This is a genomic window from Desulfobacterales bacterium, assembly GCA_034520365.1.
Lineage (GTDB): Bacteria > Desulfobacterota > Desulfobacteria > Desulfobacterales > Desulfosalsimonadaceae > M55B175.
Map to the genome: position 1 here is coordinate 115,344 of JAXHNP010000003.1, position 57,671 is coordinate 173,014.

Consider the following 57,671-nt stretch of genomic DNA (forward strand, 5'->3'; position numbering starts at 1 on the left):
CAAAAAAACCGGTCAGTATCGTCCGGTAATTACGGAAATCAAAAAAAAAGGCCCGCCCAAAGAAACCGACCCGCTATCCGGATGCACGGTGTGCCGCCCGGACTAGTGCCCATCACCCGGCAGCGGATATTCAAACACCACCCCGTCGTAATTCTTAACCAGTAGGCTGTCTTCGCGGATTTGCTTGATATACTCGGGCAGCAGCGGAATTTTGCCCCCGCCGCCGGGCAGGTCGATCATGTATTGGGGAACCCCCATGCCGGAAATCCGGCCCCTTAGCTCCCGCATGATATGAAGGCCGTCTGCAATGCTTGTCCGAAAGTGCCGGGTGCCTTCCACCGGATCGGCATGATGCAGATAATAGGGGCGGATGCGGTTTCTTAAAAGCATACGCATGAGCTGCATCATGGTTTCCGCATCGTCATTTACCCCTTTTAACAGCACAGTCTGACTGCCCAGAGGGATGCCGGCATCAGCGAGCCGCCGGCAGGCGGCCGCTGCCTCGGGGGTCATTTCTGACGGATGATTGAACTGGACATTTAAATAAAGCGGCGCATATTCAGCCAGAAGGCTGACCAGGGCGGGTGTGATCCGCTGCGGCAGGGTGCAGGGGGCGCGCGAGTGGATTCGTATAAGATCCACGTGCCCTATATGTTTTAAATCCGTTAAAATTTCCGCCAGCCATTCATCTGAAACAAGCAGCGGATCGCCGCCGGACAGGATCACTTCTTTGATGGCGGTCTGCTGCCGGATGTAGTCAAGCCCCTGCCCCACGGATTCCCGGGTGATCCGCTGATTTTTCCCCGTCCCGCGTTTGCGCATGCAGTGCCGGCAATACATGGCGCACTGATTCGATATCATAAACACCACGCGATCCGGATACCGATGGATGAGATGCGGCACCGGCGACTGCGGCTCTTCCGCCAGCGGATCCGGTAAAAGCGCCGGATCTTCATCCAACTCGGCCAAATCCGGCACGGCCTGCCGCCATAAAGGAGCCCCGGCGGATTGAATGACGGATAAAAAATAGGGGTTGATGCGCATGGGATATTTCTGGACCACCCGGCGCACCGCATCCGGATCAACGGACAGATGGCCGGCCAGGCGATCCGCAGAAGTAATGCTTTCCGCCAAAAGCGTCCGCCAATCAGAGGCATTGTAAATAGCATTCCGGCCAGCGGTCAAACCACCCCCAACCAATTTTTGAAAGGCATCGATAAAAAGGCTGACAAACGGGCGGTTTCAGCAAAAGGAATTATCTGCATAAGCCCACGCCATGAATAATCGCACCGCATTCCGGGCACTGGTTTCTCTGGATGCGGTTTTCTGATACAAAAAATCCCCGCCGATCCATCAGTCGGCAGCCGCATTGATAACAATATGTGCATTCGCCGGCCTCGCCCGGGACATTGCCGGTATAGACATACTTAAGCCCCGCATCAATCCCGATCTGCCGGGCTTGGAGAAGAGTTTGAACCGGGGTGGGCGGCCGGTCGGTAAGCTGGTAGCAGGGATGGAAGCGGCTCACATGCCAAGGGGTCTCGCTGCCCAGATCACTGGCAATAAATCCGGCCAGTTTTTCAAGCTCCGCCGGATCATCGTTTAGACCCGGGATGATAAGCGTTGTCACCTCGACAAAAATATCCAGGGTCTTCATCTGGCGCAGTGTCTCCATAACCGGCAAAAGCCTTGCACTGCATATGGATTTATAAAAATCTTCGGAAAATGCCTTAAGATCCACATTGGCCGCATCCAGATACGGACAGATCATCTCCAGCGCCTGTTCCGACATATACCCGTTAGTGACAAAAATGTTTTTAAGCCCGCGCTGATGGCCCAATTTGGCCGTATCCAGAGCGAGTTCAAAAAAGACGGTGGGTTCGGTATAGGTATAGGCAATGGATTTGCATCCCGCGGCCCGGGCCTCAGCCACCATCCCCTCAGGAGTGGCTCGGCTGCCGGCAATGCGGCCCTGATGGTCGCTGGCCATATGGGCAATATCTGCGTTCTGGCAGAACCGGCATCTGAAATTGCAGCCCGCCGTGCCGATGGAATAGGCCAAGGTGCCGGGGAAAAAATGAAACAGGGGTTTTTTTTCAATGGGATCCACGTGCCGGGCAATGATCCGGTCATAGACCCGCGTGCGTAATACCCCGCCCCGATTTTCCCGGACATTACAAATCCCCAGCCGGCCGTCCTTGATCACGCAATGGTGACGGCAGAGATAGCATTGAACCTTTTTGTCGTCTTGTTTTTCGTAGAGTTTGGCTTCCATCGGGGCTCCTCCGGGACAATAAGCCGGGACAGCACGCTCCCCGGTTATTCCGAAGACGCGGCCCTCTCCGTTTGGTTCGGCAGCCCATGGGTGCCGGTTGAATGGCCGGGACAGGAAACCACTTGCTTGGCGGGGTTGGCCCGGTTCGATACCACCTTCAGGGCAAGGGGGGTGGTTCTGAATTTAGGAACCGGCAGGGCCATAATGCCGGCAAACGCCCCGAAAGGAATCTTCTGCACCATTTTCGAGGACTCCAGCCGGTAAACAAACGGATGGGTGCGCCCGGGCAGCAGGCAAACCGTGCGCCAGAACATGGGCACATCACCGATAAGCATTCGAAACAGATGTTTGACGTCCCCGATGCTCAAAAACCGGGCCTGACTGTATACCGTCGGCCTGAATATGGACTTGATCCGCCGGTTGATCGATTTTAAGGCGTATTTGTTCAGCACCCCCACAAATACCCCGTCCTTTGCCACCCGGCAGGCCTCTGCCAACGCCTTCCTCGGATCATCGACGAATTCCAGGGTTAAGCACAAAACGGCATAATGAAAATAATTGTCGTCAAATGGCAGGTCTTCTGCATACGCCCGGTGGAGATCCACCCGATGGCCCAGCTTGGCGTGGGCAATATCGAGCATAGACGGGGAGGCATCCACGCCGGTTAAATAGGCGCCCTTGTCCATAAAAGGCAGCAGACTATGCCCGGTGCCGCATCCGATATCGATCAGCCGCTTGCCGCACAGGGGCTGAATCATCTCGAGCATCACCCGGTTTTCCAGCTCCAGGGTCACCTGGTTTTCCCGCTGGTTTAACCACTCATCGTAGGCCTGGGCCTCTTTATGATCAAAGACATATCCCATAATAAATCTTTGTAATGAAAACCCACGGCTTTTTCAAGACCAAACCCCGGGCTTCTAAGTAACTTCACGGGTTTTAGGTTTTGGGTATTAGGTATTAGGTGTAAAATTAAAGTGTTCAGGTTTCAGTGTTCAGTGTTCAGGCATACAAGAATTTTGGCTCGCTCGCATAATATTTCCTGAAACCTGAAACCTGAAACCTATTATTCTTTTTTCCCTCAGCGCCTTTAAAGTTACTTTTACGCTCGGGTCCGGGCAAACGGCCCGGGGAAATACCTCCAAAGTCCCGCCGCATAGCCTGTTTTTACTTTTTGCGCTTGTTTCTCCCCGGTTCTGTTGTTAGATTTATGGCGTTTGAATGAACCTGCGCCGCTTCGGCAGAAAGTGGAAATTCCATGCGATTTGATAAATACCACGGATTGGGAAATGACTACGTTGTAATGGATCCGGCGGAGTGCGGCCATGAAATGCCGGGCAGGCGGATTCGGCTTATCTGTCACCGGAACTACGGCCTCGGCGCAGACGGCATCCTGCTCGGGCCGTTTATGGATGAAGCCGCGGATGCCGGGGTCCGGATTTTCAACCCGGACGGCAGTGAGGCGGAGAAAAGCGGAAACGGGCTCCGCATTTTTGCCAGATACCTCTGGGATCGCGGCATGGTCAAAAATCCTCATATCACCATTAAAACCGCCGGCGGCATTGTGCACAGCCGAAAGGATGCTTCCGGGTTGATCAGCGTGGACATGGGCAAAATCACCTTTCTAAGCGATGAAATCCCCGTTGCCGGGCCATCCCGGGAAGTCATTCAGGAAGAAATCCGGATCGGGGAAACGCCCCTCACTATCTCCGCCGCCGGAATCGGCAATCCGCACTGCGTGATTTTAAAAACGGAAATCTCTGAAAAAGAAACACGGGCCCTGGGCCCTCAATTGGAAACCCATGCGCTGTTTCCCAATCGGACCAATGTGCAATTCGTAAAGCCCCTGGATCGCTCAAATATCCGGATCGAAATCTGGGAACGGGGGGCGGGCTATACGCTGGCTTCGGGCAGCAGCAGCGCAGCGGCCGCCGCCGTGGCCCACCGCCTGGGCGTCTGCGATCCGGATGTCACGGTCCATATGCCCGGCGGCAATCTAACGATCCACATAAATCCGGACCAGCAGGTCAGCCTGAAAGGGCCGGTCATCCGGGTCGCGGAAGGCGTCCTTCATGCGGAACTTTTTGACCAGCAGCTGCCGGAACAAACCGAAACCAGCCATATCGATTAAAAAATGACGGAATTCTTTCAAGTCACCCCCATTGAAACGGTTTTTGAATACATGCCCCGGTTTTCCGGGATGGATACGGAAAAGGTCCCGCTGTTTTCCGCCAGCAGCCGAATCCTTGCGGAAAACATAATCCCGGCAACCGATTATCCGGATTTTAACCGCGCCACCATGGACGGCTACGCGGTGAAAGCCGAGGCAACATTCGGCGCCTCCGAAGCCAATCCGGTGTATCTTTCTCTTGCCGGCAGTATCGCCATGGGTGAGACGCCGTCAGCCGGTATCCGCCCGGAGGAGACCATGGCCATCTCCACCGGCGGCATGCTGCCAAACGGGGCGGACGGTGTGGTCATGCGCGAATATGTCACCCAGCTCGATCATGCCACCATAGAAATCGTGCGAAGCCTTGCCCCCTGGTCAAACGTGATCGCCGCGGGAGAAGATATGAAGGCGGGCGAAACCGTAATCCCGGCCGGGACCCGGCTTCGGCCCCAGGAATTGGGAACCCTGGCAGCCCTGGGAAGAAACCCCATCCCTGTTTTTAAAAAGCCCTTGATCGGGATTATTTCCACCGGTGATGAGATACTTCCCATTGAAGCCATGCCAGCGTCCGGCCAGATCCGGGACATCAACACCTATACCCTGGCGGGCATGGTCGAAAACTGCGGCGGCCGCTTCCGATCTTACGGGATCATTGCCGATGATGCCCAAGCATTACACGACGTATGTCTCCGGGCAATGACGGAGGTGGATATGCTCCTGATCTCCGGCGGCAGCTCAGTGGGCACCCGGGATATAACCATCCAGGCCGTCTCTGACCTGCCGGATGCGGAGATACTCGTGCACGGCATTCCGTTAAGCCCCGGAAAACCGACAATTCTTGCCAGGTCCGGGCGGCTCCCGATCTGGGGCCTTCCCGGCCAGGTGACATCGGCCATGATCGTATTTGACCGGGTGGTCCGCCGGTTTATCGAATACGCATCCGGCCTGGACATGGCCCTGACAAACCCGGACATCCGGGTCCCGGCTACCCTGACCCGAAATCTCAATTCCACGCCGGGCCGCACGGATTATATACGGACCCGGCTTACGGCAAGTGATAACGGCTATATGGCCGAGCCCATCCTTGGCAAATCCGGACTCATCCATACCATGATCAAGGCGGACGGCCTGATTGAAATCGACATGAATACCGAGGGGCTTGAAAAAGGCGCCCGGGTTAACGTCATACTATTCAGATAAGAGATGTACTGGTTATGAGCAGCCACAAGCGAAACATTTATCTGCAGAAAAAACCCCTTGAAGACGCCAGAAAGACCATTCTGGACGCTTTTGCCGAAACATCCCCGGCCAGACAATGGATTCCGGTAACAGAATCCGTGGGCCGGGTGCTTGCCGAACCCGTATTTGCGGCCGTTTCATCCCCCAATTTTCACGCGGCCGCCATGGACGGGGTGGCGGTGAAAGCGGCCGATACGTTCGGGGCCGCCGAAACCCGCCCCTTGAAGCTTCAGGCGGGCCGCACCGCATTTCCGGTCAACACCGGCCATATCATGCCCGAAGAAACGGATGGGGTGATCATGATCGAGCAGATCAACTGGCTGGAAAATGACTGGATAGAAATTGAAGCCCCGGTCTACCCGTGGCAGAATGTCCGTAAAATGGGTGAGGATATTGTGGCCACCGAACTGGTGTTTCCCCGCAATCACAAGATCACGCCCCATTGTCTGGGGGCGCTTATCACTGCCGGAATCTCAAGTGTCTATGTCTTTAAAAAACCAACCGCCCTTATCCTGCCTACAGGCTCCGAACTGGTTGACCTGGCGGCAGTTGACCCGCCAACTCTGGCGCCCGGCAAAATTCTGGAATCAAACTCCCACATGCTGGGCCGGATGGTGGAAGCCTGCGGCGGGAGCTACCGGCGGCATGATATCGTGGCGGATGATACCCAAACCATCCGCGCGGCCATAGAGGATGCGGATAGCGCGGATATTGATCTCATCCTGATTCTGGGCGGATCATCGGCCGGCTCTGAGGATTATGCCCGGGCGGTGATTGAAGAGCTCGGATCTGTGCTGGTGCACGGGGTTACCATGATGCCCGGAAAACCCGTTATCGCCGGCAGCATCAACGGCAAGCCGGCATTCGGCATGCCCGGCTATCCGGTATCGGCCATTATTGCCTTTGAACAGCTGATCCGGCCCCTTATCCACCAGATGATCCGTCAGCCGGAACCCGAAACCCGGCGCATCCATGCGCTGTCCACCCGAAAGCTTGCTTCCAAGCTCGGCGTGGAGGAATTTATCCGGGTCAAACTCGGGCAGGTAGGGGACAATATCGTGGCCACCCCCCTGCCCCGGGGAGCGGGCTGCATTACAAGCTTTACAGAAGCCGACGGCATCATCAGAATTCCAAGCGCCGTTGAAGGCATAGACGCCAACACCCCGGTTCCCGCAGAACTCCTCCGGCCATTACCCAGCATCTACAACACCCTGGTCTGCGTGGGCAGCCATGACAACAGCCTGGATATTATTTCGGATATGATCCGGGAAAAAAGCAGCCAAACAAGCCTTTCCTCGAGTCACGTGGGCAGCATGGGCGGCCTCATGGCAATTAAAAAAGGACTTTGCCATATTGCCGGCACCCATCTGCTTGATACATCGGATGGAAGTTATAATATTTCATATATAAAACAGTATCTGCCAGAGCGATGCGTTCACCTGATCCACCTGGTAAAACGGGATCAGGGCCTGATCGTCCGGCCCGGGAATCCGAAAAAAATAAAGGATATCAAAGACCTTGCCCGCCCGGAGGTTCAGTTTATGAACCGCCAGGGGGGATCCGGCACACGGATTCTTCTGGATTACCGCTTAAATGAACTGGGGCTTAAGCCGGCGGATATCGCAGGCTATTTCAATGAAGAATATACCCATATGGCGGTGGCCGTGGCCGTTTTGAGCGGGGCCGCGGACGCGGGCTTAGGCATTTATGCCGCGGCCAAAGCCTTGAACCTTGAATTTATACCCGTGGTCACCGAATCCTATGAACTGGTGATACCGGATGAATTCATCGAAAAGCCGGAAATCCGGCTTCTATTTGACATCATCAATTCTGCGGAATTTAAATCCCGGGTGGCGGCGCTCGGGGGATATCATTTGGAAAACACCGGCACATGGATATGGAAAAACAGATGACATGATGCACTACGAATTGCTGGATCATACGGCGGATTTAGGGCTTCGCATCACCGCGGAGGATATCTACGAACTGTTTGAAGCCGCGGCGCACGCCATGTTTGACCAAATCGTGGACCGATCGGTATTAACCGGCGGAACAAAGGAGACCCTCACGGTATCCGGCATGGATAAACCGGATCTGCTGGTCAGTTGGCTGCGTGAGCTTCTGTATATCTGGAACGGCCGGGAGCGTCTGGTCAAGTGGGTCCATATTGAACAGATGGACGAGAGCCATATCGCGGCCAGCATCTGGCATGATCCGTTTGATCCGGCAACACATGAAATTTTAGCAGACATCAAGGCGGTGACCTATCACGGTGTTAATGTGGAACAGACGCCCAAAGAGTGGGTGGCCACTGTTATATTTGATGTATAATGTTATGGGTATTGGGGATTGGGTATTAGGTATTAGGTGGTAAAGATATGGAACTTATCCAAATTGATCCCTATCGCTGGGAGATAAAAAAAGCCGGCGCCATGCGGGTGCCCGCCCGGATTTATTCGAGCCGGAAGCTCATTGGGGCGGTTAAAAAGGATGAAACCTTCCGGCAGCTGGTCAACGTGGCCCAGCTGCCGGGAATTTTAAACGCAGCCCTGGCCATGCCGGATATCCATTGGGGCTATGGCTTCCCCATCGGCGGGGTGGCCGGATTTGACGTGGAAGAAGGGGTCATCTCCCCCGGCGGCGTGGGCTATGATATCAACTGCGGGGTGCGGCTGGCGGCCACACATATCACCCATGAGGAGATCAAGCCGCATCTGGAAACATTGATTTCCGCCCTTTACCAGAACATCCCCACCGGTGTGGGCGCCACCGGCCAGGTCAAGCTATCCAATACGGATCTGAAAAAAGTGTTGAAACAGGGCAGCCGATGGGCGGTTGCCCAGGGATTCGGCGAGGCGGCAGACATTGACCGCACAGAGGATCAGGGGTGCATGCCGGATGCGGATCCGGATGCGGTCACCCAAAAAGCCCTGGAGCGCGGCCGCAAACAGTTGGGCACCCTGGGATCCGGCAACCATTTTCTGGAAATCGGCGTGGTGGAAAAAATCCATGATCCGGCGGCCGCCGACGTCTTCGGCCTGGCCGAAGGATTGGTCACGGTGCTCCTGCATACCGGCTCCCGGGGGTTTGGCCACCAAACCTGCGACGATTTCCTGGCCACCATGACGAAAAACCGAACAATTGACGGCATGGAGCTGCCGGACCGCCAGCTGGCCTGTGCCAGGATTCAATCCGCGGCCGGGCAAAGGTATTACCGGGCCATGGCCTGTGCCGCCAATTTCGCCTGGGCCAACCGGCAGATCCTGATCCACAATACCCGGGAGACGTTTGAGCAGGTCCTGGGGATCGGCCCGCGGCAGTTGGGTATGCGACAGGTCTATGACATCTGCCATAATATCGCCAAATTTGAACAACACACGGTGGACGGACAATCCCGGCGCATCTGCGTGCACCGAAAGGGGGCCACACGGGCCTTTCCCCCAAATCATCCGGATCTCTGCGCAGAATACCAAAAAACCGGTCAGCCGATCCTGATTCCCGGGGATATGGGCACCGCATCCTATGTGCTTACCGGTACGCCAAATGCCATGGAAGAGACCTTCGGTTCCACCTGCCATGGAGCGGGGCGCGTCATGAGCCGAAAGGCGGCGAAAAAATCCGCCAGGGGCCGTTCACTTGAAAAAGAGCTTGCCGAAAAAGGCGTGATTACCCGGTGGACCGGTAGATCCACACTGGCTGAGGAAATGCCTGAAGCCTACAAGAATGTCACCGAAGTTGTGGATGTGGTGGCGGGCTCCGGGATATCGAAAATTGTGGCCAAGCTTCGGCCCATTGCGGTCATTAAGGGCTAAGGCGAAACAACCGAAAGACATACAAAGGAGGCATCAATGACACCGGAAATTTTCAGGGAGTATGATATCAGGGGCGTTGTGGACGAGCAGATCACGGATTCGGATGTTTTTCTGCTGGGCCGGGGCATTGGCACCTATCTGGCGGAACACGGCTGCCGGCATTTAACCCTGGGCCGGGACTGCCGGTTGAGTTCCGATCGATTCAATGAACAGATGATCAGAGGGCTTATTGCCAGCGGCTGCCACATCACTGATATCGGCGTCTGCCCCACACCGGTGCTCTATTTTTCAATCAGCCATTTCCAGCAGGAAGGCGGCGTGATGATCACGGCCAGCCATAATCCGCCGGAATACAACGGCTTCAAAGTATGCCTGGGCACAGACTCCGTGCACGGCCAGGAAATTCAGAAAATCCGGGAAATCATCGAAAAAGAAGCCTTTACAGACGGGGAAGGCAGCCGCAGCGAGGCGGATGCCATTACCCCCTATAAGCAGTATTTGACAGAGAACATCGAAGTGCCCAATACCATGCGCATCGGGGTGGATGCCGGCAACGGAACCGCCGGTGTTATAGCGGTCCCGATTTTAAAGGCGCTTAACTGTGAAGTGCATGACCTCTACTGTGAAATGGACGGCAATTTCCCCAACCATGAGGCCGATCCCACCGTGGCCGCCAATCTGGAAGACTTGATTGCCCTTGTCAAAGAGAAAAAACTCGACATCGGCATCGGCTATGACGGCGACGGGGACCGGATCGGGGTCATTGATGAAAACGGCGATATTATCTACGGCGATCAGCTAATGATTATCTTTTCGCGGGAAATCCTGACCCGCAAACCCGGCGCCACGTTTATCTCCGAGGTGAAATGCTCCAAAACCATGTATGATGATATTGAAAAAAACGGCGGCCGGGCGATTATGTGGAAAACCGGGCATTCGCTGATTAAAGAGAAGATGAAGGCTGAAAATGCCGAACTTGCCGGGGAAATGAGCGGCCATATGTTCTTTGCCGACCGGTATTTGGGGTATGATGACGCCATTTATGCCTCCGGCCGGCTCATCGAGATTCTCTCCCGCACCGGCCGGACCGTCTCCGACCTGCTCGCCGACGTGCCGCCGACTTTCAGCACCCCGGAAATCCGGGTGGAATGTCCGGACCATATCAAATTCAAAGTGGTCGAAAAACTCACCGAGGCGTTTCGAAAGGATTATAACGTGATTGATATTGACGGGGTGAGGGTCGTATTTGACGACGGCTGGGGCCTGGTGCGCGCGTCCAATACCCAGCCGGCGCTGGTGCTCCGGTTTGAAGCGCTGTCCCGGGAGCGGCTCGAAGAGATCAAGGATATGGTCGAAAAACGTCTCGCAGAGATTCAGGAATCTTTATAAATATATTTGATTATTACCATATTTATTTCTTGACGGCCTTTTGGAATTGAGGCAGAAAAATTGCTTTAAACATTATTCCATGAATGGACGATCTTTTATTTTGACAGGCAATTAACAGGAGAGGCCGGATGAAAGTCTTAATCAGCGACAATCTGGGACAGGCGGGAATTGATATCTTTGAAAACGAAAGCGGCATCGATGTGGATGTAAAAACCGGCTTGTCCCCTGAACAACTGCAATCGATCATCCCGGACTATGATGCCCTGGTGATCCGAAGCGCCACCAAAGTCACCGAAGATCTGCTGAGCGCTGCAACAAATCTTAAGGTGGTCGGCCGCGCGGGCATCGGGCTGGATAATGTGGATATCCCGGCAGCCACCAAAAAGGGCGTGGTGGTGATGAATACCCCCGGCGGCAATGTGGTGACCACGGCCGAACATACCCTCGCCCTCATGATGAGCCTGACCCGAAACATTCCCCAGGGAACGGCATCGCTTAAAGACGGCCGCTGGGACAAGAAAAAGCTTCAGGGCCGGGAAATCATGAACAAGGCCATGGGGGTCATCGGCTACGGTAAAATCGGCTCTGTGGTGGCGGACCGCGCCCGCGGGCTTAAAATGCGGGTCATGGTTTATGACCCGGTGGTCTCGCCGGAAACCATTGAGAAAAAAGGGTTTGAAGCGGTCACGCTGGACACCCTGTATCAGGAAGCCGACTATATCAGCCTGCATGTCCCCAAAAGCAAAAACACCACGGGCATGATCGATGCAGCGGCATTTGAAAAAATGAAGTCCGGGGTGATGCTTATTAACTGCGCCCGCGGCGGGATTGTGGACGAGGCCGCCTTAAAGGACGCGCTGGAGTCCGGCAAAGTCGCCGGCGCTGCCCTGGATGTGTTTGAAACCGAACCACCGCCCCCGGATCACCCGCTGCTCGGGTTTGACAATGTGGTGGTCACGCCCCATCTCGGCGCCTCGACCATTGAGGCCCAGACCAATGTGGCGGTGGCCGTGGCCCAGCAGATTATTGAATACCTGAAAAACAACAACATCCTCAATGCGGTGAATGTTCCGTCGATTCCGGGCAAGCTCCTGGAAAGACTCCAGCCCTTCCTCTACCTCGCCGACCGCATGGGCTGCATGGTGGCCCAGTTCACCAGCGGACAGCTAAAAGAGGTCCGGGTGGACTACACCGGGGATTTCAAAGATCTGGACATGTCGCCGGTGACCACCGGATTTTTAAAAGGGCTCCTGGATCCCATGGTGCCGGATGAGGTAAATGCTATCAATGCGCCCATGCTGGCCAAAGAAAAGGGGATCAAGGTATCGGAAACCAGCACCGCCGAGTCTCATGAGTTTACCAACCTGATCTCTGCGGAGGTGGTGACCACAGCCGAGACCTATCGGGTGGCCGGCACGGTATTCGGCAAATTGGATTCCCGGATTGTGCTGATCAATGATTTCCGGATTGAAATCGTGCCCCAGGGTAATCTGGCGTTGATCCACAATATCGACGAGCCCGGGGCCATCGGCAGCATCGGCAACACCCTGGGTGAAAACGGCGTCAACATATCCCGGATGCAGGTCGGCCGGGAGGCCAACGGGGAAAACAACATCATCCTGATCCGAACCGATACCCCGATCAATGCCTCGGTGATCGAAAAAATCCAGGCATTGCCAAAGGTCAAAAATATTCGCGTATTTGAATTATAATGATTCATGAGGTACATTATGTCAGAAGAACAGCGTCCGGACAAAAATTCCGCCGAGGACAAAAATTCCGCCGGTGGCGCCTCGATTGAATTGCCTCAGATTAATTTCTCCACTTTTATACTTTCGCTAAATTCCTCTGCCCTGGTCCATCTCGGACTGGAAACGGATCCGTCCACCGGCAGCCGGATGGCCAACCTGCCGCTGGCCAAACAGACCATTGATATTCTGGCCATGCTGGCGGAAAAGACCAGCGGGAATCTGACCCATGATGAACAGCGCCTCTTGACAAACATCGTTTACGAATTACGTCTTATGTATGTGAAACAAAAAGAGGCATCGACGTCTTAAAAGGAGAACAAATTTATGACAAAGTTTACATTTCCAACCGGATCGTTAATTAAGGCCATATTCGGCGTCCTGATCATTACCGGTTTGATGATGATGGGCTCGAGCCCGTATGTGACGTCAGCCGCCGGGGCCAAACCCGGCAAGGCCGGACTTGTTCCGGAAAGTTTTACCGAACTGGCCGAGAATGCGAGCCCGGCAGTGGTTAATATCCGGACGGTTAAAACCATTGAAGGCGGCGGCCGGGTGTTCCGCCATTTCTTCCAGGGCCCCCGCGGCCGCGGGGATATGTTTGATGAGTTCTTTAAAAAATTCTTCGACGAGGACCCCCGGGAATTCAAGCAGAAAAGCCTGGGCTCCGGCTTTATCCTTGACAAAAGCGGCTATATCGTCACCAACCATCATGTAATCAAGGATGCCGAGGAAATCCAGGTCAAACTCAAAAACGGCAATGAATATGATGCGGAAATCAAAGGGGCGGACTCTTCGACCGATCTCGCCCTGATCAAAATTAAGGCGGAGGAAGAACTGCCGACCCTTAAGCTCGGAAGCTCCGAAAACCTCAAAATCGGACAATGGATCATTGCCATCGGCAACCCCTTCGGCCTTGAGCACACCGTCACCGCCGGCATTGTCAGCGCCAAGGGACGCGTTATCGGGGCCGGCCCCTATGATGACTTTATTCAGACCGATGCCTCCATTAACCCGGGCAACTCCGGCGGCCCCCTGATCAACATGGACGGGGAAGTGGTGGGCATCAGCACCGCCATTGTGGCCGGCGGGGACGGCATCGGATTTGCGATCCCCATTTCAATGGCCAAGGACATCGTCAGCCAGCTCAAAAAAACCGGAGAAGTTACCCGGGGATGGCTGGGCGTCGGGATTCAGGACCTCGATTCCGAACTCAAGGAGTATTATAACGTCGATGAAGGTGTTCTGGTCACCCAGGTATTTCCCGGCGACCCGGCTGACAAGGCGGGCATTAAACCCCGGGATGTCATTCTTTCCGTAAACGGCCAATCCGTGGATTCTGCCAGGGAATTGTCCAAAGTGGTGGCTGATCTTTCTGTGGGCGAAGCAGCCAAAATCAAGATTAACCGCAAAGGCGACATCAAAACGATTAAGGTCGACATCGCCAAGCGGGATGAGGACAAAATTGCCGCCTCCATGCAGGGCGAGCCTTACGGAAAAGCCGAGGACGAGCTGGGCATCGAGGTCTCCAATATTTCCCCGAATATGGCGGAACGATTCAACCTGGACAGCCGGGCCGGGGTCATCGTGGTCAACGTGGCCGCAGACAGCAAAGCCGGGCAAGCCGGTATCCGCAAAGGCGATATTATTAAAGAGATAAATCATCAGCCGGTTGAATCGGTTTCGGATTATGAGGCCATAGTCGAAGAAGTGGCAAAAGGCGAGACCTTACAGTTCTATATCAAGCGCGCCCAGCGCGGCTATATCGTGATCAAAATGGCCAAATAAAAATTGTTTCAACGCTACGGTATAGGCCCCCATGGAGATCAAATCCTTTGCAAAGGTGAACCTATACCTTGAAATAACCGGAAAACGACCGGACGGGTATCATGAACTGATCACAGTCATGTGCCTGATTGATCTGCATGATACCCTCCGGATCGAATTTCAACCCCCCGTCACCCGACTTAGCTGCAATCATGCGGATGTGCCGTCAGATGAGGCCAACCTCGTCTTAAAAGCCGCCCGGACATTTTTTCAGGCCATCGGCCGAACCGACGCCCTTACCGTTTCTATCGATAAGAAAATCCCCGTGGGCGCCGGATTAGGCGGCGGCAGCAGCAATGCGGCCGCCATGTTAACGGCCCTAAATAATCACTATCAACAACCACTGGATAAGGCGGCGCTAATGACTCTGGCCGGCCGCATCGGGGCGGATGTGCCCTTTTTCATTTATGGCCGACCGGCACTGGCCATGGGCATCGGGGAGGATTTAACCCCGTTTGATAATTTATCCGAAAGCCCGGTCGTCCTGATCTATCCGGGCAAACCGCTTTCAACCGGTGAGGTGTATCAAAGGTTGAATTTTGGATTGACAAAATCCAAAAAAATCAATACACAAATTATTTTTAGGCATATCCGGAAAAAGGAAATTCCGGCGCTCCTTCACAATGATCTGGAGCCGCCGGCATTTGCCATGAACCCGGAAATCGCCCATGCAAAAACGGTTTTGCTGGGCGAGGGAGCCGCCGGCGCATTGATGTCCGGCAGCGGGTCGTCGGTATTCGGCATTTACCCTAACCCGGAAGATGCCCATAAGGCCTGCGCCGACATTAAGGCCGGGTACGCACATTGGGATGTCTTTCTTACGAAGCTGCGGACCGGCTGAAATGCCAATTTATCACAAACGGGCTTGCTGGGGCGTCGTCAAGCGGCAAGACACAGGATTTTGGTTCCTGCATTCGGAGGTTCGAATCCTCCCGCCCCAGCCAAATCAGAGGACAGGCAATCGAGAAAATGACAGTGGAAAACGATTACATTATATTTGCCGGAAACTCCAATCCGTTACTTTCCAAAGCCATTGCCAAATATCTGAACCGCACCCTTGGCGGAGCCGAGGTCAAACGCTTCAGCGACGGGGAGATTCAGATTGAGATCAATGAAAATGTCCGGGCCAAGGATGTCTTTGTCATTCAATCCACCAGCACCCCGGTCAATGACAACCTGGTTGAACTGCTGCTGATGATTGACGCGCTCAAACGCTCCTCGGCCAGGCGAATCACCGCAGTCATTCCCTATTTCGGCTACGCCCGCCAGGACAAAAAGGTCGCGCCCCGGGTGCCGATCAGCGCCAAGCTGGTGGCGGATTTACTCACTACCGCCGGGGCGAACCGGATTATTACCATGGATCTGCATGCCGGCCAGATTCAGGGCTTTTTCAACACCCCGGTGGACAACCTCTTTGCCGCGCCGGTGCTGATTGATTACATGAACAACCATTTTCAAGACGATATGGTGATTATATCGCCGGACGCTGGCGGCGTGGAACGGGCCAGAGCCTTTGCCAAACGGCTTGAAGCCGAACTGGCCATTATCGACAAGCGCCGGGATGCCCCGAACAAGGCCAAAGCCATGGCGGTGATCGGCCATGTGGAAGGCAAAAAGGCCATCATTTTAGACGATATGGTGGATACCGCGGGCACCCTGACTGAGGCCGCCAATGCCGTCAAAGAATTCGGGGCGTGCGAAGTCCATGCCTGCTGTACTCACGCGGTGCTCTCAGGGCCGGCGATTGATCGGATCAATGAATGCGCGCTTTCCTCGGTGGTGGTGACGGATACCATCGCGCGCTCGGATCAGGGGATTGCCTGCGATAAGATTAAAGTCCTCTCCATTGCCAACCTTTTCGGAGAGGCCATCATCCGCAGTCATACCGGCGACTCTGTCACATCCCTGTTTGTTTAAGACGAATAACTTTTAATGGAGGCGATAAATATTGGATCGACATCAAATAACCGCAAAACGACGTGAAAAAACCGGGAAAGGCATTGCCCGGACCCTTCGCCGGGAGGGTAACATACCGGCCGTGCTGTATGGGGCAAACATTGACAACAGCGTGCCTTTATCCGTGAACATCCATGAAATGGAAGTTCTGCTGAATAAAGTCAGCCCTAGCCAGGCCCTGCTGGATCTTAATATCGAAAACGGCAGCCGGGACAAAAAGACGGTCATGATCAAAGAGCTGCAGATCGACCCGGTTAAGTTCAAGTACCTGCACCTCGACTTTTATGAGGTCAAAATGGACCAGCAAATCACCACCACGGTGCCGGTGGTGACCACAGGGACCTCAAAGGGAGTTGAAGAAGGCGGCATCGTACAGATCATCCGCCGTGAACTCGAAGTCTCCTGTCTGCCCGGTGATATCCCTGAACAGGTGGAAATCGACATCACCGATCTGGATGTGGGGGACTCGGTTCATGTGGAAGATATCGACCTGGGCGAAAAAATTGAAATCCCCTATGATACGAACTTCACCATCCTGACCGTGGTCAGCCCGGCCATGGAACGTGAGGAAGAGCCCGAGGCCGAGGGTGAAGAACTTGAAGAAGGCGAAGAAGGTGAAGCAGGTGAAGCGGAAGCCGGCGGCGAAGTTGAAGAGGAATAGCCACTTGCCGGCTTTTTTTGCGGACGCCGGTTACTTTTTCGGAAAATGACACCCATTCGCCCATGGTTAATCGCCGGCCTGGGCAATCCCGGCCGAAAATATGGGTGGTCCCGCCACAATGCGGGGTTCATGGTCATTGATCATTTGGCCGGGGCCAACCATGTGGCGTTGAGCCGGCAAAAAAAATTTGACGCGGAATACGGCCGTGGAAAAATCGGCCCAATGGAGGTCATCCTGTTAAAGCCCATGGCGTATATGAACCGCAGCGGACTGCCAATAAGCCGGACCGCCAATTTTTTTCAAATAGATTTGGGTCATCTGCTGGTGATCCATGATGATATTGATATGGGTTACGGAAACATTAAAATCAAAGCGAAAGGAGGGCATGGAGGACATAATGGCTTAAGGTCTATCATCGATGCCGTTGGAAGCGGGGATTTTCCCCGGATGAAAATCGGTATCGGCCGCCCCGAGGGACCGGTGGACGTCAGTGACTATGTCCTCGGAAACTTTACCGCTCAAGAACGGCGGGGGCTTGAACCGATACTGGATAAAGCAGCGGAAGCTGTGAGGACAATTCTAATGTATGACGTCAACGAAGGTATGAACCGCTTCAATTAACGTTTAACTTTGTTTTATTTATTAACTAATTAGTTAAGGGAGGGTTAACATGGAATGGATATTGAGTAATATTCCGCTAACTTGCACAATCGTCGGAGTTATTGGCATTCTTTATTCGCTGATTGTGGCGGGCGCGATCAAAGGCGCCCCCACCGGTGATGCCAAGATGGGCGAAATCGCCAGCGCCATTCAGGAAGGCTCGGTTGCCTACCTGAACCGGCAGCTCAAAAGCATGGCGATTGTTGGTATTGTTATTTTTATTGTTATTTTCTTCGGCCTGGGCGCCAAAACCGGTGTTGGTTTTTTGGTGGGCGCGGTGGCCTCATTTTTAGCCGGCTATATCGGCATGCGGGTATCGGTTCTGGCAAATGTCCGGGTGGCCGAGGCCTGCAAAACCGGACTGGCCGCAGGCCTCAGCCTGGCCTTCAAGGGCGGCTCTGTGACCGGCATGCTGGTGGCAGGCCTGGCGCTGACCTCGATTGCCGGTTTTTTCACCTATATGACCGCTGCCATGCCCCCTGACACAGCCCTGGTCGACCTGGTCGTACCCCTGGTTGCCCTGGGTTTCGGCGGCAGCCTGGTCTCCATCTTTGCCCGTCTCGGCGGCGGTATCTTCACCAAGGGTGCGGATGTTGGCGCTGATCTGGTGGGCAAGGTCGAAGCCGGCATTCCCGAAGACGACCCCCGGAACCCGGCCACCATCGCTGACAACGTGGGCGACAACGTGGGCGACTGCGCCGGTATGGCCGCAGACCTTTTTGAAACCTACGCGGTTACCGTTGTGGCCGCTATGCTGCTGGGTGCGCTGCTTTTCTCAGACAACGTCATGGCGGTTCATTTCCCGCTGGTCCTGGGCGCGGTCTCCATTATCGCCTCCATTATCGCCACCTTCTTTGTCCGCCTGGGCAAGAGCGAATACATCATGGGCGCGCTTTATAAGGGAATGTTCGGGGCCGCCATTCTGGCTGCCATCGCGTTCTACTTTGTCACCACCCGACTGTTGACTGACATGAACGGCATCCCGGCCATTAACCTGTACTATTCCGCGCTGGTCGGCCTGGCACTGACCGTTATCATCGTTATTATCACCGAATACTATACGGGTACATACAAACCGGTTAAGGGCATTGCGGAAGCTTCAACCACCGGCCACGGCACCAACATCATTGCCGGCCTGGCGGTCAGCCTGCAGTCCACCGCAGCACCGGTTCTGACCATCTGCCTGGCTATCGGCATCTCCTATGGATTCGCCGGCCTATACGGCATCGCGATCGCCACCGTGGCCATGCTCTCCATGACCGGTATGGTTATCGCCATTGATGCCTATGGCCCGATCACGGATAACGCCGGCGGCATTGCCGAAATGGCCGGGCTCGATGACAGCGTGCGCGCGGTCACCGACCCCTTGGACGCGGTGGGCAACACCACCAAGGCCGTGACCAAAGGCTATGCTATCGGATCTGCCGGACTGGCGGCCCTGGTGCTGTTTGCCGCCTACACCCAGGAGTTTGTCCTGCGTGCCAAGCATGCGGCGGAAATCTCCGGTGAAGCGGTACAAAATATCGCTTTTGATTTAAGCGATGTGAACGTGATCATCGGCCTGTTCATCGGCGGTCTGCTGCCGTTCCTGTTTGCCTCCATGGCCATGCAGGCGGTGGGACGCGCCGGCAGCGCGGTGGTTGACGAAGTTCGCCGCCAGTTCCGGGAAATCCCGGGCATTATGGAAGGCACTTCCAAACCGGATTATAGCAACTGCGTGGACATTGTGACCAAGCACGCATTGAAGGAAATGATGATTCCCGCGCTGCTGCCGGTTGTGGCCCCGCTCCTGGTCGGCTTCCTGCTGGGCAAAGTGGCGCTGGGCGGTCTTCTGATCGGCTCCATCGTCACCGGGATCTTTGTGGCTATCTCCATGACTACCGGTGGTGCGGCATGGGACAATGCCAAGAAATACATCGAAGATGGCTTCTTCGGCGGCAAGGGCAGTGATGCCCATAAGGCCGCGGTCACCGGTGACACCGTCGGCGACCCGTACAAAGATACCGCCGGTCCGGCCATTAACCCGATGATCAAGATCCTGAATGTTGTGGCCCTGCTGATGGTGCCCTTCCTTCTGTAATTGATTCTTCGGGTCCCTGGACCCTGTATAAATGCTGAAAAAGGGATTGGCGAAGGTTTTTCGTCAATCCCTTTTTTTGTTGAATGCCTGCCTGAAAAATGGTATATATATTTTTTATGTTCCAGAATGATAAAATATTAAATATATATTGGTGATATTATGGCGAAAAAAGCGGAAGTACAAAAAGAAACGTTTAAATCAAAATCTTTTCAAGTGGGGGATCTGGCGGTATATCCGGCCCATGGCGTCGGCCGGATCGAATCCATCGAGAGCCGAACCATCAACGGGGCCAAACATGATTTCTACATCATGAAGATCCTGGATAATGGCATGGTGATCATGATCCCGACCATGAATGTCGATTCCGTCGGACTCCGGGAAGTCATTCCGGAAGACAAAATCCATGAAATCTATTCGATTCTGCAGCAGAAAAAGGATGACATCTTTGACAACCAGACATGGAACCGTCGCTACAAAGAGTACATGGACAAAATCAAGACCGGTTCGCTCTATGACGTGGCCGAAGTCTTCAGGGACTTGTTTTTGTTAAAATTGATCAAGGACCTCTCGTTTGGGGAGCGCAAACTGCTGGATACGGCCAAGGGCCTGCTTTTGCGGGAACTCTGCACAGCCAAAAACAGCGATGAAAATATTGTTTGGGATGAAATCGAGTCTTTGTTTAAAGCAGTGCACTAACTTTCTTTGACCCCTTTTATGGCCAAGTCATGGTCAATTGATTTTACCATCACCTTATCGGAAGTCGGCATTCGCCTGGATACGCTTATTTCCGACAGACACCCTGAACTTTCCCGAAATGCCGTCAGCCGGCTGATCCGGGAAGGCGCCATCCAGGTCAATAACCAGCCGCGCAAACCGGCTTTTAAACCGGCTTCAGGCGATCATGTGACCGGAATGATCCCGGTAGTCCCTGACCCAGCCGCCGAAATCCTGCTGCCGGAAGCCATTTCCTTAGATATTCTTTTTGAAGATGCCGCCTGCCTCGCCCTTAATAAGCCCCCGGGCGTAGTCGTCCATCCGGCTCCCGGCCATTACCGGCAGACACTTGCCAATGCGCTCATCCACTATCGGCCGGAACTTGCCGGCATCGGGGACACTCCCGGCCGGCCGGGCATTGTGCACAGGCTGGATAAAGACACCTCCGGCATCCTCATTGTCGCCAAAACAAAGAGCGCATTTCGCCACCTCGCCGCCCAGTTTAAGGCGCGCAGCATTGAAAAAAAATATCTCGGTTTGGTCTACGGGCAACCGGAAACCGAGGCCGGGCGCATTGATCTGCCCATCGGGCGGCACACAGTAAACCGGAAAAAGATGTCTGCTACCCGATACAGCCGGGCCCGATCCGCGGAAACCAGCTGGCGGGTCAAAACCCGCTTTGAACGGACAGCGCTTATGGAATACGTCATAAAGACCGGGCGAACCCATCAGATCCGGGTTCATAGCGCGGCGATCAAATGCCCGATCATCGGGGATGCGGTTTACGGAATAAAACGGCCGCATAAATTTCTGCAGGGAGATCCAATGCTAAGACAGGTAATCGCCGGGGTTCACCGCCAGATGCTCCATGCATGGCAGATGACGTTTGCGCATCCGGATACCGGCGCGCCGGTTTTTATCGAGGCGCCTCTGGCACCGGACATGGCCTGGGCGATTCGGCAGCTGCACGCTATTGCCATTTAGGTCCGGGTGACAGCCAATTCAATGATCTACCCTGATACAGAGGCGATGTCACTTACTTTAACCCTTCCGCTTGAGTTCAAGGGTACATTTCTTCTTGTTTTTATCAAAGGTCAGGACGATATCCTGGTCATCGCCCTTGCTTCGCGATAGTTCCTGGTAGCGGTTTTTAATCCGTTTTTCAAATTCCGCTTCAGACTCCTGGATGCCGGCGCCCAGTTCATTTAGCTTCTGCTGCTGAAGTTCATAGTAGGAATGCAGGGAAGATCGGGATGATTTGCCGGATTCAGCCGCATGGGCCGGCTCCCCGGGTGTGGTGCTGCCAAATGCCCGGCCCTGACGATAGGCGGCCTCCGCGTTTTCCCACAGCTGCTGCCAGGCCTTTCTATGATAAAAGACCTTCCACTGCAGATTATCCAGCAGGGTTTCCAGGTGCTTGGTTGAAATCGCCGGCGGAATCCGGTAGAGCTGAATTTTCTCGACCAAATCATGATGGCGCGGATGGGGCTTGTTCTGACGATCCGCCAGATAGGCCCGAAGTTTCGCGTCCATGGCATGCACCTCGCGGTCCAGTCGACTGAGCTCATTTTCCACTTTTTTCCGCTCTTGTTCGGTTGATTCGGCCATAGATCATACCTCTAGGCGGCCTGATGATCCGGATTATAGCAGAGACGGCAGCAGTTCAAACACCGGCCGGCTTCGGACAGCGCATTCGCCTCGCTGATGACCAGATCCACTTCTTCAAAAGTTTTAATCCGCTCAGCCACCGGCAGTTCCTGCATTTCCACCCGCTTTGACTTTTCCACCCCGGGAACCGAATCAAAAAGCGTCTCTTGGATATGCTTATTCAAAATCGCCTTAGGCTGAGGCGCCACCGGCTTGCCCCTTAGAAACAGGTCGATGGAGCGGGCGGCTTTCCGGCCGCCGCCGATGGCATCCACCACCAGCGCCGGCCCGGTGGCGGCATCGCCGGCAGCGAAAATATACGGGACATTGGTCTGATGGGTGGCCGGATCCACCTCAAAGGTATTCCACCGGGTCCAGGAAATATCATCCAGCCGGTCCCCTTTCCCCCGGAATTCGGCTGAGGGGGACTGCCCAATGGCGGTAATGATCATATCCACATCCAAAACCGTCTCTGAGCCTTCAATGGCGACCGGCCGGCGCCGGCCGCTGGCATCCGGCTCTCCCAGCTCCATTTTCAAATATTCAAGGCCGGTTACCCGTTCTTCATCATCATCACCCACCACCCGGTTGGGCGAGGCCAGAAAGACAAACTCGATCCCCTCTTCTTCCGCTGCGACAATCTCAACCTCATTGGCCGGCATTTCATTTCTTGTCCGCCGGTACACCAGGTAAACCTTTTCACATCCCGCGCGCACAAGGGTGCGCACACAATCGATGGCGGTATTGCCCCCGCCGATGACTGCGGCCCGCTTACCAATCGGAACCGGCTCATCGTTTCCGATACGGGCAAGAAAATCAATGCCGGTATAACAGCCGGCCAAATTCTCGCCGGGGATATTCAGCTGATAATCGTTCCAAGCGCCGATGCTGAAGAATACGGCGTCAAACCCGGCCGCAATCAGGGCGCCGAATTCAAAATCCCGCCCCAGGCGGACATTGGTATGGTATTCCACGCCCAGATTCAGGATGCCGTCAATCTCCCAATCAAGCACTTTTTTGGGCAGCCGGTACTCCGGGATGCCGTATCGCAGCATACCGCCCATCTTGGGCATGGCCTCAAAAATGCTGGCGTAATGGCCGGCCCTGCGCAGGAAGTAGGCGCAGCTCAACCCGGCCGGCCCGCCGCCGATAACCGCCACCCGTTTTCCGGTATCCGGGGCCTTATCAATGGGAATCCGCTTGCCGGAGTTCATTTCATAATCGGCGGCAAACCGCTTCAAATGGTTAATGGCCACCGGATTGTCTTCAATCCCGCGGCGGCACCAGGATTCACAGGGATGCGGACATACCCGGCCGCAGGCCAAAAGCAGGGGGTTTCGCTCACGGATGGTATTGACCGCCGCTTCATATTCGCCGTTTTTAATATGCTGAATGTATAGGGGAATATCGATTTCAGCAGGGCAGGTCTGGGTGCAGGGGGCAAGCGCATCATCTGCGGCATTTAAATGCAGCAGCCGCTGGCTCATGGTGCGCACTTCCAGAATCGGCTTCGGGCAGACCCTCTCACAGGCGCCGCAGCCCACGCATTTTTCCTTGTCCACGACCGGATAGCCGTTTTTTTCGCCCATATGAATCGCATCAAATTTGCAGGCCCGAATGCAGTCGCCAAACCCGAGGCACCCTATGCTGCAGTCCCGTTTGCCCCCATACATGGCTGCCACGGCCCTGCAGCGGTTTAGGCCGTCATAATAGAACCGGTCGGTGGCCCGAGCTCCGCCGTCACAATCATTAAAGGATTTCAAGGGTTCGGCGGACCCGGCCTCAAGGCCCATAGTTGATGCAATTTCGTAAATATTTTCCGAGCTCGTCAGCATACATACCGTAGGCGGGGCTTCGCCGTTGACAATCGCCTCTGCCGCCGCGGAGCATCCGGTATACCCGCACCCCCCGCAGTTAGCCCCGGCCAAAAGATTCTCGACCTTGGCAATTCGGGGGTCTTCATAGACATAAAAAATACGGGAAGCAAAGCTTAATGCCAGCCCGATGATTAAACCGAGTCCCAGGGTAAAAAGAACGGATTCAAGCACAACTTACCTCTTTATATTTAGAAACATTGAAGTCTGATCTTAACAGAATCTTAATTAGTAATTATTCAAAATAACCCGGTCAGGATAGTAGCGGCCCGTTACACCATTCCCTTGAAGGCAAAAAAGGCCAGGGAAATGATACCCGCTGTCACCAATCCAATAGAGGTATCCTGCAAAGGTTTGGGCACCCTTCCCAGCATAACGCGCTCTCGCACGCCGGCAAACAGGATCAGCGCCAGCCCGAAGCCAATGGCATAGGCAATTGCGGAAATAAGGGCTTGTACAAATGTATTTTCCTCCTGAATATTGATGAGACAAACGCCCATAACCGAACAATTGGTGGTGATCAATGGCAGAAATATGCCAAGGCCGGCATAAAGGGCGGGAATGCTTTTTTTGAGAAACATCTCCACAAACTGGACAAGTGAGGCAATGACCAGAATAAATGCAATGGTGCGTAAAAATTCAATACCAAGGGTGACCAGAAAATAGGTGTTGATAATCCAGGTGATGACCGCTGCCAGCACCATTACAAATATCACCGCCATGGCCATGCCTGCCGCTGTCTCCATTTTTTTGGAGGTCCCCATAAAGGGGCAGACGCCCAGATACTGAGCCAGCAGGATGTTGTTGATAAAGATACAACTGATAATCAGAACAAAAATATCGCCCATAACCTCGACTCCTGTTTGTACTTATGCAACCGGTTTATCGACTGCCGGCAAGATTCATCAAGCAGAGCAACAGGCCTAAGCAGACAAACGCCCCCGGCGCCTCGACCATAAAGGTAAAGGGTTCAAAGGACGATCCAAAAACCTGCATACCGTAAAAGGTTCCCTCGCCCAGGACTTCCCGGACCGCTCCCAGAACGCCCAGAGACAGGGTGAAGCCAACGCCGATGCCAAGGCCGTCTGCGATGGCGTACACCGGCTTATTCTTTGAGGCAAATGCCTCGGACCGGCCGAGCACGATGCAGTTGACAACGATCAGGGGAATAAAGATTCCCAGCTGAAGATAGAGCGGATAGGCAAAGGCCTGCATCAAGAGTTCGACGACAGTTACAAAGGTCGCAATAATAATGATAAAACAGGCAATGCGTATCTTTGAGGGAATAACATCCCGCAGGAGTGAAACCAGTAAATTAGAAAAAACCAGCACAAATGTGGTAGCTATTCCCATTCCTATGCCGTTTTGAACGGATTTGGTGACCGCCAGCGTCGGGCACAGCCCGAGCACCAGTCGAAACGGCGGGATCTCTTCCCATAAGCCTTTGGTAAATTCCTGAGCCAGTGTTTTTGCCATAATTTTTGCTTTCCTTTATCCGGAAAAAGTTGACAGCTTTTCTGAAATTTTCGGCTTCACCCTCTCAAAAAGCTCCCCCGCCCGGCTAACCGCCTTGCATACCGCACGGGAAGTAACGGTGGCGCCGGATAAGGCCGTGATATTGCCGCCGTCCGGTTTGACCTTGGGTTGAGACCCAATGGGCACGCCCTGGAACTGGCTTTTGAAATCCTCATCCGTTTCCACCCGAGCCCCGAGACCCGGCGTCTCATTATGCGTGGTGACGCTGACCCCGCGTATTTTTCCGGTTTCAACATTTACGGCCACCATAACACCCACATCGCCGCCATAACCGCTGCCCTTGGTCTCAAACGCCACAACTTTGGGCTCGCCGTCAAATACCCCCACGAAAAAGTTTTTTTTCGTATCATCGATTTGGATCGCGAATCGATCCGCAATGGGGTTATTAGCGGCACCTTCCATTATTCTTTGAATGGCCGGGCCCTTTACAAACTTCAGCACCTGACTGTCGATCCGGTCCTGCGTATTATTGCGGATGGCCGCCAGCAGGCCGCCGGATAAACTGCTGAGCAACGTCAGCACGATGACCATTTTTACCATTTCACGCATAATTGATCACCTTTCGGGAGGTCTTGGGTCTGATTTTATCGATTAATGGATTGGCCAGGTTGATGACCAGGATGGCAAAAATTACCCCGTCAACATGGGTACCGATATTGCGGATCAGCACCGTCAAAAACCCGCCAAGCGCTCCATAAATCAACATGGGAATAAAATTGACCGGTGAGGAGGAATCCTCGGTGGCCAGGAAAAAAGCCCCGAACAGGGAATAGCCCGTCAGCAGATGAAAGCTGCCGCTGGCATAGACATCCGGATTGGCCTGATGGAAGCAAAAAGCGGTGACAAACATCCCGGCAATAAATGAAATGGCAATTTCCCAGCGGATATAGCCCCGCAGCATCAGATAGATGCCGGCGATAACAAGGCCCAGCCCAAAGGAGGTGCCGATGCCGCCGACCTGGCGGCCGAGCAGCAGATCAGCGTTACTGAATCCGTCCACAGCCCCGGCGCCAAAAGATTTAACCAGAACCAGCGGATAGATTGGGTTGAAGTCAAACTGATAATTGACCAGCGCCTCGTTAAAATCAAAATAGCCGCCCCAGGACAGCATCAGCACGGCCGCGGCCAGCACAGCGGGATGAAAGGGGTTGCCGCCAAGGCCGCCGTATATCTGCTTGCCGATGACAATGGTAAAAAAGGTCCCCACAATTACAACCCACCAGGGGGTGGTGGCCGGCAGCATCATGGCAAACAGCATCCCCAAAAGCGCGGCGTTTCCATCACCGATTGAAACGGGCCGGCGGGTCAAATAGTTCATGGCCAGCTCCCATAACATGGCCGAGGAAATCGATAAGGCCACCACGGACAAGGCAGGGAGGCCGTATTGCAAGAGGCCGGGAATCACTGCCAGGAGGGTGACTGCCAGAATATTATAATTCTTAACGGAAATCTGACTGCCATTATGCCAGAACGGGGCATGGGAAACGGTCAGTTTGATGGACTCAGCCATGGCTTTCCTCCGCTTTCATCTGCTCCAACGTATGTTTGGCCAGTTTAATGTGTTGAAAAATGGGAATCCGGGTTTCACAGACAAACGCACACAGGCCGCATTCAATGCACGCATCCAGATCGGCCTGCGCTGCTGCCGCCTCATACTGTTCGGCTTCCAGCAGCCGGACTAAAATGTTGACCGGAATGTTGACCGGACAGACGCGGACGCATTCCCCGCAGTTAATGCAGGCCACATCGGCTGTCTCGGGGATCAAAGCCCCGTCCTGAACCATGATCGTATCCGTATCCGCCTGAACCGGATGCGCCGTTGAATAGACCGCAACCCCGGTCATAGGGCCGCCGAAAATGATCCGGTCGCCTTCCCGGACCGATTCGTTAAAGGTCTCCAGGACATCCTTGAGCGGGGTGCCGATGGGCGCGGACACCAGACGTTTAGTCCCGTTTTTGGGAATAAATGTGAACAGTTTCTCCATGGGCAGCTCGCCCGTGTTAAACGCCGCACCGATGGCGGCTACCGCCTCCGCCGAAAAAAACGCCGCATCCGCCTGGGGGGCCGCATCCCCGCCTTTTAACTCACCAGCCAGCATATGTCTTATGATCAGTTCGGGGTTGGCGGCCGGGTATTCCGAATCCACGGTTTTCACCCCTGCTCCGGCGGCGCCGGCCACCTGCACCAAATGTTCGGGGGCGGCCAGGATAACATTCTGGATGCCGGTCATTTTGCGCAGAATATCAATGCCGGTTTTTATGGATTCAATGCGGGTTTTGACAAAATACTGGTTGGTAATTGAAGGCAGATCCTGATCCGTGCCCAGCACCACAATGGCCTTGATTCGCCGGTCAGGATCAAAAAATGGGGAAAAATCCGGTTTTCCGGGAAGTCCATGCAGAAACCGGGTCGCATTCTCAAGTGTGGGCATTTTGCTGATTTGCTTGAATTCATCATCGGCCACCTGATGCGCCTCTGAATCCACAGTAATCGATACGGCGGCCATCTCTGCCTGCATCATGCCCAAAAAAGGCGTTATTTCGGAGACTTGGCCGGAAAGACTGGCCAGGGCATAGTCTTCGGCCGTCTGGGTGACCTGGATGCGCTGGCCGGCTTTCACCTGTTCCCCGACAGAGAGCATCAAATCCTGTGCCCTTTCAAGCGGTGTGTCCAGAAGCAGCTGGATTTCCCTGGATGCCGGCACGGCGGCCGGTTCAGCTGCTGCATCCGTAATGGCCGAATATGTCAGTTTCGGTTTAATAAAGCCAAAAAACGATCTTTTCATGGATTACCCTTTAACCGTGTTATGCGGTTTGCAGATATATGGAGCGTTCGCGGCAAGCTCTACCGGCTAATACCCGTGACACTGATTACAATCCGACTGGGTCGGGCCGACGCCGAAATCCTCATGGCAGTTCATGCATTGATCATGAAATGCCTCGGTCCGGTTTCTGGGCGCGTGGCAGCCGGCACAATCGGTTTTCCCCGGCATCACCCCAAAATCCTCATGGCATCCGATACACTGCTGATGGAAGGCATCCTTCCGGCCGGGCATCATGTCATCGCCCATCCCCCGCTGATGGCACGCGGTACAGTGCTGGGGCGGTTCCGGATCGCCCTGCTGATAGTTATGGTGGCAGTCATTGCAGTACAGGCCGTATTCCTGGGCATGGGCGTCGTGCTTGAACATGCCCTTGTCGCCCAATGCCGGCTGATATTTGCCATCCGGCTGATGGCACCGGCCGCATGAATCCGGCATCTCTTTTTCTAATTCCCGGTAGGCATGGTGGCAGTCTTCGCAATAAAGCCCGTAGTTGTCGCTGTGGCTTTGATGGTCAAACAGCACATCCCCGCCTGTCGTCTTATACATTTTACGGATCGGAGATTCCGGTGATTTCGCCGGAAGTACGCTATACCCCAACAATCCGACCACCAAACAGGCGACAAGAATCCCATACGCCAATTTCAATTCTTTTTTCGAAGTCATGCGATTTGATTCCTTTCAACAGCCCAAAACCGACTTTTCATCCGTCTATTTATATTTTATATTTATCCGGTATATCTATCTGATTTATCAGTATGGCTGATTCATCCGTATGGCGGGCGGCCAGCTCCATCAACATTTGCTCATTTCACGGCATTTGAAGGTTGATTAGACGCCGAACCTGCCAGTCGTTCAATTGCAAAAAATTAAGGTACCCTTCCTATTAAGTTAGGAGGTGTTTGTCAAGGACTTTTGTCCCTTTTTAATGAGCCGGACCTGTCGCAATGGCCAAGATCCCAAGATCGGGCAGGCCGGATGGGCTTGGGCGGCACACGCGAAAAATCGCCCGATTTAAATGGAATGAAGCCTTTCGGAGGGATATGCGGCAACACAAAACAGCCGCCCCATGACCGACCGACGGCTTCAGGTTTCAGATGGTCGGAAAAAGACCGGTTAGAGTCCGCCGTCTGAACACTGAAACCGCCGGGGCATGGTCATCTTTAAACCCGGAACCCGCAAAAGTGCATCTAAATATAGAAATGAACCAGTAAAACAGAGCGCCGCGCCTTTATATCATACTAGTCGTTAATCCGCCTTCCGGCGCAGAAATGTGGGGATATCCAAATCCGTATCATAGTTGAAGCTGCTGTTATGGGTACCGTCCTTTTTGGCCTTTCGGCCGATTTTTTCGCCAAAACCGGATTTCTGACCATCGCCGTTGCCATTGCCGTTGCCGCCTTTCTGCCGGCTGGCCTCGTTGCGGATGACCGTTGGAATATCGTAATCATCCAGTTTCAATTCTTCATCGGTCAAATCCCGGACCTTGCCGCGCGGTTTGAAGCCGTCTGACGGAAACCTGTGGATGTTGTCCTTTACATGCTGCATGTCCCGATCCCCGATGCCGGTGGCGATAACGGTAACCCGCATCTCATCGCCCAGAGAATCGTCCACCGCGGTTCCCCAGATAAGCTCCACATCCTCATTGTTAATCTCATTATAGATCCGGTCGGACGCCTCCATGGTCTCTTCCATGGTCAGCTCGGAGCTGCACGTGATGTTCATTAACACCCCGCGGGCGCCCACAATGGAATTGTCCTCTAAGAGGGGATGGGAAATGGCCCGCTCGGCCGCCTCCAGGGCCCGGTTCTCTCCACTCGCCCGGCCGATGCCCATGATGGCCATACCCGCCTTGGACATGGTGGTCTTTACATCCGCGAAATCCAGGTTGATCAGGCCGGGATGCATAATGAGATCCGTGATCCCTTTTACCGAATGATGCAGGATTTCATCGGCCTTCTTAAACATCTCGATCAGGGTGGCTTTCTTGGACGCAAGCCCCCGCAGTCGATCGTTAGGAATGGTAATGACCGTATCCGCCACCTCCTTTAACTTGGCAATCCCCTCATCGGCGTGGCGGGTGCGCTTTCTGGCCTCAAAAGCAAACGGTCTGGTGACCACGGCCACGGTTAATGCGCCGAGTTCCTTGCATATCTCGGCAATCACCGGTGCGGCGCCGGTGCCTGTGCCGCCGCCTAAGCCGGCGGCGATAAACACCATATGACTGTCGCCCAGCGCCTCCCGGATCAGTTCGGTGGATTCGATGGCCGCCTCCCGGCCGATGTTGGGATCCGCCCCGGCACCGAGTCCCTGGGTCAGGGCCTCGCCCAACTGAATCTTGGTGTTGGCCTTGGCATTGGCCAGGGCCTGGGCGTCGGTATTGGCCGCAATGAATTTGATCCCTTCAAGGCTTGCGTCGATCATGTTGTTAATGGCGTTGTTGCCGCCACCGCCGACCCCGATTACTTTGATTTTGGCTGAATTGTCATTGTCCACATAGGTAAAGTTCATGGGTTCACCTCCTTATGCTGTTTCGGGTTTGAAATATTTTCATATGGATTAAATGATTTCCTTAAACCAGGTTTTCATGCGCTTCATGATCCGATTAAATATATTGTTGTCCCGAATCCGGAATTTCTTCTTTTCTTGATTTTTGGCCCCATAGAGCACCAGGCCGACGCCCGTGGCATACATGGGATTGTTCACCACATCCACCAGCCCGGCAACACCCTGGGGCCGGCCGATGCGCACCGGCAGTTCGAAAACGGATTCCGCAATATCGGTGATCCCTTCCAAAAGGGATGCCCCGCCTGTCAGCACCAGCCCGGAGGAGACGGCATTCTTCATGCCAGCCCGGTAAAGCTCGCGCTTTATAAGGGTAAAAATCTCCTCCACCCGGGGCTCCAGGATTTCCGCCAGTATCTGACGCGGCAGTTTCCGGCCGCCCCGGCCGGAAAGATCGGAAATCTCGATGGTTTCATCATTTCCGACCTGGTCCGCGATACAGGTGCCGTATTTGAGTTTTATCCGTTCGGCCTCGGCCATCGGGGTGCGCAGGCCCACGGAGATATCATTGGTCATATTGTTGCCGCCCAGTGAGAGGACAAAGGTATGCTTGATGTTGTTTCCGTTAAAAACCGCCAGATCTGTGGTGCCGCCGCCAATATCCACCAGTGCGGCGCCCACCTCTTTTTCCTCAGCGGTTAGTACCGACTCGCAGGAGGCAATCGGCTCCAGGATGATATCGCAGACATCCAGCCCGGCCTTATTGGCGCATTTAACGATGTTCTGGGCCGAGGTCACGGCGCCGGTCACGATATGGATTTTGGCCTCAAGCCGGACGCCCGCCATACCCACAGGATTATGAATACCGCCCTCGCCGTCCACGATAAATTCCTGAGGCAGCACGTGGATTACCTCCCGGTCCATGGGAATCGCAACCGCCCGGGCCGCCTCGATCACGCGATCCACATCCGACTGGGTAATCTCATCGCCCTTGATGGCGATGATGCCGTTACTGTTAAACCCTGTCATGTGTCCGCCGGCAATGCCCGCATATACGGCGGAGATTTCACAGCCGGCCATGAGTTCGGCTTCCTCCACCGCCTTTTTGATCGAATCCACGGTGGATTCGATATTGACCACAACCCCTTTGCGCAAACCGACTGACGGATGGCTCCCGATACCGATGATATTAAATGTGCCGCCGCTCATCTCCGCCACCACCGCGCAGATTTTGGTGGTGCCGATATCTAAACCGACGACAATCTCTTCCTTTCCCTTCACCTTAGACCTCCTTTTCTTCTTCGCTGGTATTCCGGGCAATTGGGGTTGCGACCATCCGATTCGGGTTATGCGCATCCATTGACTTAATCTCCGGAAGATCGGGATCTGTCTCTATCCGGGCAAAAACCCGGCCGAGCCGCTCGAATTTCTTTTCATATGCACCGTATCCCATATGGACGGATGCCACCGGCGTGCTGACAAGAAGCGTGAGCCCCGTCTCCGTATCCACTGAAATCTCATGAACGCCCGGGCTGCCAAAAATGCCGGCATGTTTATCAAGCGCCGCCAGTATGGCCATGACCGCCCTATAGGTTTTGGTTTCCGGGCTCTCCGGGGACTTCCAATCCGCATAATCAATGCCCGCGATAATCGGCAGGCCGCTCATCTCAGCCGGGGCGGCTTCTTTGAAAATATCGCCGCCGTAATCGATTAAAAAGCATCTCCCCACATCCAGCACGGCCAGCGGCTTGTGCTCATCAATCCGGATACTTATCCGGGACGGCAGCTCGCGCCGGAGCCCGGCATTTTTGATCCAGGGCTCTGCCACCAGGCGCTTTCTCACCCGGCCAAGGTTAACGGCCAAAATATTGTCCCCGCATTCAAGCTCGGCCGCGTCAAGGATCGCCTGCTCCGAAAGGCGGTGTTCGCCGGTTACCGTAATGACCTCCGCCCGGAAATAATCGCACTGGGTCAGGGCGTCATAGCCGAAGATAAAAACCACACCGGTCAGGCAGAAGCCGGCGGCCCCAATCAGGGCCTTGGCCCATATCCCGGCCTTCCCCCGGGCAGATGCCTTTTGGGCGGCCTTTTTCTTTTTATACCGGTTCTTACGAGCGGGCTTAATCGCCGACAATTCTGACCTCCGGGTCAAGCAAAACCTGAAACTTCTCGTAGACCGCAGCCTGAACCTTTTCCATAAGCTGCAGGATATCCGCTGCCGAGGCCCTGCCCCGGTTTAAAATGAAATTGGCATGCACTTCCGATACCTGGGCATCCCCGTAGGACACGCCCTTCATCCCGGCCCTATCAATCAGGGCCCCGGCCGGCTCACCGGTTTCCGGATTCTTAAAGAAACAGCCCGCACTCGCCCCGCCTTTGGGCTGCCCCGCCTGCCGCTGTTTAAGCAAAGCCTCTGCTTCGGCCGCCAGTTTATCACGGTTTGCGGGATACAACTGAAAGCTGGCGTCCAGAATTATTGGGGAAGGGCTCGCCGCTTTATGTTCAGGAAGTTTTAACCCCCGGTATTCGAATTCAAGCAAGGCTTCTGTGAGCGCCCCCACGCGGCCGTCCGGGAACAACACCGTGACCTGGACCAGTACGTTTTCCATAGCGCCGCGAGCGGTACCCGCGTTCATCATGACCGCTCCGCCCACGGTTCCGGGAATTCCTATGGCGAAATTCAAGCCGGAAAGCCCCCTGTCAATGGCAAACCGGCAGAGCCGGTTTAAGTGCTCGCCGGCCATGGCCCGGACCCCCGTGGAAGCTGCTCCCTCGTCGCTCACTGATACCCCCTTAATACCGGCCGACGTATCAATCACCACCCCGCGGACCCCTTTGTCCCTGACCAGAAGGTTTGAGCCCCCGCCGATCACCACATAGAAAACATTTTCCGCAGCCAGCCACTTAACCAGGGAAACCAGCTCATCGGCGCTTTCCGGGGCCACATAGACATCTGCCGGTCCGCCCACGCGAAACCAGGTATGCGCGGCCATAGGCTCGTCAAAGGCAAGCTTTCCCTTGACCCGCTCTCTGATCGCCGCTCTGAATGCCTGCTGGTTATCCATGAACCGCCTTACTACCCCTTATCTCTTGCATTCGATTGCCCCAATTGCTCAAGCAGCGTCTGGCCCACCTGCCAGACGTTGCCCGCGCCAAGGGTCAGGATGATATCACCTGCTTTGGCATTTTCCTTAAGGTATGAAACCGCCGCTGCTTTTTCATCAAAGCAGAGCACATCCTTATGCCCGTGATGGCGCACCCCGTCAGCCAGCCGGTGATGATCCACCCCCTCGATTTCCGGCTCCCCGGCCGAATAGATCGGCAGCAGCATCAGCAGGTCCGACTGATAGAAGGACCGGGTAAAGTCATCAAACAAAACCTTTGTCCGGGTGTAGCGATGGGGCTGAAAAACGACCTTCAGGCGGCGGCCGGGCCAGCTTTTCCGCACCGCATCCAGGGTGGTCTTGATTTCTGTGGGATGATGGCCGTAGTCATCTATGATCTGGATACCTTTTGCCTCTCCCCTAATTTCAAGCCGCCGCTGCACGCCAGCCAAATTTTCCAGGGCCGCCTGAATCCTCTCAAACGGTATTTCAAGCTCCATACCCACGGCAATGCTGGCCAGGGCATTATAGATATTGTGCAGACCGGGCAGGTTCAGAATCACCTGGCCGGCCAATTGGCCCTGGCTATAAACGGAAAATCGGCTCCGGACCGTTTCATACCGGATATCCGAGGCCTGGATATCGGCCTGGGCGCTTAGCCCATAGGTAACATAGCGTTTCTTGAGCTTCGGAATAATCTCCTGAATATGCTCATTATCCAGGCAAAGCACCGCCAGTCCGTAAAACGGCACCCGATCGATGAAATCCAGAAAAACGGATTTGATAGTATCCAGATCTTTGTAAAAATCGAGATGCTCCAGATCGATATTGGTGACCACCGCCATGGTCGGGCTAAACTTTAAAAACGAGCCGTCGCTTTCATCCGCTTCCGCCACGATAAATTCGCCCTGACCCAGGACCGCATTGGTGTTTATCTGCTTTAACTTTCCGCCGATCACCACCGTGGGATCAAGCCCGCCCTCGGCAAGCACACTTGCCAGGATCGAGGTGGTGGTGGTTTTGCCATGGGCACCGGCCACAGCAATGCTGTATTTTAACCGCATGAGCTCAGCCAGCATCTCCGCCCTCGGGATCACCGGGATACCGGCATCGAGTGCGGCCTTGACCTCGGGATTATCCTTTCCAATGGCCGATGAAGTGACCACCACATCCGCACCATCCACTTGCGCCGGTTCATGGCCCTTATATATTTTGCCGCCCAGACCGGTCAGCCGTTCGGTAGCATCAGAGGCTGCAATGTCCGAGCCGGACACGGCATAGCCCAGGTTTAACAGGAGCTCTGCAATCCCGCTCATGCCGATGCCGCCGATGCCGATAAAATAAATATGGTATTTTTTTTGATACATGGATGCCCGTCAGTTTATTGACAGGACCGTGCGCCGGCCCCTGGGTTTAGACTTTCGGCTCTCCAATGCCCCGGAAATATCCGCCGCTATTTCCGCCGCCGCCTGAGGCATGGCAAAGGCGCCTATTTTGGCCTGCATTTCCCGGCGAACCGATTCATGTCTGGCATAATAGTTGACTCTCTCCGCCAGGTGCGCTCCATCCAGCGCCTTCTGTTCGATCAGTTCGGCAGCCCCGGACTCCGACAGACTTTTGGCATTAAAATACTGATGGTTGTCCGCCGCATAGGGGTATGGGATAAAGATGGCCGGCAGACCGGCAGCCGCCACTTCAGCCACGGACGTAGCACCCGCCCGGCATACGGTCAGATCCGCCGATGCATAGCAGGCGGCCATATCATCAAAAAATGCGGACACCCGGGCTTTTATGCCGGCTTTTTCATAGCCTGCCTGGACTGTCTCCACATCCGCCTCACCGGTTTGATGGATAAACCGGAACGTATCGGCCCCGGCTAAACGGGAAAGCGCCTCTAAAACCGCCATGTTGATCGCATGGGCGCCCTGGCTGCCGCCCAGAATCAGCACGGTAAAGCCGCCGGCGGATCCGGATGTTTTTTCTTGTGACAGTTGATCGGCGATTTCGGTGCGGATGGGGTTTCCGGTAAGCCGCACCTTGTCCGCGTATCCCCCCATGTCCGTATCTGCAAACGACACATAGATGCGATGGGCATATTTGGCCAGAAACCGGTTGGTCATCCCGGGAATCCGGTTCTGTTCATGGATGACCCGGAAAATACGCATCATCCACGCAGCCAGAATAACCGGTGCAGCGGAATAGCCGCCCATACCGATCACCACATCCGGCCGGAAACGGATAAAAAGGGCCAATGCGGCTAAAATCCCGGCAGGAACCTTAACCAGGGCGCCCAGTTTTCCGGACACCCCTTTGCCCTTGACCCCGGCCGCGGGAATCCGGGCCGTCCGATAATCCGTGCGGGAAAGCACGCGGGCTTCAATCGGCCGGCCGGTGGTGATAAACAACACCCGGCTGTCTGCGGCCCGCTGCCTGAAGGCCTCGGCAATGGCAAGTCCTGGAAACAGATGCCCGCCGGTGCCGCCGCCGGCAATAACAATGCGCAGCCTACGTCCGCTGGTCCCGCTGTTTTTTGCTATGTGCCGCCCTTTGCTCATTTGGCCCTTGTCATCCCGATGTTCATCAAAATTCCGATCAAAACCATATTGATCAAAAGCGAAGTGCCGCCGTAACTCAAAAACGGAAGCGTCAGCCCCTTGGTCGGAAGCAGACTCAAATTGACCCCCATGTTGACTACCGCCTGCAGGGCAATGGCCGCGCTGATCCCCAGGGCCAGAAGCGAGCCGAAAAAATCCGTCCGTGCGCGGGCGATTTCAATGCCCCGCCACAAAATGATCAGGTAAAGGCCCAGTACGATCAGAATCCACAACCATCCGCCCTCTTCGCCGATCACCGACAAGATAAAATCCGTATGCGGGGTGGGCAGGTAAAACAGTTTCTGATACCCTTGGCCGAACCCTTTTCCCAAAAGCCCGCCGGAGCCGAAGGCCATAAGGGAGTGAATTATCTGATAGCCCTCATCCAGCGGATAGCGCCATGGATCCAGAAACACGAGGAACCGCTTCAGCCGGTATTCCGAGGAAACAATCAGGTAGGTCGCCACCGGCAGGATCATCAGAATCGTCACCGTAAGATGCAGCACCCGCACCCGGCCGGCAAACATGACCACCCAGGCCAGCATCCACATAATGGCGATGGAGCCGAAATCCGGCTGCAAGATGATAAGGCCGGATAGCAGACACAGGATCAAAACATGCGGCAGAAAACCGATATTTAATTCTTCAATCCGATCCTGTTTTTTGCTCAGGGAATAGGCCATAAAGATAATCAGCGCGAGTTTGGCAAATTCCGTCGGCTGAAAAGAGACCCATTTCAACTTGAGCCAGCGGGTGGCCCCGCCCGATGCGTGCCCGACCCCGTTGATCAAAAGCACGGAGAGCAAAACAATGGCCGTGATAAAAATTAAATAGGTGAGCGGCCGATAGACTCTGTAGGGGATAAACCGGATCATCAGCATGACCATCACCCCGAGGCCGGCAAATATGAGCTGCTTTTTAAAAAAGTAGTATTCATTGCCGAACTGTTTTAACGCGATTTCACAGCTTGCACTGTAAATCATGGCCACCCCGATGCCCACAAGAAGCAGCACCGGCACCAGCAGGGTATAGTCACAAACAAAACACGGCCCGGCCGCTTTTTTTCTGCTCTGTTCGCTTCTACCCATTGCCGCCTGCTCCTAATTGCCGTACCTGTTCCGCAAAATCCTCGCCTCGATGGGCATAGCTCTCATACATGTCAAAACTGGCGCATGCCGGGGAAAGCAGCACCGTATCCCCGGATTTTGCCGTCTCCCAGGCCGCACGGACCGCCTCCGTCATGGAAAAAACATGGCTTATCATCGGCGCCGCATCCCCAAGTTCGGCCTTGATCGTGTCCGCCGCCTCGCCCATAACGATCAAATGCTTGACCCGATCAGCTAAAACCGATTTTAAGGCAAAATAGCCGCCCATTTTATCCCGGCCGCCTAAAATCAGGATCACGGGTGTGTAAAATGAAGCAAGCGCGCGCACCACGGCGTCTACGTTGGTAGCTTTGGAATCATCGATAAACTGCACCCCGTTGATCGCGGCCACCGGGCTCATCCGGTGGGAAAGCCCGCGGAAATGGCTGATGGTTTCCTGGATACTGAAAATGGGCGCGCCCGCAGCAGCGGCCGCCAGTGCCGCAGCAGCGATGTTTTCCCGGTTGTGCGCCCCCAAAAGGGGAATATTCCGGCAGTCCAGCCATACCGCATCCGCTCCCGGCAGCTTAAGCCGGATACTGTCATCTGCCGGCCATGCCCCATGGACAGCCGTATCATCGGCATTAAACGGCAGCACAGTCGCCCGGATATCCGGCAGCAATTCTTTTATGGCCGGGTCGGCCGCATTTAACACCGCGGTATCCGCCGGTCCCTGGTTTTCAAAAATCCGGGCCTTGGAGCGGACATATCCGGCAAAATCGTCATACCGGTCCAGGTGATCGGCCGTAATATTTAAAAGTACCGCCACACTTGGCTGAAACGTCTCAATGGTATCCAGCTGAAAGCTGCTGATTTCAACCACGGCGAAATCCGCAGTCCCGCCCTGATCCGCAAACTCGATGAGCGGGGTGCCAAGGTTTCCCCCGACAAACACTTCATAGCCGGCATCCTTTAACATCTCGCCCGCAAGAAGCGTGGTGGTCGATTTTCCATTGGTGCCGGTGATGGCAATGATCGGGGTTTTTAAAAACCGGTAGGCCAGCTCAATCTCGCCGGTTACCGGTATATTTTTCGCCTGTGCCTGCCGCACCGGTTCAATGGTATGAGGCACCCCCGGACTTAAGACAATCAAATCCGCGGATAAAAATGTTTCGATCCGGTGCCCGCCGAGCTCAAGCGCCACATCCATGTCGCCCAGGGCCGCCAATACGCCCGCGAGCCTTTCCGCATCCGCCTCGTCTGTCGCCGTCACATGGGCGCCCCGGCGATGCAAAAACCGGACAAGCGCGCCCCCCGTCTTTCCGAGGCCGACCACCAGGATATGTCTGTCCTTAATCTCCACGGTTTGTTTATCTCAGCTTTAGCGTGCTAACGGCAATCAGGGCCAAAAGAATCGAAATAATCCAGAATCTTACGATTACCTTGGATTCCGCCCAGCCTTTTAATTCAAAATGATGATGGAGCGGGGCCATCAAAAAAATCCGCCGCCCGTGGGTCAGCTTGAAATAAGCCACCTGAATAATCACGGAAAGCGCTTCTATAAGAAAAATCCCGCCCACGATCATCATCAAAATTTCCTGTTTGGTAATAACCGCTATGGTGCCAAGCGCCCCGCCCAGGGGCAGGGATCCCACATCGCCCATAAAGATCTGCGCCGGATAGGCATTAAACCACAAAAATCCGAGTCCGGCCCCGGCCATGGTTCCGCACACGATGGTGACCTCGCTGCTGCCGTAAACAAAGGGAATCTGGAGATACTCGGCGATGCGGCTGTGCCCGGCTACGTAGGCAAACAGCATATACGTGGCCGCCGTGATGATCACCGGCCCGATGGCCAGACCATCCAGCCCGTCCGTCAGATTGACCGCATTCGAAGTTCCGACAATCACCACTGCGGCAAAAAGGATGTATCCGATCCCGAGATCCGGGCGTAACCCCTTGAAAAAAGGTACGGTCACCCGAGTGTCGAATTCCGGGGAAATATAAATCAGAACGCCGGCCGCCAGGGCAATCACCACCTGAAGCAGAAATTTCTCCCGGCCGGTGAGCCCGCGGTTTCGCTTCTTGATCTGCTTGAGAAAGTCATCGATAAACCCGATGGCGAAATAGCCGGCTGTTACCAAAAGGATAATCCAAATATAGGGGTTTCTTAAGTCCACCCACAGCATGGCCCCCGCAAAAATGGCAGCCATGATCAACACCCCGCCCATGGTGGGCGTGCCGGCCTTATCCTGATGGGCGGCCGGGCCGACCCGGCGGATATACTGGCCGATCTGCTTTTCACTCAGCTTTCCGATGACCCAGGGGCCCAGCAGAAAACAAATCAAAAACGCGGTGAGGCTCGCGTAGATGGTCCGAAACGTGACGTAGCGGAACACGTTGAAAAATGAAATGTCCGCATGCAGGGCGTAGAGTAAATGATAGAGCATAATCAGATCCCTCCCTGCCCGGATTGCGACGCTCCCGGATGAAGCAGCATTTGAACGATCTGCTCCATGCCGGTGGTTCGCGAGCCCTTTACCAGCACCCAGTCGCCGGGAGAAACCGCTTCTGAGAGTTTCTCCAGGATTTCAGACTTGCTGCCCACAAATACCGCTTGCTCCGGCATCCCCCCGGAAACCGCGCCGTTTGCCGTATATCGGGCAAAGCTGCCGGTCAGGTACAATTGATCAATGCCGTCCGCTGCCGCTGCCCGGCCGATTTCCTCATGCATTTCAGCCGAGGCTTCGCCAAGCTCCAGCATATCGCCTGCCACAAGAATGGCCCCGTGCCCGCCCTTTAATGTGGAAAGCGCATCAATGGCCGCCTTCATGGATCCGGGATTGGCATTATACGCGTCATCTATAACATGAACCCCGCTTCGGGTTTCCGTGTGGGCCATGCGGCCGGCCACGGGCCGGAAAGCCTCGATGCCCGCTTTTATGGCCTCTATTGAAACCCCCATGGTAAAACTTGCAGCCGCCGCCGCCAGGGCATTGGCCAGCATGTATCTGCCCGGAACGTGCAGGGTAACCGGGATTTGCGCGTCCGGCAGAACCAGATTGAATTCGGTCATCATGCCCGCCTGCCGGATCGCTTCAGCCCGCACATCTGCGTGATCCGCCTGTCCGAAACAGACGACCCGGCTGCTCGCCATTTCCGCCAGCCGGCGGCCGAATGCATCATCCGCATTTAAAACCACGGCGCCGTCAGCGGAAATATACTCCAAAAGTTCCGCTTTTGCGGCCATCACATGTTCGATATCTTGCAACCCTTCCAAATGGGCCGCCCCGATATTGGTGATCACCCCGATATCCGGCCGGCTGATTTTGGCAAGCCTCCGGATTTCCCCCGGCTGATTCATCCCGAGCTCCACCACCGCCGCCTCATGGGCCCGGCTCAGCCGGAACAGCGTCAGCGGCAGGCCGATTTCGTTGTTCAGATTGCCCTGGGTCGCCAGGATGGTTTTTTCCTGGCTGACAATCGATGCGGTCAGCTCTTTGGTGGTGGTTTTTCCGTTGGAGCCGGTAATGGCGACAACCGGAATGCCCGCCCGCTGCCGCTGGAATGCAGCCAGATCGCCGAGCGCCCGGGTGGTGTCTGCCACCATAATGCAGCATCCGCCGGCCTCGGACCAGTCAATCAGCTGATCGCAATCGGGCAGAGGCTGATGGATCATAATCCCCTTGATGCCCCCGGCCATAAGTTCCGGGACAAATGCATGGCCGTCATATTTAGCGCCCCGAATGGCCACGAACAAATGGTCTTTGGGAATGATCCGGGAATCGATCCCAATGCCGGCAAATTCGGCGGACATGGGGCCGGCCACCAGGGTTCCCCCCGTGGCTTGCAGTAGATCCTCTATATGCCATGTCATTGGCGTGTGCATCAGTTTAGCGACAGTCCCTGTTTGGCAATTTGGCGATCATCAAAATCCAAAACCCTGTTGCCGACGATCTGATAGGTTTCATGCCCCTTGCCGGCGATCAAAACCGTATCTCCGGGTTTTGCCGCCCGGAGCCCCAGATAAATGGCCCGTTTACGGTCCGGCTCCACCACATACCCTGTTTGCGTCCATCCCTGCTCAAGCGCATCAGCTGCCATCTGTCTGGGCAATACCGCCTGCGTGCCGCGGCGGATGGCCTCAATAATCTCCAACGGCGCCTCGGTCCGCGGGTTATCCGATGTGATAACCACCAGATCGCTGAGCCGCCCGGCGATCTCGCCCATCTTGGGCCGCTTGTCCGGATCCCGGTCCCCGCCGCAGCCGAAAATGCAGATCAGGCGGCCGGGGTTTGCCGCGCGCAGGGTTTCCAGCACATTTTCCAAGGCCTTGGGGGTATGGGCATAATCCACAAACACATGGCGCCCGCTCGCATCGGAAATCCGCTCCAGGCGGCCGGGAACATTTTTAAACGCCGAGATACCATCAGCGATCCGGGCAAGCGGCAGAGAAAGCGCAAGCCCCGCGCCGACCGCGCACAAAATATTTTCCAGATTAAACCCGCCCACCAGCTCTGAATTTATGGCCGCTACCCCGGCCGGCGTTTGAATTTCGGCCTGAATGCCGGTTTGATCAAATGCGGTTTGGATGGGATAAACCTTCTCCTCCGAGCCCGCGCCGACAGTTATCACCGGGCAGTGATAAATCTGTTCGGCCACTTCCCGACCCTTGGGATCCATGGTGTTAATGACCGCGCACGCACTTGCCTGATTTTTTCCGGGCCGGAGATAATCGGTGAACAAGCGCTTTTTGGTCTGCCAATAGGCCGCCATGCTCTGGTGAAAATCCAGGTGGTCCTGGCTCAGGTTGGTAAACACCCCGACATCAAAAAGACAGCCATAGATCCGATCCAGCGCAATGCCGTGCGAGGAGACCTCCATTACCACATGGGTCACCCCGGCATCCCGCATATTCGAAAGAATCTGCTGAAGCTCCGGGGCCTCCGGCGTAGTAAGCGGATTGGCGAACACCTCGCCCCCATAGCGGTAATTGATGGTACCGATTACGCCAGCGGACATATGCTGACTTTCCAGGATCTTCTCAATCAAAAAGGCCACCGTGGTTTTTCCGTTGGTCCCGGTGATGCCGATCATGACCAGCTGCTCCGCGGGATTGCCATAAAAATGCGCGGCGGAAAGCGCCAATGCCTTTCGGGCATTTTTTACCCGAATAACCGGAAAATCCGACGCGGCCGGCACATCTTCCTCAGCCACAACAGCGGCCGCGCCCCGGGCAATGGCATCTGCGACATACTGATGGCCGTCGGTGCGAAGCCCCTTTATCGCCACAAACATCCCGCCGGGCCCCACCGCATCCGAGCGGTAATGGATGGCCGAAATCTCCGCATCCGCCTCAGGCGGAAAATCCGGACAATCCTTGGCCAGGTCAAGCACCGGCTCCATGGCATCTATAAGCACAGACAGCTTCATGCGCCCTTCTTCTCGGGTTTGACTGACACATTATAATTTTTTCTTTCCGAATACGGCGCGATATCCATATAATTAAACGATTCCAGCATAATCTGCCTAAATGCCGGGGCTGCCACCACACCGCCGTAATGATGCTTCTGCGGCTCATCAATCACCACCACGGCCGCCAGCTTTGGGGCATCCTTAGGGGAGAATCCCACAAACACCGCATTATACTCGCAGTTTTCGTAGGTTCCCCGGGCATTTATCTTCTGCGCGGTCCCGGTTTTGCCGCAGACCGTATATCCGGCCGGCACCGCCCGGCTGCCGGTGCCCTCCTCCGAGGTTACCGAGAACATGATATTTTTAAGCATCTTTGCGGTTCGGGCGGAAATCGCCCGCCCCCGGGTTTCCGGCCCATGGGTTTCAATAATTTTTCCGTTTTCGTCGCTGATAGCCTTGACGATGCGTGGCTTCATGACCACGCCCTGATTGGCAATGGCCGATATCGCCGAAATCAGCTGAACCGCGGTAACGGACACACCCTGACCAAATGCGATGGTGGCATGATCAATCTTCCGCCATCCCTGATAGTGCCGCAGCCGGCCGGATGTTTCACCGGGGCAGTCAATGCCCGTCTTTTCCCCGAAGCCAAAGGCGCGCAGCGTCTCATAGAGTCTTTCGGGGCCCACGCGTTCGGCGATTTTCGTGGCGCCGATGTTGCTTGAGAACTGAATCACTTCCTTGAGGGTCAGATGCTCGTGCGGATGGGTGTCATGGATGACATGGCCGCCCGTGTAGTAACTGCCGTTCTCGCAGTCCACCATGGTATAGGGGGAACAAATGCCCGACTCCAATGCGGCGGCGGCCATAAAAACTTTCATCACAGAACCCGGCTCAAACGAATCGGTAATCGCCCGGTTTCGCCATCGGTCCTGTGAATAGGATCCGAATTTATTGGGATCAAATGACGGATAATGGGCAATTGCGCGGATAGAGCCGGTCTGCGGCTCCATCACAACGGCCATCCCGGATTTGGCCCCGTACTCTTTCACGGCTGCCGAAACCGCCCGCTGGGCGATAAACTGAACATTGGCATCAATGGTAAGAATGAGATTTTTTCCCGCAGAATCCGGACTGGCGCCGGACTCGGTATGAAAAATCCGGCCCAGGGCGTCTTTGATAATGGTGGACTGCCGCTGGTTACCCCGCAGATAATCATCATAAAAATATTCCAGCCCTTCCAGACCATTGCCGTCCACCCCGGCAAAGCCGAGGACCTGGGCCGCCAGCTTTTTATTGGGATAGACCCGGCAGAATCCGGGGATAAATTCCAAACCTTTAATATCAAGGCTTTTAAGGGTCTTCGCCTGAAGGGGAGAGGCATCCCGGTCAATCCATACAAATTTGGCATCCCTTGACAGCCGATTGCGCACCGCTGATTCGGAAAGATCCAGATGCTTGGAAATACTTCTGGCCTCGCGTTGCGGTGCCTCGATCTTCTGGGGATGGGCGCCGACAGAAGTTATCCGGGTGCTTACCACCAGTTCCTTCATGTTGACGTCATAGATTATCCCCCGCCGTCCCGTGCTTTTGACGGCTTTTGTATATTCGCCGGAAGCCTGCTTAGACAGATCCGCATCCTGGATGATCTGCACGTAAAAGGCTTTTACGCCGATAATGAGATAAAGGACCGAAAACACCCATCCGATGACCAGGATCCGGCGGTTTCGGCGCTTAATGCGATCTTTTGCGGTTGCCGTCCGGTTCATGGCATCACCACCACCTGCTCGGGACTCGGGGTCTCAAGACCGAAACGGGCCTCGGCAATCCGGCCGAGATTCTGGGGCGAGGTCAGCCGGGCCAGTTCGATTTTTAAATTCTTTTTCATATCAAGCAGGGCTTCCTGATGTTCCATGGCGTCCGTAATTTCATAGCCGGTGCGGATACACTGAACGCCGCACCAGGTCCGGAAGAAGAATTCAAAAATAAAAATAAACAGCAGCAGCAGACAAATCCCGATGACCCGGGAAGTTAAGCCCCCACTTGCTGCGCTTTTGCCGTTTTTGCGTCCGCTAGTGCCCAAAAGGTTTTCACTCCCTGCAAACTCGGGCTTAAAGTTTCTCCGCTGCCCTCAGACGGGTGCTTCTGGCCATTGGATTGTTTTCAATCTCTGCATCGCCCGGCCGCCGGACTTTCCGGGTCAACACGCGCACCACGGGTTTTTTGCCGCAAACACACTGCGGAAAATCCCGCGGGCAGGTGCATGGGTTCGCGAGCGCCTTCAGCCGATGCTTAACAATACGGTCCTCGAGCGAATGAAAGGACAGGATACAAAGGCGGCCACCGGGCTTTAACGCATCAACGGCCGCGGAGAGAAACTGCTCAAGCCGCTCCAGCTCGCTGTTGACCGCAATTCGCAGCGCCATAAACACCTTGGTGGCCGGGTGGATTTTCCGCTTGCCGAGCACGCGGGCCGGGATGGCCGCATAAACCAGATCCACCAGCTCCCGGGTGGTCCGGATTTGCTGATGCTTTCGGCGCTCGACAATTTTTCCGGCAATGGCGCCAGCCCATTTTTCTTCACCGTAGGATTTAAAAATATGTTTCAGTGTTTCATGTGATGCTGAATTAATAATATCTTCAGCCGTGTTGGAATAATCGGTATTCATTCGCATATCCAGCGGCTCCTCGCCTTGAAAGGAAAACCCCCGGCCGCTGGATTCAAGTTGATACAGGGACAGCCCCAGGTCGGCAAGAATGCCGTCCGCGGCGCTGATATTCAAACGCATTAGAATTTCAGGAAGATTGACAAAATTGTCATGAATAAGATGAACATTATGTTTATGAGCAGAGAGTTCCCTGGATGCCGCCTCGATCGCCGCCGCATCCTGGTCGATGCCGATCAGCAGTCCATCCGGCATGATGGTTTCGATAATGGCCTTTGCGTGCCCCGCCCCGCCAACTGTGCAGTCGACGCAGATTTGTCCCGGCTTGCAGTTCAAAAAGCCAAGGATCTCTTCGACCATCACGGGGATATGGCGGTATTGCATAAGATCAGAGCCCTAGTTTGGCAATTTCGCTTTGTACCTCCTCATTCTGCATATCCTCTTCTTCCAGCTTGAGATTCTCATCATCCCATCGCTGTCTTGACCAGATTTCAAAATGGTCCAGCACGCCGACCAGAACGATTTCTTTTTCAAGTTTCGCGTAATTTCTTAATTCAGGCGGAATCAGAATCCGACCCTGCTTATCCAGCGGGCAGTGCTGGACCGCACCGATGAAAACCCGTCTGAAACGGCGCATGGCCTCGCTCTTTTCAGCCAGCGAATGGATTCGTTCTTCAATTTTCTCCCACTCATCAAGCGGATATGCAAACAGGGCATTGTCCAACCGGGAAATCATGAGGGCCTGGGCGGTTTTTTCCTGAAGGGGCTCCCGGAATCTGACCGGAATAATTATCCGCCCCTTGCTATCGATTGTATGATAAGAACTTCCCCGGAACAATGGCCCTAAGCTCCATTTATATCCATTTTACTCCACTTTTAGGGTCATGATATCTGAAAATTGCTTCATGTCAATAAAAAAACTAAATTTTTATATTTTTTTTTCTAATGATTATTAAGAGTTAATTTTAATCCAGCCCGCCTCAAGCCGATGTGGATATTTGTGGAGGGCATTAATATTGAAGGTTTCATAAAAAATCGAGTTTGGGATGGCAAAGCAAAAAGCATGGATGGTCGGCACAGTGGCCGACCCTGCAAAAGGCCGGTATTGCCCTCCTCTGGCAGGCCACCGGCCTGCCAGAAAAACAGATAGAACAAATTTGCCGTGTCCGTTTATCCGCCGGCCTTGACGATAGGTGAAGGGGCCGTTAATTTATTACAGATATGGATCGATCGGCGGAATTTTTGTTGAACCTAACTTGAGCGATTTTCAAGTTTGAAACGTTCAATTTAGGTTGAAATGGGGCGGGACACTGAGGTATGGAAAGCGACAGCCGAACAAAGGAATTCTAAATCTTTAATAGACAGGGCGGAGGCAAACATGGCCGTTATTACAATAAGCAATGAATTCGCAACACAAAGCCAAAAGGTGGCGGCCGGGGTGGCAGAAAAACTCGGCTATGAATATATCGGCGATCAGCTGCTGGCACAAATCGCCAGAGAACTCAACCTTTCCAAACATGAGGCCGAAGCCTTTGTTCAGACATCCAAATCGTCCATACTGCGTTTTGTGGACCGCTACACCTGCTCGATTGTTCAACGGGTGGTGGATGGCGAGCACGGATGTCTCGATGACCGAACCTATTATGAAAAAACCCGCGAACTGGTCGAGCAGATCTATGAGACGGGCAATGCCATTATTCTCGGCTGGGGCGGACAGTGTATCCTAAAGGACAAGCCGCACACACTGCATGTGCGGCTGAAAAAGGATCCTGCGCTAAAAACGAAGGAACTGATGGAAAAATACGAATACAGCGAGAAAGCGGCTGAAAAAAAGGTAAAACAGGCAGAAGCCGATCTAAAGGCCTATCTCAAGGAATATTTTCATCAGGACTGGAACGATGCGCGCCTTTATGATCTGGTCATCGATATGGGCAAAACCTCGGTGGACCAGGCGGTTGAAATTATTTGCGAGCACTTAAAGCATCGCGAGCTGCTCGCTTAACCGACACCCAAACAACAAGGTTTCAGTGTTCAGGTTTCAGGATACCGATGCCGGCCTGAACACTGAAACCCGAAACCTTTCCCGGCTCATTTCTCTTCGATTTCGCATTCAGAGGCCCCCTCCCCCGTTGACGTTTCACACCAGTCGCAGACATTGGCGAACTCGTCGATCCAGGTTTTATGCCACAGATTCACCCGGCTGCAGTAGGCCGCCCGGCCGATCAGGTGGGCGGCCACGGGGGCGGTTAGCAGCAGAAAAAACACTGTGGCCAGCGCCCGAAGGGTAGTGCTCAACTCCAGATAATAACAGGCCAGGGCAATAAAGATCAGGCCGGAGCCCAGCGCGCCCGCCTTCGTGGCCGCGTGCATCCGGATAATGGTGTCGGGCAGGCGAAGCATGCCCACCGACGCGATAAAGGCGAAAATGCCGCCCGCAAGCAGGATCAAAGCGGTAATAATTTCAACCATACACTAATCCCTCTCTTCGGATTTTTGGCTGTCAGTGCGTTTTGCCAGTCGTTCGCGGAACCGGGCCAGCGCCACAGTTCCCAGAAAGGCGATCAAGGCATAGGCAATAGCCACATCCAGAAAGGCCTTTTCCCCGGTATAGATGGAAACCGCCCCCAGGTAGGCGACAATCAAAACGGAAATTAAATCCAGGGCCACAATCCGGTCCGCCGGGTCCGGCCCGATTGCCAGCCGGATAAAGGCGAAGAGAATGGCCAGTGTCAAAAGAACAAGCACCAGTTCGGTGGTAAATTTTAAAAACATGCTTTCCATATCCATCAGCGAATCGCCTCCAGAACCCGCTTTTCAATCCCCTGTTTAATCTCGCGGCGGGCTGCTTCAACATCATCCAGAAACATCATATGTACAAAAAGGGTTTTTCTATCATCCGAGACATCCAGGCTGAGGCTCCCCGGGGTCAGGGAAACCAGGTTGGCCACCATCATGATTTCAAAATCGGTTTCCGCATCCAAAGGCACTGCAATCACCCCGGGCTTGCTGATATGTTTGGGGGTAATCACATCCCAGAGCACCCGCAGGTTGGACACCAGCAGCTGCCAGATAAAATAGCCCGCTAATTGCAGAATCCTGGCTACCCGCATAAAATAGGTACTCGGCCCATAGAGGGGCCGCGTAACCCATAGGGCCAGATACCCGATGGCATAACCGGCCAGAAAACCGGTCAGATTCACCTGTCCGAGGATCGCGCAGAACCCCGCAGCCAGAAAAATATTTAACAGAAAAAGATTGCTCATGCGCCCCCCAGCACCGCCTTGACATATATATCCGGATTAAGCAGCTCATGGGCCGCCTGCTCCGCCAGGGCCAGAAACGGGCCGGGCACCAGGCCGAGGACCATGGTAATGATGGCCAGCACGGTAATCGGCAAAAGAAGCCAGATTTCGCCTTCAGACCGGGCGGGCGGCAAGCTTTTTCCAGCCTCGGCGGAAGGCCGGGGCTTCCAGAACGCCTCCCCCCAGATTTTGGTCATGGAATAGACTGTGAGCAGCCCCACGCCGGCCGCGGCCCCGGCCACTGCATAGGCCTGGACCTCAAGGCTTGCCCGGATCAGGATCATCTTGGCCCAGAACCCGGAAAGGGGCGGAAACCCGGCCAGAGAAAACGCCGGGATGAAAAACAACAGCGCCAAAAACCCACGATGACGGTAAAGACCGCCTATCCGGGAGAGTTCAAATGACCCGGCGGCATTGCGGGAGACGCCGGAAATCAAAAAAAGATTGGCTTTGACGATCATATGATGCAGCAGATAAAATACCGCCCCGCTAATGGCCAGGGGCGTAAACAGGGCCAGCCCGAGGACCATATAGCCCACCTGGCTGATAATATGAAATGAGAGAATCCGCCGGAATTCGTTGTAGGCGGCCGCCCCCAGCACCCCCGTAATCATGGTAAGCACCGCGGCAATCAAGAGCAGCCCGTGCGTGTAGGCCACATCAAAGGTAAAAATCAGAGTAAACATCCGAATCAGCGCATACACCCCGACTTTGGTCAGCAGCCCGGCCAGAATGGCGGAAACCGCCACCGGCGGCGTATGATAGGAAACCGGCAGCCAGGAGAACAGGGGAAAGAGGCCCGCCTTAATCCCGAAAGCGGTCATGAAAATGGCGGCCACGGCGGTGAGCAGGGCTTTATCCTGCACCTTCTGGATCTCCAGGTGCAGATCCGCCATATTGAGCGTGCCGGTCATGCCGTATAAAAGCCCCAGCCCGCTGATAAACAGCAATGTTGAGAACAGGTTGATCATCACATACTTTACGCCGCCGTCCAGCTGTTCTTTTTCCTGACCCAGCACCAGCAGGCCGAAGGAGGCCATCAGCATGACTTCAAACCAGACATAGAGGTTGAACAAATCCCCGGTGAGAAATGCCCCGCAGACGCCGCCCAAAAGAATATGCATCAGGGAATAATAGCCGGCCGCCAGCATGCCGGGCCTGATCTCGGCTTTGGAATAGACGATACTGGAAAGCCCTAAAATGCCGGTCACCGCCACCAGAATAACGCTTAGATGGTCGGCCACCAGGGTGATGCCGAAGGGTGCCGGCCAGCCGGCGACCTGCATGGTGATCAAACCGGTTTTATAAACATGGGCCAGCAAAGCAAGGCAGGCTGCCAAATGCAGCAGGCCGCCCAATATGCCAAGCTGCTGCTGCATCCCCGCATCCCGCCGGAACAGCAGGCAAAGTGCGGCAAAGGCAAACGGAATAAGAATCGGCAGCACCAGCAGCCAGTTCATTTGCCGTCCCCCTTTCGGGCCGCCTCATCCGAATTTTCACCATCCGGTTCTGCAAACCGCATCTTTTCGGTATCCACCGTGCCCAGGGACTGGTATGTCCGGTAAAACAGAATAAAGACAAAGGTTAAAAGCGCAAACCCGATCACAATGGCGGTCAGAATAAGCGCCTGGGGCAGCGCATTGGCCAACGTCTCAGACGGAATTGATACATCATCCGGAATCAGCGGCGGCCGGTGACTGGAAAGCCGGCCGGAAACAAAAATCAGAAGATTGACCGCATTGGTGGCAATCACCAGGCCGAAGATAAACCGGATGATATTGCCGGAAAGCATCAGATAAATGCTGGCCGCGGTCATAATCCCGCATAAAAAGGCCAAAACGGTTTCCATATCAACTCTCTTCCAACGCCAGGATAAGGGTCAGAATCGTTCCCAGCACAATGGCATATACGCCCACGTCAAAGAAAAACGGGGTCCCCAGCACCAGTCTGTAGTCCGGCAGTTCGGCCACCGTCCACCACAGGCCGGTTAAAAAGGGTTTTTCCGAAAATGCGGCCGGCAAACCGGAGGCAAGCGCCAGACCCATGCCAAAGACGATCAAATCCCGGGGATCAATGCGGATGGCCCGCCGAACGGAGGCCGCGCCTTCGGCAATGGCATAAAGGGCAAAGCCCGTCCCCGCCACCAGGGCCCCGGAAAATCCGCCGCCCGGCGAGTTATGGCCGCGAAACAGCAGATAGACGGAAAACACCAGTATCAAACTGGCCAAAAGCCGTGTGGCGGTTCGCAATATCAGGGACTGCATCATATCATTTGTCCCGCTTTTTCTGTATTAAGGCGTATCCGGCCAGTCCGGCGGTCGCCACCACAATGATCTCACCCAATGTATCCATGCTGCGGAAATCCACCAGGATCACATTGACGATATTCTTGCCGTGCGCGGCCAGATAGCTGTTTTGCTCAAAAAAGGCCGTGATGGAGCGATCCAGATCGGTTGACAGAACCGCCAGCAAAAGTGTCGTCACCAGCACGCCGGCGCCCACGGCTAACAGCGCATCCAGCAGACCTCTGCCCGGGTGCTGCCGGGTTTGGGACCCGAGCCCGGGCAGCCGGAGCAGAATAATGGAGACAATCACCACCGTAAGGGTTTCCACCAGGAGCTGTGTAAGGGCGAGATCCGGGGCGCCGTAGCTTAAAAAAATGATGGCCAGCCCCGCCCCGACAACCCCTAAGGCGCAAACCGCCAGCAGCAGAATCCGGGTGGCCAGCACAGTTAGCACGGCGGCTGTAATCGCAATAATCAGCAGCCACTCCCGCAATGCCAGAAGCGGCAGCCCGGGCAGCGGAAGCGCCCCGGCCCGGCTGAAAAAACTGTACCCCGTGACCAGCACAAAGGTTGCGGCCACAATAAAAAAATACCGATGCAGGGATCCGTTCTGAATCAGGCGGGTCTGGAGTTTGCCAAGTCCCGCCACCCCTTCTAAACACCACTCATAGATTTGGGATGCGGTGACCGGCATTTTATTGGTCGCTTTAGCCACAAAGTCGTGGATTCTTCGGTGGGTGAGATAAAAACAAACCCCCAGGGTCAGCGTAATGATACTTAGCAAAAGCGGCATATTGATACCGTGATACAGATGAAGCTTGATATCTTCCGGTGAAAAATGAAATGCCCTTACCGCCGGGGCCACCAGCCAGTGCCCCACCCATTCCGGAAAAATACCGAAGAGAATATCCAGTCCGCCCAGAAACACCGGGCCGCACCACATGAAAAACGTCGCCTCCCGAACCGGTGACGGGTAATGGCCCGGGCCTTTTAAAAAGGGGCGGATGATCAAAACCCCGCCCACAGCCGTCATCAGGGCATTGGCCAGGACTGCCGTCCCGGCGGCCAGCTCCGGGCACATGACTTCAGCCAGGGCCCCCTTGTACATGATCTCCTTTCCGATAAACCCGAAAAACAACGGAAACCCGGCCATGGACAGGCAGGCGGCGGCGGCGGCGAAGGCGGTAAACGGCATAAACCGCAAAAGCCCCCCCAGTTTTTCCAGTTGGCGGGTACCGGTTTGATGGTCGATAATGCCTGCCACCAAAAACAGGGCGGATTTATACAGGGCATGCACCAGCAGAAAGGTCATGGCCGCGGTCAAAGACGGCGTTGCGCTGCCGCCCAGAAACATGGTCATGATCCCCAGGGCGGTGATGGTCGTGTAGGCCAGGATCTTTTTCAAATCCGACTGGCCCATGGCGATTATGGCCCCGCCCACGGCCGTAATCGCCCCGATGATCATCAGCGGGCACATCCAGGCATTTGTTCCGCCCAAAATCGGATAAAACCGGGCCAGCAGATAGATCCCGCCCTTGACCATGGTGGCGGAATGCAGAAACGCGCTGATCGGCGCCGGTGCGGCCATGGCGTTCGGCAGCCAGAAATGAAACGGGAACTGGGCGGACTTGGTGAATGCCCCGAGAAAAATTAAGACCAGGACCGCCCCGTAAAGCGGATGCGCCTTTAAATGCGCGGCAAAATCTACCATCTCGGATATTTCGTAAGTCCCGGTAATAATTCCAAGCAGCAGAAACCCGGCAAGCAGGGCAAGCCCCCCGGCACCGGTAACCAAAAGGGCCTGGCGGGCGCTTTTCCGCGAAGCCGACGCTTCATGCTCAAACCCGATCAAAAGGTAGGAGAAAATCGTGGTGAGCTCCCAGAACACAAAAAGCGCCAGTACGTTATCCGCAGTGACCAAGCCCAGCATGGACAGCATAAATGCATGCAGGAAGACAAAAAACCGGCCGATCTGCGAGTGGCCATGCAGGTAATCCACGGCGTAAATGGTGACAAAAAAACCGACGACGCTGATGATCAAGGCAAAAAGAAGGCTCAGGCCGTCAATCATAAAAGAGAGCTCAACGCCCAGGGCGGGCACCCATGACAGGGAAAACCGGTAGGCTTCGCCGGCTGCGGTTTTCGGCAGCAAGCCACAGACGGCCAAGACCACCAGCAGCGGGAGAACCGCGGTGGCGCGGCCGATCCATTCAGTAAGCGGGTTGCCGGAGCGGGTCATAGTTAGATGTAGATTTCCTTCTTGTCTGTGCTTTCCATGGATTTTTTAAGTGCCTCGTAACTTTCCTGCAAATCTTTTTTCATTTTTTCCCAGGCCTCAGCAGAATTCTTTTTCATTTGCGAAAGTTTTTCCTTCAGGACCTCGCGTTTTTCCTTCATTGTTTTCAGGGTTTCCTCCGCCTTCTCACGCGCCTGCTTATCCATTTCATCCCACCTGGACTGCATCTCCTGCCTGAACGATGAAATCCGTTGATCCGCCTCGTCAAGCGCTGTTTTGGCCTTATGCATGAATTCATCCTTCTGCTGACCGGCATAATTTTTCACGGCTTCCGCCGCCTCATTCGCCTCCTTCTCCACATCCTTCAGGCTGGTTTCAGGGGCGGCTCCCTTGCTGGTTTGTTTCTCGGATTCGGCATTGCTGCACCCTGAAAAACCAACCCATAAAACCAAAAAAACAATAACGCCTGCCAAAAACGTACGCCTCCATTGCCTGCCCATTTTCAGTCTCCTGTCAAATTGTGGATTTAAATTTAATTGCCCTATAAGATATCCTCAAAATACAAACTTTTCAAGAAATCGGCGGCTTGTTTCCACGGCTAATTTGTTCTAACGCCAAATCCATACCCCCGGTCCTGTTAACGCTAAGGTTGGGATTCGTTTTCTTCGCTATCGGGATCGAAATCGGGATCGAAATCGCTATCGGGATCGAAATCGACGCTGTAGACTTCCTGATCCTCTCGAACTTGGTATCCTCTTCCGCCGAGACGGCTGAGCATCGCGGCCATACGGTCGAGTTCATCCTTGCGGTTCCGGCTTTCCATCTTGTCCAGCGCCTTGCCGACAACCAGCACATCTTGAATCGCCGCGCACTCAAGCGCGGAGCCACGAGCGATTTCGAAATAACGCCTTCGGTCGGCTTCCGCGGTCTTGCCATTACCTTCGGCGATATTGAGCGGTATCGACTGGCTGGCCCGAAGCCATTGATCCCGGGCGGGCCGATGGACTCCGTTCAGGCTGTCGGCCTTCTCGTAAACCCATGCAACATAGCCTATTGAAAGGCGATAGACGTCCAGTTTTTCGTGTCCAAGGGTCATATTTTTTCGATTTCGATCCCGATCCCGATAGCGATTTCGATTTGGATACAGAACAAATTAGCCGTGGGCTTGTTTCTTTGCTTGCCGGTAATAGGCAAACAATGATAATTTAGATTGAGGGATAAGGTTTTTAAAGATTTGAAACGCCCCACCTGGGCAGGATTTTCTCAGACAGGATTTTTTTTTGATGGGCACTTCACAGCAACCTGAGACCTTTGATGTGGTTATCGTTGGCGGCGGACCGGCCGGCCTGTTTGCCGCCTATTACCTGTCCATCCATTCAGACTCAAGCGTTCTGCTTCTGGAAAAGGGCAAACCGCCCCGAAACCGGAAATGCCCCATGGAAAAATCCGGCGAATGCCTGAAATGCGAGCCGTGCCAGATCCTCTCCGGTATCGGCGGCGCCGGGCTGTTTTCGGACGGAAAACTCAATTTTATCGCCAAACTCGGCAAAACCGATCTGACCCAGTTTCTCCCGGTCAGCCAGGCGGATGAACTGATCCGGGAAACGGAGACGATTTTTAACATCTTTGGCATGGACGGGCCGGTTTTTCCATCAAACATGGACGCCGCCCGGGTTATCCGGCGGGATGCCAAAAAACTCGGGATGGATCTCTTGATTATCAAGCAGAAGCACCTGGGCAGCGACTGTCTGCCGGGCTATATCAGCCGAATGATGGCGGAACTGGAAAACCGGGTGACGATACATACCGCAGAGGCGGTAACAGAGATCGGGATTTTAGCGGACGGGAAAAAACAGGTCAGCACGGACAAAAATGAATATATTGCAGACAATGTAATTCTTGCCCCCGGCCGGGTGGGGGCGGAATGGATGGGAGAGACGGCCCGGAAATTCAGCCTGGGCATGAGCCAGCGCGGTATCGAGGTGGGGGTCCGCGTGGAGGTGCACGGGGACATCACCCGGGACCTCTGCAGCATTATCTATGATCCGGTCTTTTTTGTTCAGACCGGCAAATACGACGATCAAACCCGGACCTTCTGCACCAATCAGGGCGGCTATGTGACCCAGGAATTCTACCGGGACTTTGTGTGCGTAAACGGCCATGCCTATTCGGATAAAAAGTCGGAAAACGCCAATTTTGCCTTTCTCTCCAAGGTGGTGCTGACCGATCCGGTAACAGACAACCAATCCTATGGGGAATCCATCGGCCGCCTGGCCACCCTGATCGGCGGCGGCAAACCCCTGCTTCAGCGGTTCGGGGATCTAAAACGCGGCCGCCGGAGCACCTGGCCGCGGATTCGGAAAAGCTACATCGAGCCGACCCTTAAAAATGTGGTTTGCGGTGATATCGCCATGGCCCTGCCGGAGCGGCTCCTCACCAATGTCATAGAAGGGTTGGAGAAGCTTAACCAGGTGGTGCCCGGGGTGTCAAATGACGAGACCCTGCTCTATGCGCCGGAAATCAAGTTCTTTGCCACCCAGATTGAAACCTCCAGGGAACTTGAAACCCGCATTCCCGGACTTTTTGTGGCCGGCGACGGCCCGGGGGTCGCCGGAAACATCGTATCTGCGGCCGCCACAGGGCTTATTCCGGCCAAAGCGATCACCCGGCGGATGTCAGATAACCCAGAATCCCGTTGATGGAATTCCGGGTAAAGTGACGCTCGCGGTCATAAATGGCCGGCGGCAGTTCATGGATTTGATGATAAATGGGATCCCGCGCCGTCAGGTCCTCGATAATGGCCTCCATATCCGGATTTTGCGCGTGCCCGCGGATAATATCGATCCATAATTGGAGCTGATCCCGGGCCAGGCACAAAATTTGCATGCCGTCCGGGTGGTTCCCGTAATGGGCGAACCGGAGGGTGCGGTGAATGTGCGGCGTAATTTCATCCATGGATCTAAAAAAGGCATCCGCGACAAACCGGGGCGGGGTGGCCGGCCGCAGATAAATCCGGCCGCCCAGATCCTGGAAAATCCCGAACAGCTCGCCGCAGAAAAGCTCGTCGTCAAACACGAAACAAAGATGGTGCGGGGCATGGCCGGGGGTGTCAACGGCCCGGATGCCGCCGGCGAAATCAATCTGGTAATCCGACGAAACCCGATCCTCGGGCACCGGCTTGATCTCGCCGTAAACTTCCGCCACATGGCCCAGGGTTTTAAGTGAGCCTTCCCACAGACGGGCCGGATCGATCAGGTGCGGCACCGCCTTTTCATGGCAGACGATCGTTGCCTCCGGAAACCGCTCTGCCATATGCCCGATGCTTCCCGCATGATCCATATGGATGTGGGTTAAAAGGATCAGATCCAGTTTGTTTACGCCCCGCGCCGCCAGAGCCTCGCACAGACGGTCAACGGTGCAGGTCGGACCGGGATCGACCAGAAAGGCGCCCGCCCCGCCCTGATAGACCCAGGCGGAAATAAACCGGGTATAGCCCAGGGACGGTATGTCGAGATCAATTAAATTAAGCATAAGCCGCCATGGCCTCCTTGGCCGCCTCCTTGACCAGATCCGAGTAATCACCCGCCAGCACGGCTTCTATCTTCGGCCGGGCTTCCGGATGGGCGGTTTCGCCAAAAAGATAAAGGATATCCGCCTTAACCGGTTCATCAAGCTCTTCAAACTCCTCCCACAGGGCGTTTACCACCTCAGCGATCAAATCCTGCCGGTGTTCACCCAGATATTCCACCGTGGCCATGGCCCCCAGCCGTACCGGCCACTCCGTATGGGTAAGGAGGCTGTATATGCCGGGAAACACCTTGCCCCAGTCCGCCATCATTTTGGCCAGATCCGAGGCTTTGCCGTCATAGAGGATCTGCTTGAGCGTCTCGCTGCTAAGCTGGGCCGGATCCCGGTTGACCAGAATATCGATGAGTTCCGGCAGCTCCACATTGCCGGCCCAGCGGAACTGATCATCCAGAAACACCGTGGGCACGGAACTGACTTTATCTGCAGCCGCTTTTTCCGGGAACATGGTCCCGTCAATTATCACCAAATGGATCATTTCCTGATG

The 57,671-nt window shown here is 54.8% G+C and carries 56 protein-coding genes and 1 tRNA gene (2 of these 57 cut by a window edge); 20 read left to right on the top strand and 37 right to left on the bottom strand.

The genetic code is table 11. The annotated features are described in order from the left end of the window. Positions 1–106, top strand: the end of a protein-coding gene (locus U5L07_03745) for a SoxR reducing system RseC family protein (protein ID MDZ7830844.1). 383 nt of this gene lie to the left of the window's left edge; only the last 106 of its 489 coding nucleotides appear in the window; the start codon falls outside the window, past its left edge; it ends in the stop codon at positions 104–106. Here the strand turns inward: U5L07_03745 and U5L07_03750 are convergent. The 3 genes from U5L07_03750 to U5L07_03760 form a co-directional block, all read right to left on the bottom strand. Then, entirely contained in the window at positions 103–1,185 is a 1,083-nt protein-coding gene (locus tag U5L07_03750) for a KamA family radical SAM protein (GenBank protein ID MDZ7830845.1), read from the bottom strand. The two genes, U5L07_03745 and U5L07_03750, sit on opposite strands and share 4 nt — an antisense overlap. A 70-nt stretch (positions 1,186–1,255) precedes the next feature. Beyond that, positions 1,256–2,275, bottom strand: a complete 1,020-nt coding sequence (amrS, locus tag U5L07_03755; GenBank protein ID MDZ7830846.1) for an AmmeMemoRadiSam system radical SAM enzyme — start codon at positions 2,273–2,275, stop codon at positions 1,256–1,258. A gap of 44 nt (positions 2,276–2,319) precedes the next feature. Beyond that, positions 2,320–3,138: a class I SAM-dependent methyltransferase gene (locus U5L07_03760; GenBank protein MDZ7830847.1), complete on the bottom strand. Its 819-nt coding sequence runs from the start codon at positions 3,136–3,138 to the stop codon at positions 2,320–2,322. Between the two features lie 392 nt (positions 3,139–3,530). Here U5L07_03760 and dapF point away from each other — a divergent pair, with 392 nt between their 5' ends. The 17 genes from dapF (at position 3,531) to U5L07_03845 (ending at position 21,512) form a co-directional block, all read left to right on the top strand. Next, positions 3,531–4,403 (top strand): diaminopimelate epimerase, encoded by an 873-nt coding sequence (dapF, locus tag U5L07_03765; GenBank protein MDZ7830848.1) that lies wholly within the window; start codon positions 3,531–3,533, stop codon positions 4,401–4,403. Positions 4,404–4,406: 3 nt separating this feature from the next. Continuing rightward, positions 4,407–5,642: a gephyrin-like molybdotransferase Glp gene (glp, locus tag U5L07_03770; protein ID MDZ7830849.1), complete on the top strand. Its 1,236-nt coding sequence runs from the start codon at positions 4,407–4,409 to the stop codon at positions 5,640–5,642. A 14-nt stretch (positions 5,643–5,656) separates the two neighbouring features. After that, positions 5,657–7,594: a molybdopterin biosynthesis protein gene (locus U5L07_03775; GenBank protein ID MDZ7830850.1), complete on the top strand. Its 1,938-nt coding sequence runs from the start codon at positions 5,657–5,659 to the stop codon at positions 7,592–7,594. A gap of 4 nt (positions 7,595–7,598) precedes the next feature. Continuing rightward, positions 7,599–8,012: an archease gene (locus U5L07_03780; protein MDZ7830851.1), complete on the top strand. Its 414-nt coding sequence runs from the start codon at positions 7,599–7,601 to the stop codon at positions 8,010–8,012. A gap of 47 nt (positions 8,013–8,059) precedes the next feature. Further along, positions 8,060–9,493 carry an RtcB family protein gene (locus U5L07_03785; protein ID MDZ7830852.1) on the top strand — a complete coding sequence of 478 codons (1,434 nt, stop codon included), beginning with the start codon at positions 8,060–8,062 and terminating at the stop codon, positions 9,491–9,493. 36 nt (positions 9,494–9,529) lie between these two features. Further along, on the top strand, positions 9,530–10,882 hold the full coding sequence (locus tag U5L07_03790; protein ID MDZ7830853.1) for a phosphomannomutase/phosphoglucomutase: 1,353 nt from the start codon (positions 9,530–9,532) through the stop codon (positions 10,880–10,882). A gap of 128 nt (positions 10,883–11,010) precedes the next feature. Next, on the top strand, positions 11,011–12,594 hold the full coding sequence (gene serA / locus U5L07_03795; GenBank protein MDZ7830854.1) for a phosphoglycerate dehydrogenase: 1,584 nt from the start codon (positions 11,011–11,013) through the stop codon (positions 12,592–12,594). Positions 12,595–12,612: 18 nt separating this feature from the next. Continuing rightward, entirely contained in the window at positions 12,613–12,942 is a 330-nt protein-coding gene (locus tag U5L07_03800; GenBank protein ID MDZ7830855.1) for a DUF1844 domain-containing protein, read from the top strand. A 15-nt stretch (positions 12,943–12,957) separates the two neighbouring features. Next, positions 12,958–14,418 carry a Do family serine endopeptidase gene (locus tag U5L07_03805; GenBank protein MDZ7830856.1) on the top strand — a complete coding sequence of 487 codons (1,461 nt, stop codon included), beginning with the start codon at positions 12,958–12,960 and terminating at the stop codon, positions 14,416–14,418. A gap of 31 nt (positions 14,419–14,449) precedes the next feature. Then, a complete protein-coding gene (ispE, locus tag U5L07_03810; protein ID MDZ7830857.1) occupies positions 14,450–15,298 on the top strand; it encodes a 4-(cytidine 5'-diphospho)-2-C-methyl-D-erythritol kinase in 849 nt (282 codons plus the stop codon). A gap of 28 nt (positions 15,299–15,326) precedes the next feature. Next, a tRNA-Gln gene (locus U5L07_03815) sits at positions 15,327–15,401 on the top strand. Positions 15,402–15,426: 25 nt separating this feature from the next. Next, complete coding sequence (locus U5L07_03820; protein ID MDZ7830858.1) at positions 15,427–16,374, top strand: ribose-phosphate pyrophosphokinase; 948 nt, start codon at positions 15,427–15,429, stop codon at positions 16,372–16,374. 31 nt (positions 16,375–16,405) lie between these two features. After that, positions 16,406–17,074: a 50S ribosomal protein L25/general stress protein Ctc gene (locus U5L07_03825; protein ID MDZ7830859.1), complete on the top strand. Its 669-nt coding sequence runs from the start codon at positions 16,406–16,408 to the stop codon at positions 17,072–17,074. A 45-nt stretch (positions 17,075–17,119) separates the two neighbouring features. Then, positions 17,120–17,695, top strand: a complete 576-nt coding sequence (pth, locus tag U5L07_03830; GenBank protein ID MDZ7830860.1) for an aminoacyl-tRNA hydrolase — start codon at positions 17,120–17,122, stop codon at positions 17,693–17,695. A 49-nt stretch (positions 17,696–17,744) separates the two neighbouring features. Further along, positions 17,745–19,814, top strand: a complete 2,070-nt coding sequence (locus U5L07_03835) for a sodium-translocating pyrophosphatase (GenBank protein MDZ7830861.1) — start codon at positions 17,745–17,747, stop codon at positions 19,812–19,814. A gap of 159 nt (positions 19,815–19,973) precedes the next feature. Next, the gene (locus tag U5L07_03840; GenBank protein ID MDZ7830862.1) at positions 19,974–20,510 is read left to right on the top strand and encodes a CarD family transcriptional regulator; all 537 of its coding nucleotides are present in this window, start codon (positions 19,974–19,976) and stop codon (positions 20,508–20,510) included. 18 nt (positions 20,511–20,528) lie between these two features. Next, on the top strand, positions 20,529–21,512 hold the full coding sequence (locus tag U5L07_03845; GenBank protein ID MDZ7830863.1) for an RluA family pseudouridine synthase: 984 nt from the start codon (positions 20,529–20,531) through the stop codon (positions 21,510–21,512). 57 nt (positions 21,513–21,569) lie between these two features. Here the strand turns inward: U5L07_03845 and U5L07_03850 are convergent, their stop codons facing one another. The 23 genes from U5L07_03850 to mraZ form a co-directional block, all read right to left on the bottom strand. Beyond that, entirely contained in the window at positions 21,570–22,136 is a 567-nt protein-coding gene (locus U5L07_03850) for a hypothetical protein (GenBank protein ID MDZ7830864.1), read from the bottom strand. Between the two features lie 11 nt (positions 22,137–22,147). Continuing rightward, complete coding sequence (locus U5L07_03855) at positions 22,148–24,223, bottom strand: RnfABCDGE type electron transport complex subunit B (protein ID MDZ7830865.1); 2,076 nt, start codon at positions 24,221–24,223, stop codon at positions 22,148–22,150. Between the two features lie 98 nt (positions 24,224–24,321). After that, complete coding sequence (locus U5L07_03860) at positions 24,322–24,897, bottom strand: RnfABCDGE type electron transport complex subunit A (GenBank protein MDZ7830866.1); 576 nt, start codon at positions 24,895–24,897, stop codon at positions 24,322–24,324. A gap of 34 nt (positions 24,898–24,931) precedes the next feature. Next, positions 24,932–25,525, bottom strand: coding sequence for an electron transport complex subunit E (locus U5L07_03865; GenBank protein MDZ7830867.1), 594 nt, complete (start codon positions 25,523–25,525; stop codon positions 24,932–24,934). Positions 25,526–25,540: 15 nt separating this feature from the next. Then, complete coding sequence (locus U5L07_03870) at positions 25,541–26,134, bottom strand: RnfABCDGE type electron transport complex subunit G (GenBank protein ID MDZ7830868.1); 594 nt, start codon at positions 26,132–26,134, stop codon at positions 25,541–25,543. After that, positions 26,127–27,095 carry an RnfABCDGE type electron transport complex subunit D gene (locus tag U5L07_03875; protein ID MDZ7830869.1) on the bottom strand — a complete coding sequence of 323 codons (969 nt, stop codon included), beginning with the start codon at positions 27,093–27,095 and terminating at the stop codon, positions 26,127–26,129. Before U5L07_03875 ends, U5L07_03870 begins: the two co-directional genes overlap by 8 nt. Next, positions 27,088–28,371: a 4Fe-4S dicluster domain-containing protein gene (locus U5L07_03880; GenBank protein ID MDZ7830870.1), complete on the bottom strand. Its 1,284-nt coding sequence runs from the start codon at positions 28,369–28,371 to the stop codon at positions 27,088–27,090. The genes U5L07_03875 and U5L07_03880 overlap by 8 nt, the downstream gene beginning before the upstream one ends. Positions 28,372–28,437: 66 nt before the next feature. Beyond that, entirely contained in the window at positions 28,438–29,073 is a 636-nt protein-coding gene (locus U5L07_03885) for a cytochrome c3 family protein (protein ID MDZ7830871.1), read from the bottom strand. A 582-nt stretch (positions 29,074–29,655) separates the two neighbouring features. Next, the gene (gene ftsZ, locus U5L07_03890; GenBank protein ID MDZ7830872.1) at positions 29,656–30,918 is read right to left on the bottom strand and encodes a cell division protein FtsZ; all 1,263 of its coding nucleotides are present in this window, start codon (positions 30,916–30,918) and stop codon (positions 29,656–29,658) included. Between the two features lie 48 nt (positions 30,919–30,966). Continuing rightward, positions 30,967–32,193, bottom strand: a complete 1,227-nt coding sequence (ftsA, locus tag U5L07_03895; GenBank protein MDZ7830873.1) for a cell division protein FtsA — start codon at positions 32,191–32,193, stop codon at positions 30,967–30,969. A 1-nt stretch (position 32,194) separates the two neighbouring features. Then, positions 32,195–33,046: an FtsQ-type POTRA domain-containing protein gene (locus U5L07_03900; protein MDZ7830874.1), complete on the bottom strand. Its 852-nt coding sequence runs from the start codon at positions 33,044–33,046 to the stop codon at positions 32,195–32,197. Beyond that, a complete protein-coding gene (gene murB, locus U5L07_03905) occupies positions 33,033–33,977 on the bottom strand; it encodes a UDP-N-acetylmuramate dehydrogenase (protein MDZ7830875.1) in 945 nt (314 codons plus the stop codon). The genes U5L07_03900 and murB overlap by 14 nt, the downstream gene beginning before the upstream one ends. 11 nt (positions 33,978–33,988) lie before the next feature. After that, positions 33,989–35,383 (bottom strand): UDP-N-acetylmuramate--L-alanine ligase, encoded by a 1,395-nt coding sequence (gene murC, locus U5L07_03910; GenBank protein ID MDZ7830876.1) that lies wholly within the window; start codon positions 35,381–35,383, stop codon positions 33,989–33,991. Between the two features lie 9 nt (positions 35,384–35,392). Next, entirely contained in the window at positions 35,393–36,571 is a 1,179-nt protein-coding gene (gene murG, locus U5L07_03915) for an undecaprenyldiphospho-muramoylpentapeptide beta-N-acetylglucosaminyltransferase (GenBank protein ID MDZ7830877.1), read from the bottom strand. Beyond that, the gene (gene ftsW / locus U5L07_03920; GenBank protein MDZ7830878.1) at positions 36,568–37,698 is read right to left on the bottom strand and encodes a putative lipid II flippase FtsW; all 1,131 of its coding nucleotides are present in this window, start codon (positions 37,696–37,698) and stop codon (positions 36,568–36,570) included. Before ftsW ends, murG begins: the two co-directional genes overlap by 4 nt. Then, positions 37,691–39,058 carry a UDP-N-acetylmuramoyl-L-alanine--D-glutamate ligase gene (murD, locus tag U5L07_03925; GenBank protein ID MDZ7830879.1) on the bottom strand — a complete coding sequence of 456 codons (1,368 nt, stop codon included), beginning with the start codon at positions 39,056–39,058 and terminating at the stop codon, positions 37,691–37,693. Before murD ends, ftsW begins: the two co-directional genes overlap by 8 nt. Positions 39,059–39,065: 7 nt before the next feature. After that, positions 39,066–40,145, bottom strand: coding sequence for a phospho-N-acetylmuramoyl-pentapeptide-transferase (gene mraY / locus U5L07_03930; GenBank protein ID MDZ7830880.1), 1,080 nt, complete (start codon positions 40,143–40,145; stop codon positions 39,066–39,068). A 2-nt stretch (positions 40,146–40,147) separates the two neighbouring features. Further along, on the bottom strand, positions 40,148–41,572 hold the full coding sequence (gene murF, locus U5L07_03935) for a UDP-N-acetylmuramoyl-tripeptide--D-alanyl-D-alanine ligase (protein MDZ7830881.1): 1,425 nt from the start codon (positions 41,570–41,572) through the stop codon (positions 40,148–40,150). A gap of 11 nt (positions 41,573–41,583) precedes the next feature. Further along, positions 41,584–43,128, bottom strand: coding sequence for a UDP-N-acetylmuramoyl-L-alanyl-D-glutamate--2,6-diaminopimelate ligase (locus tag U5L07_03940; protein MDZ7830882.1), 1,545 nt, complete (start codon positions 43,126–43,128; stop codon positions 41,584–41,586). Next, positions 43,125–44,879 carry a penicillin-binding protein 2 gene (locus U5L07_03945; GenBank protein ID MDZ7830883.1) on the bottom strand — a complete coding sequence of 585 codons (1,755 nt, stop codon included), beginning with the start codon at positions 44,877–44,879 and terminating at the stop codon, positions 43,125–43,127. Before U5L07_03945 ends, U5L07_03940 begins: the two co-directional genes overlap by 4 nt. Beyond that, the gene (locus U5L07_03950; GenBank protein MDZ7830884.1) at positions 44,876–45,193 is read right to left on the bottom strand and encodes a hypothetical protein; all 318 of its coding nucleotides are present in this window, start codon (positions 45,191–45,193) and stop codon (positions 44,876–44,878) included. Before U5L07_03950 ends, U5L07_03945 begins: the two co-directional genes overlap by 4 nt. A 28-nt stretch (positions 45,194–45,221) precedes the next feature. Continuing rightward, positions 45,222–46,160 (bottom strand): 16S rRNA (cytosine(1402)-N(4))-methyltransferase RsmH, encoded by a 939-nt coding sequence (gene rsmH, locus U5L07_03955; protein ID MDZ7830885.1) that lies wholly within the window; start codon positions 46,158–46,160, stop codon positions 45,222–45,224. A 4-nt stretch (positions 46,161–46,164) separates the two neighbouring features. Beyond that, a complete protein-coding gene (gene mraZ / locus U5L07_03960) occupies positions 46,165–46,614 on the bottom strand; it encodes a division/cell wall cluster transcriptional repressor MraZ (protein ID MDZ7830886.1) in 450 nt (149 codons plus the stop codon). Positions 46,615–47,154: 540 nt separating this feature from the next. Here mraZ and U5L07_03965 point away from each other — a divergent pair. Continuing rightward, complete coding sequence (locus U5L07_03965; GenBank protein ID MDZ7830887.1) at positions 47,155–47,778, top strand: cytidylate kinase-like family protein; 624 nt, start codon at positions 47,155–47,157, stop codon at positions 47,776–47,778. Between the two features lie 86 nt (positions 47,779–47,864). Here U5L07_03965 and mnhG read toward each other — a convergent pair whose 3' ends face one another. The 9 genes from mnhG to U5L07_04010 form a co-directional block, all read right to left on the bottom strand. Continuing rightward, positions 47,865–48,245 (bottom strand): monovalent cation/H(+) antiporter subunit G, encoded by a 381-nt coding sequence (gene mnhG / locus U5L07_03970; GenBank protein MDZ7830888.1) that lies wholly within the window; start codon positions 48,243–48,245, stop codon positions 47,865–47,867. A 3-nt stretch (positions 48,246–48,248) separates the two neighbouring features. After that, on the bottom strand, positions 48,249–48,563 hold the full coding sequence (locus U5L07_03975; GenBank protein ID MDZ7830889.1) for a monovalent cation/H+ antiporter complex subunit F: 315 nt from the start codon (positions 48,561–48,563) through the stop codon (positions 48,249–48,251). Further along, the gene (locus U5L07_03980) at positions 48,563–49,039 is read right to left on the bottom strand and encodes a Na+/H+ antiporter subunit E (GenBank protein ID MDZ7830890.1); all 477 of its coding nucleotides are present in this window, start codon (positions 49,037–49,039) and stop codon (positions 48,563–48,565) included. Before U5L07_03980 ends, U5L07_03975 begins: the two co-directional genes overlap by 1 nt. Beyond that, positions 49,036–50,538: a Na+/H+ antiporter subunit D gene (locus tag U5L07_03985; protein MDZ7830891.1), complete on the bottom strand. Its 1,503-nt coding sequence runs from the start codon at positions 50,536–50,538 to the stop codon at positions 49,036–49,038. The genes U5L07_03980 and U5L07_03985 overlap by 4 nt, the downstream gene beginning before the upstream one ends. Then, positions 50,535–50,927 (bottom strand): Na+/H+ antiporter subunit C, encoded by a 393-nt coding sequence (locus U5L07_03990; GenBank protein MDZ7830892.1) that lies wholly within the window; start codon positions 50,925–50,927, stop codon positions 50,535–50,537. The genes U5L07_03985 and U5L07_03990 overlap by 4 nt, the downstream gene beginning before the upstream one ends. A 1-nt stretch (position 50,928) precedes the next feature. Beyond that, positions 50,929–51,345, bottom strand: coding sequence for a Na+/H+ antiporter subunit B (locus U5L07_03995; protein MDZ7830893.1), 417 nt, complete (start codon positions 51,343–51,345; stop codon positions 50,929–50,931). Between the two features lies 1 nt (position 51,346). Then, entirely contained in the window at positions 51,347–53,602 is a 2,256-nt protein-coding gene (gene mbhE, locus U5L07_04000) for a hydrogen gas-evolving membrane-bound hydrogenase subunit E (protein ID MDZ7830894.1), read from the bottom strand. Between the two features lie 2 nt (positions 53,603–53,604). Further along, complete coding sequence (locus U5L07_04005) at positions 53,605–54,099, bottom strand: hypothetical protein (protein MDZ7830895.1); 495 nt, start codon at positions 54,097–54,099, stop codon at positions 53,605–53,607. A gap of 143 nt (positions 54,100–54,242) precedes the next feature. Beyond that, positions 54,243–54,695 carry a four helix bundle protein gene (locus U5L07_04010; protein ID MDZ7830896.1) on the bottom strand — a complete coding sequence of 151 codons (453 nt, stop codon included), beginning with the start codon at positions 54,693–54,695 and terminating at the stop codon, positions 54,243–54,245. A gap of 187 nt (positions 54,696–54,882) precedes the next feature. Here U5L07_04010 and U5L07_04015 point away from each other — a divergent pair, with 187 nt between their 5' ends. Further along, the gene (locus tag U5L07_04015; protein MDZ7830897.1) at positions 54,883–56,298 is read left to right on the top strand and encodes an FAD-dependent oxidoreductase; all 1,416 of its coding nucleotides are present in this window, start codon (positions 54,883–54,885) and stop codon (positions 56,296–56,298) included. Here U5L07_04015 and U5L07_04020 read toward each other — a convergent pair. Together U5L07_04020 and U5L07_04025 are read right to left on the bottom strand one after the other, a co-directional pair. Further along, positions 56,261–57,130 (bottom strand): MBL fold metallo-hydrolase, encoded by an 870-nt coding sequence (locus U5L07_04020; GenBank protein ID MDZ7830898.1) that lies wholly within the window; start codon positions 57,128–57,130, stop codon positions 56,261–56,263. The two genes, U5L07_04015 and U5L07_04020, sit on opposite strands and share 38 nt — an antisense overlap. Then, a protein-coding gene (locus U5L07_04025) for a thioredoxin family protein (GenBank protein ID MDZ7830899.1) crosses the window boundary here: on the bottom strand, positions 57,123–57,671 show its 3' portion. The gene runs 411 nt beyond the window's last position; only the last 549 of its 960 coding nucleotides appear in the window; its start codon lies beyond the right edge, outside the window; it ends in the stop codon at positions 57,123–57,125. Before U5L07_04025 ends, U5L07_04020 begins: the two co-directional genes overlap by 8 nt.

What these genes read in the sequence shown, in the direction of transcription:
- U5L07_03940 (MDZ7830882.1), bottom strand. Translation starts at nt 43,128, where the DNA reads ATGAAGCTGTCTGTGCTTATAGATGCCATGGAGCCGGTGCTTGACCTG.
- U5L07_03845 (MDZ7830863.1), top strand. Translation starts at nt 20,529, where the DNA reads ATGGCCAAGTCATGGTCAATTGATTTTACCATCACCTTATCGGAAGTC.
- U5L07_03775 (MDZ7830850.1), top strand. Translation starts at nt 5,657, where the DNA reads ATGAGCAGCCACAAGCGAAACATTTATCTGCAGAAAAAACCCCTTGAA.
- dapF (MDZ7830848.1), top strand. Translation starts at nt 3,531, where the DNA reads ATGCGATTTGATAAATACCACGGATTGGGAAATGACTACGTTGTAATG.
- mnhG (MDZ7830888.1), bottom strand. Translation starts at nt 48,245, where the DNA reads ATGGTTGAAATTATTACCGCTTTGATCCTGCTTGCGGGCGGCATTTTC.
- U5L07_03780 (MDZ7830851.1), top strand. Translation starts at nt 7,599, where the DNA reads ATGCACTACGAATTGCTGGATCATACGGCGGATTTAGGGCTTCGCATC.
- U5L07_03975 (MDZ7830889.1), bottom strand. Translation starts at nt 48,563, where the DNA reads ATGGATATGGAAAGCATGTTTTTAAAATTTACCACCGAACTGGTGCTT.
- U5L07_03885 (MDZ7830871.1), bottom strand. Translation starts at nt 29,073, where the DNA reads ATGACTTCGAAAAAAGAATTGAAATTGGCGTATGGGATTCTTGTCGCC.
- U5L07_03860 (MDZ7830866.1), bottom strand. Translation starts at nt 24,897, where the DNA reads ATGGGCGATATTTTTGTTCTGATTATCAGTTGTATCTTTATCAACAAC.
- U5L07_03870 (MDZ7830868.1), bottom strand. Translation starts at nt 26,134, where the DNA reads ATGCGTGAAATGGTAAAAATGGTCATCGTGCTGACGTTGCTCAGCAGT.
- mraY (MDZ7830880.1), bottom strand. Translation starts at nt 40,145, where the DNA reads ATGCTCTATCATTTACTCTACGCCCTGCATGCGGACATTTCATTTTTC.
- U5L07_03805 (MDZ7830856.1), top strand. Translation starts at nt 12,958, where the DNA reads ATGACAAAGTTTACATTTCCAACCGGATCGTTAATTAAGGCCATATTC.
- U5L07_03965 (MDZ7830887.1), top strand. Translation starts at nt 47,155, where the DNA reads ATGGCCGTTATTACAATAAGCAATGAATTCGCAACACAAAGCCAAAAG.
- U5L07_03985 (MDZ7830891.1), bottom strand. Translation starts at nt 50,538, where the DNA reads ATGAACTGGCTGCTGGTGCTGCCGATTCTTATTCCGTTTGCCTTTGCC.
- murB (MDZ7830875.1), bottom strand. Translation starts at nt 33,977, where the DNA reads ATGGATAACCAGCAGGCATTCAGAGCGGCGATCAGAGAGCGGGTCAAG.
- U5L07_03800 (MDZ7830855.1), top strand. Translation starts at nt 12,613, where the DNA reads ATGTCAGAAGAACAGCGTCCGGACAAAAATTCCGCCGAGGACAAAAAT.
- mbhE (MDZ7830894.1), bottom strand. Translation starts at nt 53,602, where the DNA reads ATGACCCGCTCCGGCAACCCGCTTACTGAATGGATCGGCCGCGCCACC.
- rsmH (MDZ7830885.1), bottom strand. Translation starts at nt 46,160, where the DNA reads ATGCAATACCGCCATATCCCCGTGATGGTCGAAGAGATCCTTGGCTTT.
- glp (MDZ7830849.1), top strand. Translation starts at nt 4,407, where the DNA reads ATGACGGAATTCTTTCAAGTCACCCCCATTGAAACGGTTTTTGAATAC.
- U5L07_03995 (MDZ7830893.1), bottom strand. Translation starts at nt 51,345, where the DNA reads ATGATGCAGTCCCTGATATTGCGAACCGCCACACGGCTTTTGGCCAGT.
- amrS (MDZ7830846.1), bottom strand. Translation starts at nt 2,275, where the DNA reads ATGGAAGCCAAACTCTACGAAAAACAAGACGACAAAAAGGTTCAATGC.
- U5L07_04015 (MDZ7830897.1), top strand. Translation starts at nt 54,883, where the DNA reads ATGGGCACTTCACAGCAACCTGAGACCTTTGATGTGGTTATCGTTGGC.
- U5L07_03945 (MDZ7830883.1), bottom strand. Translation starts at nt 44,879, where the DNA reads ATGAACCGGACGGCAACCGCAAAAGATCGCATTAAGCGCCGAAACCGC.
- U5L07_03835 (MDZ7830861.1), top strand. Translation starts at nt 17,745, where the DNA reads ATGGAATGGATATTGAGTAATATTCCGCTAACTTGCACAATCGTCGGA.
- murC (MDZ7830876.1), bottom strand. Translation starts at nt 35,383, where the DNA reads ATGTATCAAAAAAAATACCATATTTATTTTATCGGCATCGGCGGCATC.
- U5L07_03990 (MDZ7830892.1), bottom strand. Translation starts at nt 50,927, where the DNA reads ATGGAAACCGTTTTGGCCTTTTTATGCGGGATTATGACCGCGGCCAGC.
- U5L07_03875 (MDZ7830869.1), bottom strand. Translation starts at nt 27,095, where the DNA reads ATGGCTGAGTCCATCAAACTGACCGTTTCCCATGCCCCGTTCTGGCAT.
- murF (MDZ7830881.1), bottom strand. Translation starts at nt 41,572, where the DNA reads ATGACATGGCATATAGAGGATCTACTGCAAGCCACGGGGGGAACCCTG.
- U5L07_03790 (MDZ7830853.1), top strand. Translation starts at nt 9,530, where the DNA reads ATGACACCGGAAATTTTCAGGGAGTATGATATCAGGGGCGTTGTGGAC.
- U5L07_03785 (MDZ7830852.1), top strand. Translation starts at nt 8,060, where the DNA reads ATGGAACTTATCCAAATTGATCCCTATCGCTGGGAGATAAAAAAAGCC.
- U5L07_04010 (MDZ7830896.1), bottom strand. Translation starts at nt 54,695, where the DNA reads ATGACCCTTGGACACGAAAAACTGGACGTCTATCGCCTTTCAATAGGC.
- U5L07_03820 (MDZ7830858.1), top strand. Translation starts at nt 15,427, where the DNA reads ATGACAGTGGAAAACGATTACATTATATTTGCCGGAAACTCCAATCCG.
- U5L07_03840 (MDZ7830862.1), top strand. Translation starts at nt 19,974, where the DNA reads ATGGCGAAAAAAGCGGAAGTACAAAAAGAAACGTTTAAATCAAAATCT.
- serA (MDZ7830854.1), top strand. Translation starts at nt 11,011, where the DNA reads ATGAAAGTCTTAATCAGCGACAATCTGGGACAGGCGGGAATTGATATC.
- ftsW (MDZ7830878.1), bottom strand. Translation starts at nt 37,698, where the DNA reads ATGGGTAGAAGCGAACAGAGCAGAAAAAAAGCGGCCGGGCCGTGTTTT.
- U5L07_03880 (MDZ7830870.1), bottom strand. Translation starts at nt 28,371, where the DNA reads ATGAAAAGATCGTTTTTTGGCTTTATTAAACCGAAACTGACATATTCG.
- U5L07_04020 (MDZ7830898.1), bottom strand. Translation starts at nt 57,130, where the DNA reads ATGCTTAATTTAATTGATCTCGACATACCGTCCCTGGGCTATACCCGG.
- pth (MDZ7830860.1), top strand. Translation starts at nt 17,120, where the DNA reads ATGACACCCATTCGCCCATGGTTAATCGCCGGCCTGGGCAATCCCGGC.
- U5L07_03865 (MDZ7830867.1), bottom strand. Translation starts at nt 25,525, where the DNA reads ATGGCAAAAACACTGGCTCAGGAATTTACCAAAGGCTTATGGGAAGAG.
- ispE (MDZ7830857.1), top strand. Translation starts at nt 14,450, where the DNA reads ATGGAGATCAAATCCTTTGCAAAGGTGAACCTATACCTTGAAATAACC.
- U5L07_04005 (MDZ7830895.1), bottom strand. Translation starts at nt 54,099, where the DNA reads ATGGGCAGGCAATGGAGGCGTACGTTTTTGGCAGGCGTTATTGTTTTT.
- murG (MDZ7830877.1), bottom strand. Translation starts at nt 36,571, where the DNA reads ATGAGCAAAGGGCGGCACATAGCAAAAAACAGCGGGACCAGCGGACGT.
- ftsZ (MDZ7830872.1), bottom strand. Translation starts at nt 30,918, where the DNA reads ATGAACTTTACCTATGTGGACAATGACAATTCAGCCAAAATCAAAGTA.
- U5L07_03850 (MDZ7830864.1), bottom strand. Translation starts at nt 22,136, where the DNA reads ATGGCCGAATCAACCGAACAAGAGCGGAAAAAAGTGGAAAATGAGCTC.
- U5L07_03980 (MDZ7830890.1), bottom strand. Translation starts at nt 49,039, where the DNA reads ATGAGCAATCTTTTTCTGTTAAATATTTTTCTGGCTGCGGGGTTCTGC.
- U5L07_03760 (MDZ7830847.1), bottom strand. Translation starts at nt 3,138, where the DNA reads ATGGGATATGTCTTTGATCATAAAGAGGCCCAGGCCTACGATGAGTGG.